Genomic DNA, 57,671 nt, shown 5'->3' with positions numbered 1-57,671 from the left:
CAACGACTGAGCAGCAACGGCAAAATCACTTACCGCAGCCAGCAACTTGACGGTACTTAGCTCCCGCTCGGCGCGGCCGGCGCGCAGCAGGGTGCTTTGTTGCTGCCTGTCGCGTGCCCACTGCACACTGATTAACTCGGCACACAGTTGTAAAATTTGCAGCAATTCCGGCCGATCCTGCAGCTGTAATTGCTGGGAACTAGCACCACAAAGTGTGCCGCAAACCTCCCCCACTGCGTCCACGACCGGCACACTCATATAGGTTTGTAATCCCAATTTTTTCGCCGCTGCCGAGTCCGGCCAGGTTGCAGCTACATCGCTGGTTATAAAACGGCCACTTTCCAGTGCTCTTTTGCATAGGGTGTCATGCCAGGGGACTTCCAACCCTTCCGGTAGTTGGAGCTTGCCAGCATTTAACACATACTCAATACGTTGCACACCGGCCGGAAAATTGATACTGGTCAGGTAGGTCGACTCCAGCCCGGTAAGTTGCTGAATTAAGCGCAGCATCGGGCGGGTCAGATCTTCTATTGAATTGGCGCCGGCGACATAGCCAGCCAGCAAACTAAGTTGTGAGTCCATCCCGCTCCTGTTCCTGTCTGTCATGGCTATTTAACTACGGTTGCAGTTGTTCGTTTAGCATAAGTGTAGTAGAAAACTAAGCGGAAGTAGTGACTTACCTAAGCCCGCCTAAGGCTAAATATTTCAGGTAAGTATAATCATCAAGCCCATATTTTGAGCCTTCCCGGCCATAGCCGGACTGTTTTACCCCACCAAAAGGCGCAGCAGCATTAGAAATAATCCCGTCATTAATCCCCAACATCCCAAACTCTAATGCTTGTGCCACCCGAAATACCTGCCCCAGCTGCTGACTATAAAAATAGCCGGCCAGGCCATAATCGGTGGCATTGGCCAGCGCAATCGCTTGCTGTTCAGTACTAAAGCTGGTTATCGCCAACAGCGGCCCGAAAATCTCTTGTTGGAATAGCTGCATCTGCGGCGTAACGCCGGTCAACACCGTCGGTTCAAAAAACAAGGCTCCGGCCGGATGTGGGTTGCCGCCTAGCCGCAACTGCGCGCCATGCTGCAGTGCATCGTCCAGTAACTGCTGCACCTTAGCCACAGCTTTAGCCTCTATTAAAGGCCCAATAGTTACGTTTGGGTCAGTGCCGGCACCGACTTGAAGTGCCCGCACTTTAGGCAATAAGATTTGCAGGAACTGTTCGAGAATACACTCGTCAACCAATACCCGGTTGGCACAAACACAGGTTTGGCCGGCATTACGAAACTTGGCGGCGATTAACCCCTCGGCAGCAGCGTCCAGATCGGCACTGGCAAACACGATAAAGGGTGCGTTGCCACCCAACTCCATACTAACGCGTTTCACGCCATCAGCGCACTGTTTTAGCAGTTGCTTTCCCACCGCAGTGGAGCCGGTAAAACTAAATTTGTTTACCAGCGGATGCCGGGTTAACACTTCGCCAAGTTGTTGGGCCGCAGTACCGACCAGCACATTAAAGATGCCGGCCGGTACGCCGGCACGCTGCGCCAATTCGGCACAGGCCAGCGCCGACAACGGCGTTTGTGCTGCCGGCTTCACCACAAAACTACAGCCCGCAGCAAGGGCGGCGGCAGCTTTGCGCATTAACATCGCATTGGGGAAATTCCATGGAGTGATCGCCGTCACGACACCTAATGGCTGACGCAATACCAGGATCTGTTTATCGGGCGCGGCCGGCGGAATAATATCGCCATAGAGACGTTTTGCTTCTTCAGCAAACCAGCTTAGGTAAGCAGCGCCATAACGAATTTCTGCCCGGGCCTCCACCAACGGCTTGCCTTGCTCCAGTGTCAGTAATAACGCCAGATCCGCTTCATGTTGCTGCAGTAGCTGTTGCCAACGTAATAATATGGCCGCGCGTTCCGCAGCGGGCAGTGCCGCCCAGGCAGGCTGCGCCGCTGCTGCAGCTTCAACGGCAAAAACGGCCTCAGTTTCGCCCGCTTCGCTAACCGTTGCTAACACTTCACCACTCGCCGGATTAACGACTTGAAAAACGCCTGCTTTTGACGCCAGCCATTGGCCGTTGATATAAGATGTGGTTTTAAGTAACGCCTGCTCAGTTAAGGCTAGCATTAGCGGCCCCCTGCTTATAAAGGAATAACCGCTATTAAAACATGCCCTGCTGAGGGAATAAACCCGCCGATTGTTCGCACTTAGCGTTTATATTGGGTGGGGCAATAAGCGCGGCTAATCTCAGGGTTTCGCAATTTCAGATGTTTGGTTTTACGGCCACTGACTCTGGCCCGCCATAGCCGAAAACTACTAGCTTTTAATTCAGCCCGCATAAAGCGAATTAGCGCGTTTTCATTCAAGCCATATAGGTTTTCAATAGCCTCGAAGGGGGTACGATCTTCCCACGCCATTTCGATAATACGCGAGCGTTGTTCATCACTAAAGGTCACTGGCATTCTCCATCAGCGCATAACGCTGGTACAGCTCAAGTGGGGCAAATTTCGAAAAATATTGAGGGCCATAATGACTTCTCAAAAAACCATAATGATGATTAAACGTATAAACTAAGCTAACCGATTGCCTGGCAGGAAATTTTTTATGCGTATTTATTGGCTGTTATTGTTATTACTCGCGGGTTGCACCAGCGTGCCGGATAAAGTCACACCGGTTAGTCCCTTTGAGCTGGAGCGCTATTTAGGTAGCTGGCATGAAATCGCGCGGCTGGATCACTCGTTTGAACGCGGTTTAACGCAGGTAACGGCGGAATATAGCTTGCGTGATGATGGCGGTATCAGCGTCCTTAATCGGGGCTATGATGCCGCAAAAGAGCGTTGGAAAAGTGCAACCGGCAAAGCCTACTTTGTTGATGACACTAATACCGGCCGCTTAAAGGTATCGTTCTTTGGGCCTTTTTACGGCGGTTATAATATTGCCAAGTTGGATCCAGATTACCAGATAGCCCTGGTGGTCGGTCCGAATCTCGATTACGCCTGGCTTTTGGCCCGCAAGCCGCAGTTATCCGCTGCAGAATGTGCGCCCTATCTGGCCGAAGCCGAACGCATTGGCATTGCCCTGGATCAGCTGATCTGGCTAGCGCCTTGTCGCTAGCGCAAAAAAACGCCGGCACTACGCTTTGCACAGGCCGGCGTATTATTACTGTAAAAATGAAATTAAGCTTTTGCCGGGATCCGCTCTAAAACCGCCAGCAGCAGCTGCCAGTACTGACCGACAGTTTCGATATTGACCATCTCATCCGGACCATGTGGGTAGCGGATAGTTGGGCCAATCGACACCATGTCCATCTCTGGGTACGGCTTTTTAAACAAACCGCATTCCAAACCAGCATGGATCACCATAATCACCGGCTCTTTGTTATAGATTGCCTGATAGGTATCTTTAACAATCGCCATCACCGGCGAAGCTGGATCGGGCTTCCAACCCGGATAAGCACCACTGAACTTCACCGCAACACCGGTCAGGGCTGCTAATGATGCCAGGGTGCTCTCAACCTGCTCGCGGCCGGAGTCGATCAGCGAACGGATTAAACAGACCACCTGAACGGTATCGCCGGTAGTGGTAACGACCCCCAGATTTAATGACGTTTCTACCACACCGGCAATATCGTCGCTCATCCGCACAACGCCGTTCGGGCAAGCATTAAGCAGGTGTAAAACCTTATGCTGGCTGGCATTATTCATCACCTGGGCCGGTAAAATGGTCTCAGCAACCGCAAACTTAATCGCCGGCTCTACCGCTGATAGCTCCTGACGGATCAGGGTTTCAAAGGCTGCCACCGCATTTTCCAGTAAGACTTTTTTATCTGCTGCAACGGTAATGGTCACGCCGGCCTCGCGCGGAATCGCATTACGCAATGAACCACCGCTGATTTCACTGACTTTCAGATCCAGTGCTGCCGCCTGCTCAACCAGAAAACGCGCCAGTAATTTATTCGCATTGCCGCGGCCTAAATGAATATTCACCCCGGAGTGGCCACCTTTTAAACCACTCAGATTTAAGCGATAAGCCTGATGCCCAGCCGGTACCGGTTGCCATTGCATGGGGATACTAAACTCGGCATCGACACCGCCGGCGCAGCCCATATAGATTTCGCCTTCCTGCTCCGAGTCGGTATTAATCAGGATCTCGGCGTCCAGCAGGCCGGCTTCAAGGCCAAAAGCACCGGTCATACCGGCTTCTTCGTCGATCGTTAACAGCACTTCCAACGGACCATGTTTAATGTCGTCACTACCTAAAATCGCCAGCGCCGACGCCATACCAATACCGTTATCTGCACCCAGCGTGGTGCCCCGGGCCGTGACCCATTCGCCATCGACATAGGCATCAATAGGATCTTTAGTAAAGTCGTGCACCTTATCGGCATTTTTTTGTGGCACCATATCCAGATGCGCCTGGATCACTACGGTTTTACGGTTTTCCATCCCCGCTGTGGCCGGCTTTTTAATGATCAGGTTGCCTACCTTGTCTTCCACGACGGTTAAACCTTTATCGCGGGCCCAGGTCTGAATATGCCGGCTAAGCGCCTGCTCATGCTTGGACGGATGTGGAATAGCACAGATTTGGGCGAACCATTGCCATAGCGGCTGCGGGTATAAACTGGAAATCGCGGTCACAACAACTCCTGATGTAGGGGCAGAGAAATTATCGTGATTTTATCACAACCTCTAGCGCAGGCGCATAAGCCACCGGCTAATCGCCCGCGGGCTGCGATTAATAACGTAAAGCGGGATAGACAGTCGTCAGCTATTTCTTACAACTGACGGCTTTAACCCACTAACATCCAGACAGCGACGCCAAACATCAGGCAGGCGCCAATGCGGTTTAAATACTGTAGCCGGTTGGTTTTCGTCAAAAACAGCGCCAGCGCCTTGCCGCCACTGGCATATAGCAGCATGGAGCCAAACTCCAGCAGCAAAATAATGGCCACCAACACCAGTAATTGCGGCCAAAACGCCAGCTTACTATCGATAAAGGGCGGTAATAACGCCATATGAAAGGCCCAGCCTTTGGGGTTAGACACGGCGGTAATAAAGCCCTGACTAAACAAGGTTCGCCGCGGTAGCAACACCGACGCTGTGCCCAACTGCGGCACCGCCAGTTTGCCTCGGGCACGCCACATTTGGATGCCAACATAAGTTAGATAGGCGGCACCAAGCAGTTTAAACCACTGAAACAGGTCCGGAAACTTCAGCATCAGAGCGGCTACGCCCAATACCGCCGCCATGGCAACTAAACCCACGCCCAGCATCTCGCCCCACATCATCCAGAAGGTACGACGCACGCCCTGACTCATCCCCAAGGTCATGGCCAGCGTCATACACATGCCTGGCGTAACAGAGACAAATAAAAAGGTGGGAATAAAAGCGCCCAATAATGTCAGATTAACCATAAGTACCCCGGTAGACTCGCCGCTTATTCTGGCGATTTCCGCCTATTGCAGCAATAGCTAAAGTAATTTTTGATCAATCTGTTTAACCCCACACGTCGTTGCACCGTTAAAACACTGCCAGATATACAAATTATAACCTGCAAAGGTCAACCAGTCTCAGACTGGCGCCCGCTTCCTGATCGCTGTTATGCTAGCGCTACTTTGACTGTTGCAGATTGAAATCCCTGATGAAAATAGTGGTAAGAAGTTTATTAAAAGGCCTGGCGATTGTACTGCCGTTAATTATTACTATCGAGCTGCTGCGCTGGCTGCTGACCACGATCGAAAGCGTACTCGCGCCGGTGGTGCAACTGCTGATCCCGGCCAGCTGGTATCTGCCTGGCACGGCAATACTGTGTTTTGTCATCGCCTGTGCGGTAATTGGTTTTAGCTCGCGCTGGGCTGGTGTGAACTGGCTCTGGCAGTTACCGGGCAAGGTATTAATGAAACTGCCGGGCAGCAAACAAATTTACGGCATGTTGCAAGATTTAATTGATGTGATGGCCGGCAAAAACTTTAGTGATGGCTCGGTGGTGATGGTGAAACTGCCGTCATCTGAGATTGAACTGATTGGCATTGTTACCAAACAAGGCGGCCAGGCAGAAGACCGGATGTCGTCACTGATGCAGGAAGAACAACTGGCGGTGTTTATCCCGATGGCCTACAACGTCGGCGGCTACACCATTATAGTGCCACGCAGTTGCACCCGCAGCCTTGATATGAAGCCCGCCGAAGCCCTGCAACTGGTGCTTAGCGGCGGCTTGGGTAGCAGTAAAGCACCGGGTAAATCATAAAGTCAGCTATGCTGGTGTAGTACCCGGTACCCAAGCTGATTATTCAGGATCCAAATTTAAGGTGCGCAGCTCTTTTGCGGTTTGTGTTTGCAACATCTCCAGCGTTTTATGATGCGGCTCTGGCCGCTGCGTTTGCGCGTCGACCCGCACAAAAACAATATCATCGGCAAAGCAGATAGTCTTTTTCGTCGCTTTGTTGCGCACTAAACAGCTTACCGTAATAGAAGTCCGGCCTACGGCTTTGGTGGTTAAACCAAACTCAACCACATCACCCAGCTTAGCCGGACTTTCAAAACTGATGGCGCCTATATGCTTGGTCACCAGGCTATTGGTTTCTAACTGACAAATGGCGTAAATAGCCGCTTCCTCGTCTATCCACTCTAATGCCCTGCCACCAAAGAGGGCATTGGCATAATTTAAATCACCTTGCATCACCAACCGACGGCTTAAAAAACGCATCTTCTCACCTGTAACATAATTGTTTGAACGTTAAGTATATCGCCGTTGGCGTTTTGCACCAATCTGCCACGCCTCTGAAACCGAATTAATAATTTTCTTTGCCGGCTACTGTTTTCAGTACGCACAAGGCTTTATGATCGCAGCCCTGTTATTGCCGTGCGCGATTACCTTCGATGCAAAATATCCTGCTGTATCTGATTACCGTCCTGATTTGGGGTTCGACCTGGTTTGCCATTGAGTTTCAGCTGGGCGAAGTGGCCATTGAAGTCTCGTTGTTGTATCGCTTTGCGCTGGCTGCGGCACTGATGTGGCTGTACTGCTGGTATCGCAAGCTGGATATGCGTTTTTCGCTGCGCCAGCATGGCTTTATTCTGCTGCTTGCCAGCCTGAATTTTGCGCTGAATTTCCTGTTTATCTATCAGGCGCAGCAATATCTGACTTCAGCCATGACGGCGATTGCCTTTACAACGATGTTGCTGATGAACATTATTAACACCCGGCTGTTTTTCGGCAAACCGGTGGCCAAACGCATCTATTTTGGCGCCCTGCTCGGCATTGCCGGCATCGTCGTATTGTTCTGGCCGGATCTGGACGGTATCGATTTCACCAACACCAGTTTACTCGGCCTAATCCTGATCTTATCCGGCGCCCTGTCAGCGTCCTTTGGCAATATGGTCAGTGTGCGCAATTCGCGGGAGCAAATGCCGATTATGCAGGTTAACGCCTGGGGTATGTTATACGGTACTTTGGTGCTACTGGCTGCCGCTCTGATTAAGGGGCATAGTTTTACCTTTAGCACTGAGCCAGCCTATCTGCTGTCGCTGGTCTACCTGGCGGTATTTGGTTCGGTGATTGCTTTTGCCAGTTACTTTGCGTTGCTAAAACAAATAGGCCCGGAAAAAGCCAGCTATACCATAGTACTGTTCCCGTTAGTTGCAGTGGTGCTAAGTACCCTGTTTGAAGATTTTCACTGGACCAGTTACACCTTTAGCGGCTTTGCGCTGGTACTGCTGGGTAATGCCATCGTACTAACGCCTTTTGATCGCATTCGGGCCCTGCTTAACCGTGAGCAGCCAAAGCTAGCCAACTGAGGTGCGTAGCAGAGTTAAGTCGCTGTGAAACCTATCGAGGTACCAGCTTAAAAACGATAGCAGCGTGGCTAGAACGCCTGCCGCTCCCGTAAAAATCGGGCAAAGCGCGGAATACCATTGCTGGTGTAACCATTATAACGATAAGTAATTTCGCTACCGATGGCCGGCGGTGTTTGCCGCAGGGCATCGGTTAAGCCGCTGCCAATAGCAAACTCCAGCCCGTCAGGTGTTCTGACAACAAGCGCACCTACCATGCCCTGATATTTCCCCCTACCAGGCCGATAGCCAATCACTGTCGCTTCGGCATCCTGATAGGTTTTAAGTTTAAGCAAATCTGCGCTGCGGCCGGTTTTATAGTGCGCATCCTGATGATGCAGCATTAAGCCCTCAGCGCCAGCCTGCTCCAGCTGTGTTAACGTTGCCAGTAAGGTTGCTCTGTCCGCAACGCGAAACTGCGGTACTACCTGCAGATAAGGGCTATTTTGCTGCTGTACCAGCAGTTGCATCATCCTGATCCGTTCAGTGAAAGTCCCCTCTGCCTGCGGCAGTTCAAAAATATAATAGACTAACTGCTGCCACTCACTGCTCACTGGCTGCTGCTTGCTCACCGTACTTAAGATTTGTGCAAACTGCTGCCTGGCAAACCACAGCTCACCATCGAGCGGCCGTGACGGAAAGTCTGCGGTAAACCAGGCTGGCGCCTGAATAATATTGCCACCACGGGAAATCAGCTGTTTGCCATCCCAGTAAGCCCGCACACCATCCAGCTTTTCACTTACCCAATACTGACTGACATCAATATTATCCTGATAATCCTGTGCCAACAGCAGATCAGGCTTTGTCACAGCCAAGAGTGGAAAACTACCGAGCACCAGCAAGAAAATTAACATTTTAAACATTATTTTGCTTCCTTTATGCAAAATAATGAGTGTAGCTGCTAAGCGCCTGAGCGCAACTTAGCTGGATACTGGCCAGACGGAAAACGGCAACAAAAGGCTAACGCGGGTTAATCCAGTACCGGTTTTAGATAGCCTGCGCCCAGTTGCCGCATCTGTTGTTCAACCCAACTGACGCGTTGCTGTAGGTAGGGTGTTAACTGATTCGGATCGCGCCGGCGCGGGCTTGGCAACAGCACTGCTAATCTGGCAGCCTGATTGCGGCTTAACTGGCTGGCTGATTTACCAAAGTAATACTGACTGGCCGCTTCCACACCATAAATACCGGGTCCGAATTCGGCGATATTCAGGTATACCTCCAGGATACGCTTTTTGCCCCAAAGCACTTCCAGGCTTAGCGCTAACGCTGCCTCCAACCCTTTTCGCAGCAAACTGCGGCCAGGCCATAACAACAGGTTTTTTGCCGTTTGCTGAGTAATGGTACTGGCACCACGCAAACCGCCGCCATCGTCAAAACGCTCCAACGCATTACGGATTTCATCGATATCGACACCAAAATGCTGCGGGAAGCGCTGATCTTCTGACGCCACCAACGCCAGCGGTACATGTGGCGGCAATTGTGCTATGTTGATCCACTGCTGCTTAACCGGATACGGGCTTTGCAGCATAAAGGCGGTGGTAGGCGGCGGCACAAAACGTAAGATCAGAAGTAAAATTAAGACCAACGCTAACAATAGCAGTGCCAGCTGCAAGGCACGCCAACATAGCAACCCCAGCCAACCGAATGCACCGCGCTTCTGCTCTGTCATCTTGCCTCTTTAGTCACTTGCAACCGTCAATTGTTAGTACCCGTTTGCTCATTCGGCGGCGGGTCGATGATAAGCTCCCGGTGCACACATACCGCAACCTTCTTCGGCCGGATAGGCTTACCTCGCCCTTCCAGATGAGCACGGGTAAAGGCTGCACCAAACAACAAAATCATCGAAGAATAATTTACCCATAGTAGTAATAATGCCAAAGAACCGGCAGCGCCATAAGCCGAGGCTGTCGCGGTATAGGCCAGATAAACAGAGATAAAAGAGCGGCCGATGGTAAATAGCAAGGCGGTAATAAAGGCGCCTAATAGCACGTCACGCCACGCCAGCAGTACGTCGGGCAAAATTTTAAACATGGCGGCAAATAGCAAGGTGATCACCAGTAAGGATAGCCCCCATTCCATACCCACCATCGTCCAGCCTGGCACGGGCAACCATTCCTCCGCAAACGCCATTACACTGCGTAGTGCCACCGACAGCAGTAATGACACCATCATAATAAAACCAATTGCCAGAATAATGGTTAACGATAACAAGCGGCTTTTCAGCAACGCCCAAAGGTTGTTACGCTTTGGCCGCGGTGCTACACCCCAGATTTGATTCAGCGATTGCTGCATCTGCGCAAACACTGTGGTAGCACCAAGAATGGTGGCAACAATACCGACTAACGCCGGGACAAAACCACTTTGATCAATTTGCGAATTAACGACCGCGGTTTGCACTACACCGGCCGCTTCTGACCCTAAAGTTTCCTCAAGCTGGGTAAATAACTCCCCTTGCACGGCCCGCTCACCGATAACCAGCCCGACCAGTGCCACCACGACCACTAAAATAGGCGCAATCGAAAACACCGTAAAAAATGCCAGCGCGGCAGCATAAATAAACGCCTGGCTATCCAGCCAATGCCGCAACGCTGCCGCCAGAATACTTAGCCAGTGTCGCACTGTGTTGGGAAGTTTATTGAAGATATTACTCAGCATGCCCGATATTACCTTTGCCGCGACGCGCGCTTTATTTCTGTTTGTATCAGTGGTCTATGATAGCAAGAAAGTTTCAGCACAAAAGTCAGTTTAACCATTACCATGGAGGTTATCGCTAAGCTTGCCTGTTAAGACACTAAATCACAATCACTTAGGTCAAGCCTAGTACCCCGGAGCTGACCATTTGCCCTACCCTAAAGCAAGGGTTACACTGCGTTTATCAGCTAACCATCTGCAACGCGGGGCCCGGTTTGAATTTCTTACCAATACTGCAGTTATTACAACAACGGTTGCCAAATTTAATGGCGGTGTACGCCTTTGGCAGCCAGGTTCACGGCACCGCGGATAAAAACAGTGACTTAGATTTAGCTGTGCTGGTAGCAGGCTATGCCGATGTGATTGAACTTTGGGATATTAGCAGTGACCTTGCTGAGCTGGCGAACTGCGAAGTCGATTTACTCGACTTTCGCGCCGCGACCACCGTAATGCAGTATCAAATCCTCACCACCGGTAAATGCCTGTACGCTATCGACAGCAGTGTCGGCATTTACGAAGCAATGGTGTTATCGCAAATGACGGCATTAAACGAAGCCCGCGCTGGTTTATTGCAGGATATCAGAGAACAGGGAGCTGTTTATGGCCGTAACTAAGCTACCGGATGATGTATTACTGAATAAAGCTGCGACTATCGAGCGCTGTGTTAAGCGAGCACGGGATGAATATCAGCAAGATCCGGTAAATTTCGCCAGCAATTTTACCCGTCAGGATGCTGCGATTTTAAATATCCAGCGCGCTTGTGAAGCGGCACTGGATATGGGCCAACATCTGATCCGCAAATACAAACTAGGTATACCGCAAAGTTCGCGTGATGTATTTACCCTGCTTGCCACAGCAAACTTCTTACCAACTGAATTAGCCGAAAAAATGAAAAAGATGGTCGGCTTTAGAAATATTGCGGTGCATGAATATCAACGTCTGCAACTGGCAATAACCGAGTATGTGATTACTCAACGGTTAGATGATTTTAGCGAGTACAGCCAACTGCTGCTCAGCAAAGATGAGGCTTTTACATCCTCACCATAAGACCTGTTGACCTAAACCAACTGGCGACGGGCATTAATCAGCTTTAGCAGCTCCGCCGTAGCAGTGGCATCTGCCAGGGCGCGGTGGTGGTTATTAAGGTTAATCTCAAACTCCTCGCATAACTTACCCAGGCTATAGGATGCCAGCCCCGGGTAATAGCGGCGCATATTCACTACCGTGCAGAGCTGCGGCATATCGAATGTGATATCACAGCGGGCGAATTCGGCGCGGATAAAACCGTAATCGAACTTGGCGTTATGGGCGACAAAGACTGCGCCTTGTAAAAAGTCAGCAAGCTTAGTGGCGATATCAGTAAAGGTGGGCGCATCTGCTACCATCGCATTGCTAATACCGGTTAAGCGGCTGATAAAAGACGGGATAGTGCGGCCAGGATTAAGCAGGGTGCTAAAGGTGTCTAACACCTCGCCAGCCTGGACTTTTACCGCGCCAATTTCAATCACCCTGTCGGTGCCAGCTTTGCCGCCGGTAGTTTCGACATCCAGCACCACATAGAGCCGGTTGGGGTCGACTATCCACTGCAGTTTTTCAATCCGGGCGTTAAAACCGGCGTTATTCAGCGCTAGCAGCCGGGCTAACTGGTGGCGCTGAATTTTATCGCCGGGTGCTTTAACTTCGATAAACTGCAGCTGCTGCTCTTTAATCAGCAATAAATCCGGGTAGCCACTGCTATGGCGGTTAAAGTCCTGCGCCATGGCGCGCAGTATTGGCGCAAGAGCACTCTCAGCCGGTTCGCCGCTTTTGTCATTTTCGCCATTTTTGTAATGGCCGCGCGGCGCGTATTGCAGCAAAGGTAATAGCTGTTCAGCGAGATCGCTATGCCAGTAAAACAGGCTATTAGCTTTGCCATAATGCGCGGTTAACGCACTTAGCAGGATGGTAGCGGCATTTGGCGCGGCTAGCTGCGTTAATTTATGTTCGATGGTTGCCTGAAATTGCGGATAAAAGCACCCCGCACTTAAATTACGTGGTCGGCGCTCAAAGGGGTTATGTAGCGCACTGTCTTGGTGCTCAAAGAGTTCATGCCAGAACCACAGACCAAACAACGCCAGCCAAAGATTGTTTTCGCTATGAAACGCCCGATAACCGAGCGCCTGATAATGCGCGATAAGCCCGGCTTCTGCTTTGCCTAAATAGAGCTCGTCTACGCCAATTTGCGGGGCGGCATGCAGCAGCTGTGTCAGCTGCGAACGGCGCGGGCTGTTGTTATCAGCACTAAATTTACGCTGATAAAAATCTTCAGCAAATAACCATTCTTCATCACAGCTGGGATCCTCTAACAGTTGTTGCAGTAACCGTTGGCACTGAATGGTATCACCTTGCTGCCAGTACAGCCGCACCAGACGCTCGCTGGCCGGAAAGCCATTGCTTTGCTGGTAAAAGGCCTGCGCCAATGGTAGCAGTTTCTGCTGCTCAGCCAATTTGCCAAGCTGATAGCAGCGTTCGCTGCGTTTGGTCACGAGCTCCGGAGTAGTGCCAGACGGCCACTGCTGTACTTGTTCCAGCCATGGAGTTAACAGCGATTCGGCATCAGCCGGCTGTTGTTTTAGCTGTTTACTTAAATCGGCCAGTGCCAGTTTGGCTTGCTCTAATTGAAAAGCCAGCTCAGCGGTCGCCAGCTCGGTAAAACGCGGGCTAAATTGCTGCTTAAACTGACCGGTTTGCCGGATCCCCAGATCGCGCAGGGTAAACAGCGAAAGGTTAGGCTCGACCCGTCCAAAATAAAGAAAATACAGATAATTAAGCGCATCCAACCTTTGCAATGCCACATACTGTTGCGGCAACTGTGCGATCAATACCAGCCAATCGACCGGCAACGCCAGGGCCGCGCGCAGCAGCTCGGGCTTGCTGTGGCTTTTTTTTACAGCCAGAGGTAGTGTCAGCTGCGGTGCGGCCAGTTGTAACAACTGCCACAGCGTCTCTTTAGTGAGCCGCAGCCAAAAATCAGGGAGTTCGGCTGCACTAAGCGCTGCGATAAAACCAGCCTGTTGCAGTTCAGACAATAGCGGCGCTACCGGGCCAATTTCGGCATAGTACAGCTCACTCTCAGCAAACACCCGGCCTTTACGATTGAGCATCCGCACCAGCAGCTGTTGCGCCGGCATGCTGAGCTGTTCGAAATCGGCAAGCCAGGTGCTGGCACAGGGTGTCAGACAGGGATCATAATGCGTCTTTACAAACTGCAGTAACTCCTGAAAGTGCTGCAGATAGTAACGGGCATCCAGCTCCGGTCTGACCGCCATGCGTTTAACTAAGCACCGTGCTAATCAGATAGCCGGTATAACCGATAAATATCGCCAGCAACAAGGCGCCTTCAACACGGTTAATGCGGCCTTGTTTTTTATAGCCGTATCCCATCACGAAAATGGCTGCCGTTAATACCGCCATCAGCGTCCAATCACGGGTTAATACCACCGCTTCAACTGCCATCGGCTCAATGGCCGCAGCAATACCTACTACCGCTAAGGTATTAAACAGGTTAGAGCCAATAACGTTACCCAGTGCGATATCATGCTCGCCTTTTTTAATGGCAATAAGTGATGACGCTAGCTCAGGCAGCGAAGTCCCGACGGCGACCACGGTTAAGCCGATAATCAGATCACTGACACCAAGGCTTTGTGCGATAAAGACTGCGCCGTACACCAGTAACCTTGACGCCAGGATCAACAGCGCCAGACCTACCACCAGCCAGATAATGGCTTGTTTTAACGTCATACTCTCAGCAGCGGCCAGTTCATCCCCCATCTCTACCGCCATCGCATCCTGGGGATTACGCATGCCCTGCCACACCGACCAACCCATCAACACAAAGAACACCCCAAGCAGACACCAGGCATCGAAGCTGCTTAATTGATGATCGAATAATTGCCAGCCGGCGAATAGTGTCACCAACATCAAAATCGGTAGCTCTTTGCGAAGCACTTGCGAGTTCACGGCGATTGGGCTTAACAGCGCGACCAACCCGAGGATCAGCGCAATATTGGTAATATTGGAGCCGTAGGCATTACCCAGTGCCAGTGCCGGATTACCATCAGCCGCTGCCATGGCAGAGACCACCATTTCCGGTGCTGAGGTACCAAAACCGACAATCAACATACCGATTAACAGCGGCGGCATACCGGCATACTTTGCTGTCGCCGCAGCACCATCGACAAATTTATCCGCGCTCCACACCAACAGCGCCAAACCCGAAATCAGAGCTAACACGGCCCACAACATTGCTTGCGTCTCCAGAGAGTGAATTGGGTTTATTGTAGCATGACGCAAAATTGGCTAATAGCGGGGCCGCACAGCATTTTTTGCAGCAAAGTCGGCAGGCTGTTAAGCTGCAACAAAAGCGAACAGGAGGCCTTTATGGCGTTGATCGGCATCTTAGCGGTATTATTTTTGGTATTGTTTTTACTGTTACCCCTACTGGAAAAATACGGAAGCAAAGGCGAACAAGCAGAGCAGGATTATCGCAAGTATAGTCGCTGGATCCTGCCATTAGTTGCGATTCTGCTGCTGGCGCAACTGATCAAAATGCTGTTTAGCTGATTAGCTGATTAGCTGATTAGCATAACTTTAGTGCCAACTCAGTGGATTAAGGCGGTAAAAGCGGCTTAATAACTGATAAAGATCGGGATGCTGCGTCGATAACTCTGCTGGCCGCTCAAAAAATATCTCGGTCAGCACGGCAAAAAACTCTGCCGGATTAGTCGCACCATAAGGATCAAGCAATACCGGTAAGCCCTGTGCCACCTTCACCTGTAACTCATTAAAGGCCTGCTGCATCACCGCAGACCATTGTTGATAGTCACTGCTGCGACTCAGCACCGGCGCACCTTGTGTCGGGCCTTGCTCCTGATCCAGCTGATGTGCGAATTCGTGGATCACCACATTATGACCGTCATGCGGATCCGCAGCACCGGCCAGGGTATCCTGCCAACTAAGAATCACCTTACCCTGCCCCCAGGACTCACCACTCAGTACCCGCCGCTCCTCGCGCACTAAGCCTGCGGCATCGGTTTGTTCACTCTCGACAATAAAAGCCGCCGGATAAATCAAAATGCTTTTCAGCTCGGGGTAATAGTGATTCGGCCGGTTCAGCAGTAATAAACAGGCTTGCGCTGCAATAGTTACCCGCATCTCATCGGTAACCTGCAAACCATCACAACCCATAAAGTTTTTTTCGGCGATAAACACCTGGATATGCTTTTTCAGCTGTAATTGCAAATCTGCCGGTAACGCCCGAAAATACGGCATACGTTGCTTCAGTATTTTACGCCAGGCTTCCGGAAAAGGCTTTGCCAGCACACGACGGCGTCGCCATTGCCGCCAGTAGGGTTGCCCGACGACTAAACCAATAATCAAGACTGTCAGTACAGTTAAAATAACGAGCGGCAACTGGGTGCTCCGGTAAGGTCAGGCGAACTCTTTTAGTGGGGCAGCGTCTGATAAAAATCAAGCATCGACCCAATTGGAGATAAGTATTGTTTAACTTCCTGAAAAATCTGCTGGAAAAAGCCAGCGAGGGCTTAGCGGGCAGCGCCGGGCAACAGGCAGTCTGGCAAAACGCCGGCCTGAGCGAAACCCAATTTATGGCAGTGGTGTTATTATTGCAGCTCAGTCATGCTGACTTTGACAGCACCGAGCAGGAACAACAGCTGGTGCTCGGCTATCTGCAACGGGAATATCAATTAGCTCCCGATATCGCACAGCAGGTGCTGGCGCAGGCCAATCAGTTAGCCGCGGATGCGACCTGCCTGCATGCTTACACGTCTAAACTTAAGGTGCTGTCGGAGACCGAGCGCTTGGTGCTGCTAAATCAGCTGTGGCAACTGGCCTGGGCCGATGGCAGTGTTGATCCGAATGAGGAGATGATGCTGCGCAAAGTTGCCGATTTACTGTTTATCCGTCATAGCGACTTTATTAAAGCCAAGCTGGCGAATCAGCCTGCTTAGTTTAGGGCTTGTTGTTAACGCGGTTCTGACTCGTCTTTGCGTAATACTTCGCCTTCAATAACATTACCGTGGGCAGAGCGATTGTCACTGTATTGCTGCTGTTGATAACGCTCCGCCTGCGCCCGGAATTGCCGCATCCGCTGGCGGTGACGGTAGAGTAAAATCGGGATCAGGATCCAGCTTAGTAGCAGTGCAAACAACAGAAAAAACGCCCCCACCAGTAACATCACACCCAGCACTAACCACGCCAGTAAGCGTTGCAAAAAACTGCCCTGGTTACGCAACTGAAACTGGCGCTGCCAGGCCGACGCTTGCTGGCGAAATGAAGGATCAAACATAGCTTTCCTTTAAAATTTAAACAGGCCGGTTCGCATAACCGACCTGTCAACATCATATCTGCTTTGGCTGAGTCTAGGCGGAATAGTTCATCAATCTACCTTATTACTCAGCGCCCAGCGCATAATATCGCCCCAGCTGGGTTCTTTGCCATACATTTGCATACCACGTAAAAAGATCCGGCCGGCAACCCGGCGCAGCCAGTATAAGGTTGCAACGAGTAACAATAGCGATAATGCGGGTTGCCACCAGGGCAATTCCACCATCGCCAGTCGCACCGGCATAGCGGCAAAGGACGTAACAGGTAACCAGCTGAGTAAGGTCATCGCCCAGCCGGTCGGGCTATCAATCACCAGATAGGTAAAGAGTAGCGGTAGCCAGGTAATCATCATCACCGCGCCCTTGCCACTGGTATTCGGATCATCGATAGAGGCGGCGATGGCCGCCATAAAGGTCGCGCAAAGTACCACACCGAGCAGCGCAAAGGGTAACAACCAGGCCAGCACACCAAAGTTCAGCCAGTCCAACTGTAACGGCTTATTCGCAAATATCAGCACACCCACCACAAAACCTAATAGCATCATGAGCGTGGTGGTAAACATCGCTTTTAGTGCACTCAGGCTGTGTCCAAGCACCTTACCGTCAATCCACTGCTGCGGCGTGACAATCGCATACAGTTGCTCGGTGACCCGTTGTTGTTTTTCACCGGTGATACTCATCAGCAACTGACCAAAAGCGGTGGATAATCCGATTAACAGCATAAATAACACTGCTAACGCAATCAGCTTCTCCGGCCGATCTTTGCCCTTGTAGTTGTCATCCAGAAAACGCATTTCCAGCGTCACCGGCTGTTGCAGTTTAGTTAACTGCGCCTCAGTCCAGCCTTGCTCAGCGGCATATTGCTGGCGGTAATATTCCTGCAGCACTGTTTGCAACTGTTGCTGCCATTTTTTACCGGCTTTGGTGTGAATAATTACCTGCTCTGACGTCGGCTCAAGCACGGCATGCCAGGTTTCATCAGCTTGCAGTTGCTGCAATTGCTCAGCAAAACTAATGGTCGGTTGCTGAAATTGAAACTGCTCGGTGCTTTCAATCGCAAAACCGGCCGGCACGGCAATCCGGTATTGCTGGCGGCCTTCATCCACAAAATAACTCCAAGCGAAGACCGCACCCATTACCCCAAGCATAATCAGATAAGAAATCAGCTGCTGTTTCCATTTAAAAAAGCGTAAGAACTCCCATTTCGCCACGGTAATGCTTTGTTTCGAAATCATACTGCTGGCTCCTGCTGCTGATGTTGGCTCATGGCATTCAGATAGAGCTGATGCAAATCCGGGTTTTGCATCGTCACCGCTCTGAGTGGGCAATGGGGTAATAAGCGCTGCAAGCAGTCGGATAGCTGGCCACTGCCCGACAGTTTCAGGGTGAGTCGTTGTGGCGCAGTCAGTTGCCAGTCCAGATCCGGCAACCATTGTTCCAGCTCGGCCGGCGTTAACGCGCGCTCAGTCTCAATTAATACCTCAGGCTGCGGCTGGGCCTGAGTACGAATTTCACTCAGGGTGCCTGCCAATACGGCCTTACCCTTGGCCATCAGTAACATATGATCAGCCAGCTTTTCGACCATCGCCATCTGATGGGCACTCAGAATCACCGTCATCCCCTCGGCCCGCAGCCTTTGTAAAAACTGTACAACCTTTTCCTGATTGATCGGATCCAAGCCAGAAAAGGGTTCGTCCAGAATCACCAGCGCCGGCCGGTGGATCACTGCCGCAATCAGCTGCACTTTTTGCTGATTGCCTTTCGACAATTGTTTTAATTCTTCTTTACGCCGGTCAGTGAGCTCAAATACCGCCAGCCAGTGTTCCAGTTGCTGCTCGGTTTCCGTGGCCGACAAGCCATGCAACTGCGCCAGATAACGCAGATTTTTTTCCACACTTTTATCAATATACAGCCCGCGGTCTTCCGGTAAATAGCCCAGATAACGTCGCGGTACATGATCAAATACTTCATCACCGTGCTGCACACTGATACTGCCACTGTCGGGTCGGGTCATGCCGACCAGCATCCGGATAATTGACGATTTACCGGCACCATTGGGGCCCAGTAAGGCAAAAATTTCACCGGGACGAATTTGAAAGCTCACCCCTTGTACCGCCTGCACTGTGGCATAGCTTTTTTGAATATCATTCACTGTTATCTGCATCTTGGCACGACCTGTAAGTATTTTTGTTTACTGTATCAGCTCTCACCCGTAACGTAAAAAACAGATTTGTTAGCAATTATGTAATAAAACGTACAGATTTCAGCCGATGCCACTGAGTTTTCGACCATAGTCGCAACCTTTACAGCTGCATTAGATCGCAAGCTATGCTAAAACAGCAGTTTATAAAATAGCGAAGCTGATCAATCTCATAATGCGTTACAACATTGTATTTTTAGATGCGGCCTCCCTGGGGGATGCCGACCTAGCCGCACTACAACAACCTGGTTGTGAACTGCAGCTGTTCCCGTACTCTGCGCCAGCGGATATCGTTGACAGACTGCAACATGCCGACATTGCCATTGTCAATAAATGCCGGCTGGATGCCGCCGTGCTGGCACAACTGCCGCGGTTAAAAGCCATTATGGTTGCCGCCACCGGTATGGATAATATTGATTTAACCGCTGCGGCAACGCAGGGGATTCAAGTGTTTAATGTCAAGGACTACGCCGGTACCGCAGTGCCACAACATGTGTTTGCGCTGCTGTTAGCCCTGAGTAATCAGCTGTGTCAGTATCAGCAGGCAGTGCAACGGGGCGACTGGAGCCGCAGTCAGAATTTTTGTTTGCTCGATTACCCAATGTTCGAGTTAGCCGGCAAAACCATGGTGATTGTTGGTTATGGTAGTTTGGGTCAGGCCACAGCGGAGCTGGCTAAAGCCTTTGGCATGCGGGTGTTAATTGCCGAACGTCCGGATGTCACAGAGATTCGCCCGGGTCGGATCGCCTTTAACAACGCGCTGGCACTGGCAGATGTGCTATCTTTACACTGCCCTCTGACACCGGCAACACAGCATTTGCTTAACCGGGAGCGACTGGCACAATTAAAAGCCGGGGCTGTGCTGGTTAACACTGCCCGAGGCGGTTTAATTGAAACCGAAGCCTTAATCGCAGCCCTGAAATCCGGTCAGCTGCTGGCAGCAGCACTCGATGTGCTGGAAACTGAGCCACCGCCGGCTGAGCATCCGTTACTGCAATGTCGTTTACCGAACTTGTTGCTTACACCCCATATTGGTTGGGCAAGTCGGGAAGCGCGAACAAGAATGGTACTGAAAATCGCAGCCAATATTCAGAACTTTGTTAACAGCAGAATGGAAACCAGACGGTAGACTACAGCCACCAGTCTGGCTGGCGTCCCAGATAATAAGAGCAACTCATGCGTATTTTAGCGATAATTTTTATAGTGATCTTCAGTAGCCCGTCACTGTGTGCTACCAGCTTATCTGAACGTTTGCGCGACGCCGCCAGCAGTCAGGCTGCGGCGGAAAAAAACATCGAAGCCCTGCATACTCAGGCGACCGATCAGCTCAGCACTGAGGATTACCTGGTGCTGTCAGAAAGTTATCAAACGCTCAATAATCGTGATGCCGCCCTGGACGCGGCCAGTAAGGCTGAGCAGTCAGCGGTCACACCTTATTTAAAAGCGTTAAGCTTTTATCATAAAGCACAGATCCACGGTATTTATTACCAGAACGCCGAGATGGCAATCCAACAACTCGTTGCAGCAGAACAGATTTTATCCAACGCCGAAGACAAAACCTCACAACTTTTACTTAACGATGTACTACATAGTTTTGCTTCTGCTTATAACTTGCGTGGTCAACTGGCTCAGGGGTTAACCTATGCTGAGCGCAGCTTAAAACTTGCCCGTCAATTAAATGAACCCGCGCGTGAATTGAATGCATTGATTATCGGCGGCCGGCTGGCACTGCAAAACAATCAGTACCAACAAGCATTTTATTATTTGCAACAAGGCGTAACCTTAGCATCTAAGCTGGAGGATAATGAGAGCCTGGCATCATTGCATTTTCGCCTCGGCATGGCCTTTCGCAAACTGGATCTGCACCCGGAAGCGCTGGAGCATTTTCAGCAGGCGGCAGAACGTTACCGGGCTCTGGATCGCCAATCTAATTATGCTTATACCCTGATTTATCTGGCCGAGACCTATCTTGAGGAGCCGGTGCAAACCGACAAAGCAGAGAGCTTATTGCAAGAAGCCAAACTGATCGCTGAACAGCAACAACATGTCTTGCGGATGGCATTAGTCAACTACAGTTTGGGGCGGGTGGCCCTACTGCGCGAGCAATATCCAGCTGCTGAGCAATTCTATCAGCAAGCACTACAACAATTCCGACAGGTTAATTCAGCGACTTACACACTGGAAGCGGCTCTGGCACTGGTTAGACTGTACTATCAACAACAACAGTATCCGGCCGCCACGGCATTATTGAACGAATTAAGCCCGAATATCGCTGAAGCCGCAACTTATCTGCAATTGCGCTTTTATACCAGTGCCGCGCTGTTAGCGGCGGCGAAAGGCGATTGGCAGCAAGCGTACCTGGCCCAGGAAAAAACGACTACGCTGAATCAGCAAGAATTAACTGAACACTTACAACAACAAATGACCCAGTTAAAGGGCAGTCTGACGCAGAGCTCTGACCAAACAGATGTCCGCGAAGAGGTGTTGGCATTGCAGCAGCAGTTGTCTGCGTCTGAATCCCGGCAGTTACTACTGCAATTGTTGCTGGTAGGTCTGATTTTCACCGCCTTCGTGATCTGGCAACTCTACCGGCGCCAGCTGCCGGCGGGGCCCTTACCCAGCCAGACAGAGCTGACGCCACGGCAATGGAGTCAATTCAGGGATAAAGTAAAACAACAGACGGCCAACACGCCACTAAATCTGCTGCTGCTGTTACCACGTGATCGCACCGCTCTGCAACAGCGCTTTGGCCGCAAGGTCATCAATACGTTATTGCAACAGGTACGGCAGGAGCTGGACTTGCCAGAGGTATCAGCTTGTTACAGTGGCAGTGAAATGCTCTGGCTGGCGACACCAACAGAGCATGCCGATGCATTAATGCCAAAAGCCCAGCAATTGCTACAACAGAAACTGACTGCCCTCGGCGCTGAGCCGCGGATTATTTGTACTAACCTGCCATTGGCTACCTTATTGGGGGAGCACTGGCAAAAAGACGATTTAAGTGCGCTGCCAGAAGTCATTTGGTTTGGCTGGCACCTTGCGTCCAATTCTCAAACGGACCTGGCTACCTGGCAGTTAGACGTAGAGGCATCGCATCCACGTCCCTGCGAATGGCAGGCTGAAAATTTACGCACGGATATGCTGAATGCCTGCAAACTGGGTGAGTTACAACTTTGGCTGAACGGGCAAGAATTAAAGGCCAGGCTGTAACACATCAAAGTAGTACGACGCTGGCAACGTAAAATGTTGCTGGCGTCGCGTAAGCGGACAGTTAAAACCTAAGGCAATTGCTTGTAACGCCAGACCTGATGCCGACTTGTTTCCTTTGCCGTATTGCGGATCGCCCAGCACCGGATGCCCCACTGCAGCAAAGTGTCGTCGGATCTGATGTTTGCGCCCGGTAATGAGTTGTACTTCGCATTCGCTGTAATCCTGATTGGCATCATAACGCAGCACACGAAAGCGACTTTCGCAGGCTTTACCATCCAGCGACTGCCGGATAACGGCCTGACTTTGTAAATCTGCGGCCAGCTGCCCCTTTACCCGTATCCAATAGGTCTTATTGATTTGTTGCTGTGCAATCAGCTTACTCAGCGCTGCTGCGGCTTTTTTATTATGTGCCAACATCACTAAACCGCTAGCTTCACGATCCAGGCGATGGAGTAAAAAAATCGGCCGCGCAGGCTGCAAATGCTGCTCTGCGTAACGCATTAAACTCAGATGGTCACCCCATTCATTACCCTGACTCAACATACCTGGCGGTTTAAACCAAATACTGTATTCCCGCTGATCAAACAATAACCGGGCAGGTTTACATTGGCGTTGCAGAAGCTCAGCATCATAGTGCAGAGCCAGTTGAGCGCCGGGATTTAGCATAAATTGGGCGCGCCGCAACCGCTTGACCGGTTTGGTCAACAGTTGTACTGCCCCTTTTTGCATTGCATCTTTTAGCCTAGCCTTGGCAAGTTCAGGCACCTGAGCGGCCAGTAGCTCAATGGCACTGCCTGCAGTGGTCGCGGTAATCTGACGACTTATTTTCATGCTGCTCCAACAGCAGCTTATCTTAGCTGCGCGTTATCAGGGTTTGAGACGGGTGATCTTATCAAACATTTCTTCCCAACCACCAGGAATATGCCTGACCCCACCCTGATTTCGCGCTAACCGCTCAATATGGATCCCCAACCGCTGCAATGGCTGTAACACTTTTTGTTTGTAGCGGTAAAAAAACGCCAGCAAGGCAGCCGCCAATACGAATAAATAACCAAACCAATAGCCAAGAAAGCCTGCCATCCCCTCACTAATCAGGCCATGACGCTGCTCCAGCATCACCAAAGATAAAGGTTGTTGACCGATCCGCTGTAACTGCAACAAGCGTTGCTCTAACTGACTGCTCGCGGCAACGGTGCCTCCCAGGATCTGACCACTTTCATCCAGTAACAGAAAATCAGCCTCCGGCGTTACCTTCTGCAACGGCTGCAAAAGCGCTGGGATATCAACAACAAATAACAGTCTGCCGGTTTCGCCGGAGGTAAATTTCAGCGGCGTGCTAAAAATCAGTTTATTGTCATCAGATTTGCTTAGCGCCACTTTGTTGTCAGCACTCAGATTGCCAGCTAGCCAGGGGCTGAGCGCCTGGATTTGTAGTAATGACAGCTGCTGTGGCTGCAAATAAATAAAGCCGCTATCAGAAGTGTAAAGCACCCGCTCTAGCCACGGATAAAGCAGGCGGCTGGCGTTAAAGGCGCCGGTGTTTACCTGCAGAAAACTCCGCTCCACCGCAGAAGCACGTTGCTGCGCATCAGCTTCTGTAAGTGTTTGTCCATCGCGGTTATACAATGTTAAAGGTAACGCCGGAATGATAGGCGAGTGACTCAGCGCCTGCTGTTGTAACCATTCACCCAGTTTTAGCAAGGGTGCCAGTTGGATATCCAGCTGTAATGCTTTTAATTCTAATTGCTTCGCCTGCCGGGTCATCCGCTGGTCTAGGGTCAATAAGAAATGGATAAAAGCGGCTCCGACCGAGAGCAATAAGATAAACACCAAAGCGATGCGCAGATTACGCTGAAAATCGCTGGTTGCTGGATTCTGCATCGGCAGTCCTTGCTGCAGGTTAAGATAGTGACAACATAGTATTTTTTTCAGAATAGTCAAATAGCGGCGATAGCACCAGCCGCTATCTGCCAGCTGAAAAGTGACCTATAAGTTTGCCTCGGCAAAAGACGCCAGCCGACTGCGCACCACGCCATTTAAATTGATGGTGGTACTGCCTTCAAAGTTTTTAAATCGCTCTACGATATAGGTCAGGCCAGAGGTCACCGCGGTTAGGTAATTGCTGTCAATTTGTGACAGGTTACCGGAACAAATCAACTTAGTGCCTTCACCACAACGGGTAATAATGGTTTTTAACTGGGCGGCGCTGAGATTCTGACACTCGTCCAGAATGACTATTGCATTCTGAATGCTGCGACCACGCATAAAGTTTACTGATTTAAACTGAATATTGGCTTTTTCCATAATGTAGTTAACGCTGGCATGCGGGTGTTCGTCAGTTTTGTGTAACACTTCCAGCGAGTCGGTGATAGCCGCCAGCCAGGGCGCCATTTTCTCCTCTTCGGAACCTGGTAAAAACCCTATCGACTCGGCAATTTCCGGGGTATTCCTTGTTACAATTACCTTGTCATACAGCCCTTTTTCAATCACCAATTCCAGTGCTGCCGCTAAGGCAATGAGCGTTTTACCACAACCGGCGGGACCGGTCAGGATCACCAGATCCATCTGCGGATCCAACAACGCCTGCAGAGCCATCGCCTGATAGATATTTTTCGGATGGATGCCCCAGGCATGACGATGCATTAGCCGTTCAACGCCATAATCAGCAATTTTCAATTCCTGCTCTGTAATAGCCAACACCTTACCAGCAAAAGTTTCAGCGTCATCAATCAGGTATTCATTTACATAGGCATTGGGTAGTACTTTACGACTGACGTAATGCACCACCTCACGCCCTTCATTTACTGTGCGGCATTCGCCAACCTGTGACCAAAACTCGCCGCTAAACTTGTAATAGCCTTTGTATAGGAACCTGACATCGTCGATTAATTGGTCGGTACGGTAATCTTCGACCAGTTTTAACCCGGCGCCCTTAGCTTTCAGCCGCATATTGATGTCTTTAGTGACCAGTATGACTTTGACCGGACTCTTTTCGCGCTGTAAATAAAGGGCAGTGTTAATAATCAGGTGATCGTTTTCACCACCGGGTAAGCCAGGAATTTCATCTTTTAAATGGTGGTCGTTGATAATAAAGATATGCCCGCTGGGTCTTTCATCACTGCGGGCCGGTAAGGCGACACCGTGCAACATTTGCTCCGGCGAAGCATCCTTGAGCACATCCTCCAGCGCCCGGATCGCCACCCTGGCGTCACGACTGACATCCTTATGCCGGTCTTTAATATGATCCAGCTCCTCCAATACCGTCATCGGAATCACGACATCATGTTCTTCAAAGTTTAGGAAAGCGAAAGGTTCGTGTAGCAGTATGTTGGTATCAAGGACGTAGATTTTCTTTTCTTTCGATTTTTTCCGCGCCATAGGCACTGCTCCTTTATGTTCGTAACGTACCACGTTTCTCATCCTGTTTACTCAGCATAGTGCATCCCTCCGAGACTGCTATACTGAACGCAAATTTTTTGAATCCGCTGCCTCTAACCATGCGACATTCTGATGACAGAAAAATGACTAGCCGCCCTTGTTTAACAGATGCATCCGCCGTCATTTCGCTGTACCATGGCGCCCCATTTTTAGACTGCCAGGATTGAGTATGAGATTTGCACTGGGCCAGCGCTGGATCAGCGATGCGGAATCAGATTTAGGTTTAGGAACCGTCATTGCGATTGAGGGGCGGATGCTAACTTTGTTGTTTCCAGCCAGTGGCGATACCCGCCACTATGCCCAGCAAGAAGCCCCTTTAACCCGTGTCAGTTTTAACAGTGGCGATGAAGTAAAAAGTGCAGAAGGCTTTAGCATGCTGGTGCAAGACGTTACCGAGCAACAACAGCTGCTTAGTTATCATGGTGTACGCACTGATAATGGCGAAGCCGTGGTATTGCGGGAAACCTTTCTGGATCATTTTTTAAGCTTTAATAAACCGCAAGACCGTTTATTTGCCGGCCAGATTGATCGCTTTGAGTACTTCCCGCTGCGTTACCAAAGCTGGCAACAGCAGCAACAATTGCAACAAAGCCCACTGCGTGGCTTAGCCGGCGGCCGTGTAAGTTTAATTCCACATCAGCTTTATATTGCCAGCGAAGTTGCCCAGCGCCACGCGCCCAGGGTGTTACTGGCTGACGAAGTCGGCCTGGGCAAAACCATTGAAGCGGGTCTGATCCTGCACCAGCAACTGCTGACCGGCCTTGCTAGCCGGGTATTAATTGTCGTTCCTGAATCCTTGCAGCATCAATGGCTGGTTGAAATGCTGCGCCGCTTTAACCTGCGATTCTCGATTTTCGATGAGGAGCGCTGCCAGCAAGCGCAATTAGATGCGGATAACCCTTTTGATACTGAGCAGCTAGTACTGTGCAGCCTGGAGTTTCTAACCAAGAAGAAAAGCTGGCATGAACAAGCTGTCAGCAGTCACTGGGATATCCTGGTCGTCGATGAAGCCCATCACTTGCACTGGCAACCAGAAGCGGCCAGTAGTGAATATCAGCGCATTGAAGCACTGGCGCAGGATACGGCAGGCTTAATCCTGCTTACGGCCACACCCGATCAACTGGGCCATCAGAGCCACTTCGCCCGCCTGCGTTTATTGGATCCGGCGCGCTTTCATGATTATGAAACGTTTTTGGCACAAGAGCAGTCTTATCAGCAAATCGCTGAGCTGGCCAGACAATTACTGCAAACGACCCAGCTCGAACAACCTCTGCTTGAGCAGTTGCAACAACTGTTAGACGATGATGAAAGTGGCAGCTTGCTAAATCAATTGGTGCATACTGAGGTTGAATTACCCGAGGTGAAAGCCGCGTTGTTAAAACAGTTACTGGACCGTCACGGCACCGGCAGAATCCTGTTTCGTAACAGCCGCGCTGGCATCAAAGGCTTTCCGCAACGTTGTCCGATACCCGTTGCCCTGCCGTTGCCTGCACAATACGAAAATGCATTAAAAGTTTTTAGTAATCTGCAACAAGACGCCCCCGTAACCACCCGAATTCAGGCGCAACTTTTTCCGGAGCAAGTGTTTCAGGATTTTGAAGGCCAGAGCAGCCAATGGTGGCAATTTGACCCCAGAGTCAGTTATTTACTGCAGCTGCTAAAAGCCCATAAGCAGGCAAAATTTGTACTCATTTGCAGTAAAGCGGCGACAGCTATTGCGCTGGAAGAAGCGCTGCGTACTCTGGAAGGGGTCAGAGCGGCGGTATTCCATGAAGGGATGACGATTGTCGAGCGCGATAAAGCAGCCGCTTATTTTGCGCAGGAAGAGTACAGTGCTCAGGTGCTGCTCTGCTCTGAAATTGGTAGTGAGGGCCGGAACTTCCAATTTGCTCATCATTTAGTGTTATTCGATTTACCGTTAAATCCTGATCTGCTGGAGCAACGGATCGGCCGGCTGGATCGGATCGGGCAACAGCATGACATCCAGATCCACCTGCCCTTTTTTGCCAATAGTGCGCAACAAGTCTTATTTGACTGGTATCAGCACGGGCTGAATGCTTTTGCTACGACTTGTCAGAGTGGACGCATTATTTTTGAACAACAAAAAGCGCTGCTGTTACCCTTACTTGCCTCTGCCACACCAGACTCAGTGCTGGTGCAAGAATTAATTAACAGTACCGCCGCGCAGGCCAGACAATTGCAGCGCGAGCTTGAGCAAGGCCGTGACCGCTTACTGGAACTTAACTCTGCGGGTGGCAGTAAAGCGGTAGCACTAGCGACAGAGATCGCCCAATTAGATCAGGATGTCCGGCTACCGATGCTGATGTTTAAAGCCTGGGATCTGCTTGGCGTTAATCAGGAAGACCGTTCAGATACCAGTATTATTCTGCGCCCGTCCGAACAGTTACAAATGAACTACCCGGGCCTCGATGATGAAGGTACTACCGTTACTTTTGATCGTGCCACCGCGCTGGCGGAAGAGGATATTCAGTTTTTAAGCTGGGATCATCCGATGGTTACCGGCACTTTAGATATTTTAACCAACGAGCAGTTCGGCAACAGCTCGGTCGCGTTATTGCCGAATAAAGCGCTACCGGTTGGCAGCTTTTTCGTTGAGCTGATTTATATTGCCGAAGCCAGCGCACCGGCAAGTGTGCAACTGAATCGCTATCTGCCGCCAACACCGATCCGTTTGTTGCTCGACAAAACAGCCAAAGATCTGGCTGCTAAAGTGCCATTTGATAACTTTAACCGGCAATTAAAGCCTGTGGGCCGGCAAACTGCAGCCAAGCTGGTTAACGCCCTGCAAACGCTGATCCATCCACTCCTTAGCAAAGCAGAGCAGCAAGCTGCAGGACAATTGGCGGCGTTAAAAACAGCGGCGAGCAGCAAGCTCAAACAGCAACTAGACGAAGCGATTCAGCGGCTGCTGGCACTGCAAAGCGTAAACCCGCTGGTACGCCCCGAGGAAATCGCGCATTTAAAACAACAACAACAGGAAGGTTTAGCCTACCTCGAGAAAGCCCGTTTAAAATTAGACGCGATCCGGGTCATTGTTGTGAGTCACGATTAAGATGCTGTTGGAGTATCAGCCACCGCTTTGGCCGTATTTGGATATTCTGTATCAGGATGAACAACTGGTCGTACTGAATAAACCCAGCGGTTTGCTCTCGGTTCCGGGTAAAGCGCAGGAGCATTTTGACAGCCTGCAATACCGGGTACAGCGGGTTTGGCCGCAAGCTACTGTAGTACATCGGCTGGATATGGCAACGTCAGGCGTGATGGTGATGGCGCTGACTAAAGCAGCGCAACGGGAATTAAACCGCCAGTTTCAACAACGGCTCACAGCGAAACGATACATTGCGCTGGTACAAGGTCAGCCGCAGGCTAACATTGGCAGTATCGAGTTGCCATTGATTTGTGATTGGCCTAACCGCCCGAAGCAAAAGGTGTGTTTCGAGCACGGCAAACCCTCGCTGACTCATTTCCGCGTGCTGCAACGCTATTCGGAATACAGCAGACTGGAGCTGGAGCCAGTGACTGGCCGATCACACCAGTTAAGGGTGCATATGCAGGCTATCGGACATCCGATACTCGGTGATAAATTCTATGCCACAACTAACACACCGACAGCCCCCCGCTTGCAATTACACGCAGCAGAGTTAATGCTCTGGCATCCGGTGTCCGGCGCACGGCTGCAGTTTGCTGCCGTTTGCCCGTTTTAGGCAAATATTTAGCTTTTTATTAACGCAACATTCAGTTAACTCAGCTAATATAGTCGAGTGGAATAAAAAATAACCGAAAATTCTGCAAAACTAATAATACTGTCAAAACAATATGGTAAACTTGCATGAGTTTGCTAAGTTGGATGAATCTAAGGAGAAACGGATGAAACTTAAAGCAACCGCTATTGCAGTCCTGACTGCGCTGCCTCTGCTAAGTGTACAAGCTTTTGCCAATGCACCTTCTGCACAGGATTTGGAGAAGAAAGTTTTTGGTTCATTATTTGGTGAGGCTTACTTTACGGATATCCGTAAAGGTCAGTCTGCTGCCTGGGACAATGTTGATAATGGTTGGGGCGTCGGTGTCGAGCTGGGTTACCGCTTAAATGAAACCTGGGGTATTCGTGCTGAGTACGCCCGTCAGAGCCTGGACTCGCTAACACAAAACTCTCGGGTAACCGGTGATCGTTTCGGTTTAGACGCGATGTACCACTTGGCTAACACAAACGTTTACATCGTCGGTGGTTGGAAACACTTCGAACATAATGTGGCGTTCGATGCACTGAATGTCGGTGTCGGTTATCGTTACTTTGTCAACGAAAGTGTTGCACTGTTCGTCGAAGGTAACCGTTTCCGCGGCATCAGCCGTGGTCAGTGGAACGATGCATCAATTAAGTTAGGCGCCAGCTGGATCTTCGGTGCAACGCCTGCCGCTGCCCCTACTCCGGCACCACAGCCAGAGCCGGCACCAGCACCTGCTCCTGTTGTTGTAGATTCAGACGGTGACGGCGTACCTGATAGCCAGGATCGTTGCCCTAATACGCCAGCGGCACACAAAGTGGATGCGCAGGGCTGTACTATCTACACCGAAAAAATGGACCGTGTAGGTGATGTGGATATCGAAGTTCGCTTCGCTTTCGACTCAGCCGTTGTTTCTCCGGAAGGCCGTACTGAAGTTAATCAGTTAGCTGCCTTTATGAAACGCTTCCCGGAAGCGGTAGTCTTTATCGAAGGCCACGCTTCCAACATCGGTAGCGCGGATTACAACATGCGCTTATCAGAGCGTCGGGCTAAAGCTATCGCTGATTTGTTAGTGGCACAAGGTGTTGAGACATCACGCATTACCTCTAAGGGTTTTGGCGTAACTCAGCCACGTGTACAGGGTAATACCCGCGAAGCACACCGTGCTAACCAGCGTATTGAAGCAAAAGTAACGGCAACTGTTAAAGAGCCGGTACTGCGCTAATAGCCAGTAAGTATTAGTTACGTATAAAGCCGCTGCTTCAGCGGCTTTATTTTTGCTCGGTTAGGGCCTTTCTAACAAATTTCTGTTGCTGACTACTACCAAGACTGCTAATTTTCTACCCGAACCTATAAACTCCGGGAAAGAGTCAAGATGTCTGGTTTTATCAATTCACTTGTCGCGGGCTCCCTATTGTTAAGCTGTGCTTCCGCATCCGCTGACACGGCATCAGCCAACGACATGATCCAATTACAACATGCCGCTCATGTCTGTAATGACGAACAGGAAGCCAAAAGATTAGCCGCCAATGATCATCTGCGGGAAATGGCAAAAGCACTGGTCGAATTTAAAGCCACCAAATACTGTTTTATCATGCAACCTTCGGTGCTGGTTAAACTACTTGAAAACCATGGTGGTTATGTCAAATTCAGTCATGACAACAGAGTGCTTTTTACCTTTGCTGAACATTTGGTCAGTAGTACACCATAAAGTTTGCCTGTTATTAGCCGATAGCCTGCTATCACTGACAGCAATCTGATCCCTATGAAACTTGCGGCTTGTTTGACTTTAGCTGGAATCTTATCCTATCCGGTTACCAACCAGGCTGCGGTCTGGCAGGATCTGCAACGTCAATACCCGCAACAGTCTCTGCAGCAATTACAGTCGGCGACATTATCTATACAGGTATTGCAACTGCCAGCCCAAACCGCGGTAGTCCGCGGAACCTTGCTGCTGTTGCCTGCCGCAGGGCGCCATCCATATAGCCCTGATCTCTTTCACACCCTACAGCAATTAAGTGCCGAAGGCTGGCAACTGGTATTTATGCCTGCCCCCGACACCACACCCCCAGATGTCGCGCGACAAGCATTACTAAACACTGAACTCCGGGCACGCTGGCAACTAGTACAACCTTTGCTACAAAGGCCAGTAGTCGTTATTGCTCAGGGCGAGGTCGCCGGCACCCTAAATTTGGCGCTGGCCGAAGATAAAGATACTCAATTTCAGCTGGATGCGCTGGTCAGTCTAGGCGCCTATCTGTCAGATCCGAAACTTGATAACCAGTTACAACAGCACATTGCGCAGCAAAACCTACCCGTGCTGGATCTACTCACCCAGGCTGATCATCCCGGAGCGATACGTGGTGCTGAGCAACGGCAGCAGCTGGCTCGTACTCTGCAAACGCCATTCTACCGGCAACGCGCGCTAAACGATTTTAGTTATCACAGTAGCCAGCAACAATGGCTGCTGCGCGAAATCAGTGGCTGGCTTAAAACTAGTGGTTTTTAGCCCGGTATTGCTTAATCACTTCGTAAGCGGCCTGAATATCCTGCGAACGTCGCTTGGCGACATCCAGCATCGCAGCAGGTACCCCTTGCGACATCAATTTGTCCGGGTGATGCTGCGCCATCAGCTTACGATAAGCCCGCTTTAATTGCAGATCTGTCACTGTGCTATCACAACCCAGCACCTGATACGCGGCAACCAGTCGTTGTTCTGTTGAGGTATGTTCTGTTGGTTGGCTGCCACTACGGGCCTGGTAAGCACGCAATAATTGCTCTAACGTTGCCCGTGGTATTTGCAGGATGTCCGCAATTTGCCACAGTAACTCTCGTTGTCCGGCCACCATTTTCCCACCAGTACAGGCGATGCTGAGCTGAATTTCTAAAAATAGTTGTAACACATCTGGCCGACGGCGATAGCAATAATAGAATTCGTTAACCTGAGCCCGCAGAGGAAAATTAACCGCTTTACCATCCCGAAACGCAGCTTGTGCTTCCCGTTGTTGCCGGGCGGACAAACCAAGCTGTTGCATAAACAAATTTGCCTGCTCAATATGTGCTTTAGTAACAATGCCGGTTGCTTTAGCCAGATGCCCCATCACCGCGAAAGTACTGTACATAAACAAAGCTTGTTCGTCGTCGGAGCCCGACATGGCGGCTAACCCCCGCCAGTCGGCAAATTTACGCGCAAACCATTGGTCAGCCAAATGACCTAACAGCACCCCAAGGATTAAACCAGGCAGCTTTAACAGAGCCAACCCGAACAAGGCGCCCAGAACTTTACCCCACACCTGAACTTCTCCGCATTTTTACTACCCAAGCTGCCACGCGCAGTATGAGCTTGAACTCCGCAACCATTCGCACTATATCGGATTAGCAGGAATTCTAAAATTGATTTATCATAGCAAACCCGCGTTGCAGGGCGCTAAAGCAAAGACATTAATGAGAAAAGGCATGAAACAGGGTTTGAGTTTAACAGGGCTGATTTGGGCGATACTGCATACAGGTACAGTTTACGCTGAGCAGCCCGCGATTACCGCTTGTTATCAACCCTTGAGCCTCCCCCAGATCCTGCAAAATGCTGATAGTAATGACAATAGCGTAAGGATTTATTCTGATCAGGTAAGATTGCAAGACAATCAGCAAGCCGATTTCTCCGGCTCAGTACAAATTCTGCAGCGTGATACCTTGCTACAGGCGCCAAGGGCCCGCTATCGTGCTTCCGAACAGCAATTACTGGCGGATGGTGGCATCGAATACTATAACCAGGACCTCTACGTCAGTGGTGGGATGTTCTCCGCAGATCTGGCAAATAACAGTGCCAGACTAACTGATGCTAACTATCAGTTTATCAGCCAGGCTGGGCGCGGAGCGGCCAACGCTCTGGTGGCATCAGCTGACGAATTACGGCTGGAGCGGGCGCTGTTTACCACTTGCCCGCAACAGGATAATAGCTGGGGCCTGCATGCAGAAGAAATCAGCATTGCCGCCGACTCAGGCTGGGGGGAAGCCAGGCATGCGGTGTTTAAAATTAAAGATATTCCGGTTTTTTACCTGCCTTATCTAACGTTTCCGGTTGATGATCAGCGTAAAAGTGGCGTCTTGTTACCTAAAGTTGGCAGCTCACAGCGGGTAGGTTTAGATTTTGAACTACCCTACTATTTTAATCTGGCAGAAAACTACGACCTGACCCTTACCCCGCGCTATATGAGTAAAAGAGGCACCCAATTAAAATCTGAGTTTCGTTATTTAACCACCGAACACCAGGGTTTGTTGCAACTGGAATATCTGCACAATGATAGCGATAAACCGCGGGATTTTGGCCAGCGTTATCTGGGGCATCTTAGTCATCGCTCAGATTTTACCAGCCGCTGGCGCGGCTATATTGACTTTACCGATGTCAGCGACGACGCCTACCTGACGGAGTTGGGGTCGGATTACAACAGTCAAAGCGACTCTCAACTCTACCGGGAAGCCAGCCTGAGCTATTTTGGCGATAATCTGCACTCCCATCTGAAAGTACAGGGTTTTGAAATCCTCGGAAACTACAACCAGGCTTATCAGGTCTTACCACAGTTAAGCCTTGCAGCCGCCAAACCTGAACAACTGACCGAACATTTACAGTGGCTGTGGCAGGGGCAATACGCGCACTTCCGCAATGATCAGGCGTTTTATAGTAGTGCAGACCGGTTGCACCTGGAGCCGACTCTCAGGTTGCCACTCATTACCCCGGCTTTCGAACTGACCGCTGAAACCAGCTTGTTGTACACCTACTATCAGCAAAAAAGTACACAACAGCTAACGGATGGACAATCGGAAATCAGCCGCGCGCTGCCGAAAGTTCGTTTACACGCCCGGGTCAATTTTGAACGGGAATATGACTGGTTCGGTGAACAAGCGCTGCAAACTTTTGAACCGCAAGTTCAGTATCTCTATATCCCATTTCGCGATCAAAGCCAGATTGGTCTTTATGACACGACCAGGCTACAAGATGACTATTATGGCTTATTCCGGCAAAACCGCTTTTCCGGTTTAGATCGGATTAATGAAGCTAATCAGCTCACCGTCGGCTGGACCACCCGTTTTTACGATAATACCGATAACGAGCTATTCCGTTTTAGTCTCGGCCAAATCTTTTTCTTGAAAGAGCCTGAAATAACTGATGACCTTCTGACGCAGGATCTGGTTTCGACCGAGTCGATGCTGGCTTCTGAAATGATCTGGCATTGGTACCGCCGCTGGTATGTCAGCAGTGCCGTACAATATGATATTGATAGTAAAAAACTGATTAAGAGTAATGCCAGTCTCGACTATCGAGGTAGCGAGAATACGTTATTTCAATTGAACCATCGCTATAGCCGGGCAGTCTCAGGTGCTGAGATCCAGCAACTTGGCCTGTTCGGTGCGGTACCCATCAAACAAAACTGGCAACTGATTGCCAGTTACTATCGTGATGTTACAAATCATCGTATGATAGACGCCAATCTTGGACTGCAGTATGAGTCCTGTTGCTGGGCGGTTCGCTTAGTCGCACGCCGGCAAGTGCGGGTTGATTTAGAGAGTAGCATTACTGATCTAAGCCAGTTTGCCCGCTTAGATAGTGGTTTCAGCTTGCAGTTTGTGTTTAAAGGTTTTGGCGATAAAGCCGGTTTTGGTGTTTCCGATATGCTGTCGAATGGTATTTTTAGTTACCGCCGGCCGTATTTACTAACAAATTAATGTGGAATTTTATGAAGTTACAACAACTTATCTGTGCACTAATGCTTGGCGCTGCCAGCTTAACTCTGGGTGCCGCAGAACGCGAAATTGACCGGGTTGCTGCTATCGTCGACAACGGGGTAGTGTTAAAAAGTGATATAGATGAAATTGTTGAACGCGTGAAGCGCAATGCCCAAGCGCAGGGACAAACTCTGCCATCAGATCAGGCCCTACGTACTCAGGCCACAGAACGCTTGATCATGACCAGCCTACAGTTACAAATGGCGCAGCGGATGGGTTTACAAATATCGGATGCGCAGCTGGACGATACGATTCGTAATATTGCTCAGGAAGAGAAGCTGACTCTCGAACAATTTAGACAACGGGTAGCGGCGGAAGAAGGTAACTTTGAGCGGTTTCGCGAAAAAGTACGGGAAGAAATCATCACCAGCGAAGTGATGCGCGCTAATGTGCAACGCCGGATCTATATCAGCCCGCAAGAAGTCGATAACTTACTGAAGTTAATGGAAGATCAGGGTGCAATCAATGAACAATATAAACTTGGTCATATTCTGATTGCGATCCCCAGCCAAGCGACAACCGAGCAAATTAACGAAGCGCGTGACCGTGCTGATCAGGTGGTCAAGTTATTACGCGAAGGCAGTGACTTCCGTCGTATCGCGATCGCTTCCTCCAGCGCGTCTAACGCCTTAGAAGGTGGTGAGTTAGACTGGATGGGCATTAATGAAATGCCAACCCTATTCTCTGAGGCAATCCGCGGCCGTAAGCGCGGCGACCTGGTTGGCCCGCTGCGTTCCGGTGCTGGTTTTCACGTGCTGACAATTTTCGATATTCGCGGTGAAAATGTCACAGAACTGCAGGAAGTCAAAGCCCGGCATATTCTGATTAAACCCTCGATTATTGTCAGTGAGGAGCGTGCTCGCAGTCTGTTGAGCGACATCGTGCAAAAGGTCCGCGCTGGTGAAGCTGACTTTGCTGAGTTAGCCAAGCAATACTCTGAAGATCCTGGCTCGAAACTCAATGGTGGGGAACTGGGCTGGAGTGAGCCTGATATTTATGTACCCGCCTTCCGTGACACGCTGAAGCGTCTGGAGTTAGACGAAATCAGTGAGCCGTTCCGCACTGAACACGGCTGGCATATCGCACAGTTACTGGACCGCCGCTCAGTAGATGCGACCGCAGACCGTAAACGGGATCAGGTTTATCGCATGATCTTCAATCGTCGTTTCAACGAAGAGTCAGCGAGTTTCTTACGTGAATTGCGTGATGAAGCCTATATCGAAGTGTTGGCAGAAAATTGATGACATTACGGCTCGCTATTACACCCGGTGAGCCAGCGGGCATTGGCCCGGACCTGGTGCTGGCACTGAGCCAACAGGACTGGCCCGTTGAGCTGGTTATCTGCGCCAACCAGCAATTGCTGATGCAGCGCGCACAGCAACTGGGTATTAATGTCACTTTGTTGCCATTTGACCCGGAGGCAGCCGCCAAGCCGCAGAGCGCGGGCACTCTGACAGTGCGCGACTTTCCGTTAGCTGCGCCCGTTATCCCGGGTCAGCTCAATGCAGCCAATGGCCACTATGTTGTCGATACCCTAACTGCAGCGGGCGAGATGGTTATCTCTGCCGAGGCTGCAGCTATCGTAACGGGGCCGGTACATAAAGGTATTATTAATCAAGCCGGTATTGCCTTTAGCGGGCATACCGAATTTTTTGCTCAGCAATCTAACACGCCTTATGTCGTAATGATGCTTGCCACAGAAGGATTGCGAGTTGCGCTGGCAACCACCCATATCCCGCTTGCTTATGTGGCTAAAGCCATTACCCGTGAAAGACTATTAAAAGTGTTAAGTATTTTGCACCAGGACCTACAGCAAAAATTTGGCATTGCCAAGCCTAAAATCTATGTCTGTGGTTTAAATCCGCATGCTGGCGAGGGTGGCCATCTGGGCCGCGAGGAGATCGACATTATTATTCCCGCCCTTGATGAACTCAGAGCAAGCGGGATGCAACTGGTGGGGCCGCTGCCGGCAGACACCTTATTCCAACCAAAATATTTGAATGAGGCTGACGCCGTGCTGGCGATGTATCACGATCAGGGGCTGCCAGTGCTGAAATATAAAGGCTTTGGCCGCTCCGTTAATATCAGCCTCGGTTTACCGCTGATCCGTACTTCAGTTGATCACGGCACAGCTTTGGATTTAGCAGCGACAGGCAAAGCGGACCCAGGCAGCCTGTTTCACGCCGTCCGAGAGGCCATTCAACTGGCACAACGAACCCAAGAGACTCATGAACGATAATATTCATCAAGGCCATCGCGCCCGCAAACGTTTCGGGCAAAACTTTCTGCATGACCCTCAGGTAATAGGCCGTATTGTTAAAGCTATTGCACCCAAGGCCGATGATGTATTGGTCGAAATCGGCCCGGGTTTGGGTGCGCTGACCGAACCTGTTGCTGAACAAGCCGGACACCTGACGGTAGTTGAGCTGGATCGCGATCTGGCTGAACGCTTGCGTCAGCATCCAACGCTTGCCAGCAAACTTACCATCCATCAAGCCGATGCGATGAAATTCGATTTCCGCCAGTTAGTTAAACCAGGGCAAAAACTGAAGGTATTTGGCAACCTGCCTTATAACATTTCAACACCACTTCTGTTCCATCTCTTTGAATATGCAGATGAAATAGACACCATGCATTTTATGTTGCAAAAAGAAGTGGTTGAGCGGATGACAGCGAGTCATGGCAGTAAAGATTATGGCCGTTTAAGCGTGATGACGCAGTTTTACTGTAAAGCGCTGCCGGTGGTTCAGGTAGGCCCCGGCGCCTTTAAACCGGCACCCAAAGTTGACTCCGCAGTCGTGCGGTTACTGCCTTACAATAAAGCTGAACGCGCAGCCGTTGATCCGGCGATTCTAAATCGGGTTTGCTTAGAAGCCTTTAATCAAAGACGCAAGACACTGCGTAATTGTTTTAGTAATTTTGCCACGGCAGAACAGCTGCAAGCGCTGGGTATTGATCCCACGCTGCGGCCAGAGCAATTAGCTGTTGCGGACTTTATTCGCGTGGCGCAATGGTTAGCGACACAGGAAGCAGGTTATGCAAATTGAATCTCCGATAGCCGTAACGGTCGACAGTTTTTATCTGGGGGCACAATCTAATCCAGCCGAACATCGTTATGTGTTTGCCTACTGTGTCACCATCACTAATAATGGGCCACAAGCGGTACAGTTATTAAGACGTTACTGGCAAATCACCGACGGTAACGGCAAACAATCTGAAGTGAGGGGTGACGGCGTGATTGGTGTGCAACCTGAACTGCAGCCTGGTGAGACTTATAGTTACACCAGCGGCGCCGTACTGGAAACCCCGGTAGGCACCATGCAGGGGCATTATGAAATGCAGGCTGCTGATCAGCGGGCTTTCAATGCCCCTATTCCACTGTTTCGCCTGGCGATGCCAAATATCCTAAACTGATGGCCACTTATATCATCGGCGATTTGCAGGGTTGCTTTGAGCCTCTGCAACGGCTGCTAAACACCATCAACTTTAATGCCGCTAGCGACCAGCTGTGGTTCTGCGGTGATCTGATTGCCCGTGGACCTGACTCACTAGCCTGTATTGAGTTCGTGCGGGAGCTGGGTGCGACGGCTAAAACCGTGCTTGGAAATCATGACCTGAACTTTATCGCCCATTATTACGGCTTTGGCAAAGTTAAAGCCAGCGACCAATTACAGCAACTGCTGCAAGCACCGCAGCTGCCGGAGCTGATCGATTGGCTTCGGCAACAACCTTTAATTCAGCAAAGTACAGACGGCAGTTATCTGATGGTCCATGCCGGTTTGGCACCTGATTGGGATCTGACCACGGCACTTGCCGCAACCGCTGAAGTCAGTTTGCTATTGCAACAGGACCCAAAGCTCTTACTTGCCACCATGTATGGAAACACACCGACTCGCTGGACAGATGCCATCACCGCTGAGCAACGTTGGCGCTATACCATTAACGCTTGTACCAGAATGCGCTTCTGTCAAACAGATGGTGCCCTTGAGTTAACCAGTAAAACTGCGCCAGAACAAACCCCTGGCTTGCGTCCCTGGTACGAGTTCTGGCGTGACAAAGCTCACCCTGAACTCTTTTTCGGACATTGGGCGGCGTTAAATGGTTATAGTCCGGTACCAGGCATTCATGCGCTCGATACGGGCTGCGTCTGGGGAAATATGCTGACTGCCTATTGCGTTGAGAATAGACAACGCTATAGTGTCTGGGCAGAACAAAAATAATAAGTCGATACCGGCTGGCAATAGCTACCTAGTGGCAACGGCCGCAGTACCGGCCTGAACTTTCGATTGGAGTTGTTATGAAGTTGACCGTAAAACTGAGGGTAGTTGGCGGTTTTAGCGTTATCACCTTATTGCTGCTGTTTATTGGTTTAACTGCTTATACGCAGCTCAGCGGTATCAGTAAGTCCACCGCTGAGGTGAACACCATCTCAATCCCGGCTTTGGAAAATAGCGCGCTGATGAAAAGCGAGTTTGTACTGATGAGTAAGATCAGTCTGCAAGCTTTTAACGCGCAAGAACAAAGTCAGATCACTGCGCTACGGCAACAGTTTAATACCGAGCAACAGGCTTACCAAACGGCTGCTAGCCAACTTAATACTGCAGTACAACAACAACAAACTCTGGCTGGTGCGGCGCAGCAAGTTAATCTTGCCTATGATGCCTTTATTCCACTCTCAAACCAGCTATTTGAGCAATTAGAGCAAAATCTTCGCTCACAAAACGAGATTGACGATAAGCTGAGTGAACTGGAAATGACTGCCGATGATATGGCAGCGCTGTTACTGGATTTCACCGATATCAGCAACGTTCGTAACCGTTTTCCACAAGCCTATCAGGCGGCAACCCAAATGGAAACCGGCATCAACAGTCTGCTCAGTGTAGTGGTCGATTTAAACCGCACGACTAATGATAGTACTGCTACCACCATCAGTAACGATATCGCATTCCGGTTACAAGATTTGGCAACACAACTCTCGGTAATGCTGCGCGAAGCCTCACAAGTGCCAATGCCGGCTGATTTAGAAGAAAAGCTCACTATAGTTAACAGTCTGCTGGATACTAACCAGGGTATTCCCGGCACCAAAGCCAAACTTCTCGCAGGTAAAGAACGTGCGAATCAACTATTACTGCAGGCTGATGAACAAACAGCTTTGGCTCTAACGCGGTTGGACGCCCTGCTGAATCAAAGTACTCAGGTTGCCACCACGATTCAGGACGAGAGTCAGAAAAGTGTCAGTAATGCCGTCATAGCTATTTTTGTCGTAATGTTGATCTCAACCCTGGTAGCCGTTTTTATCGCCTACCGCACGGTCACTGCCATTGTGAAGCCGCTGGGGAAAATCAACGCCATGCTTGGTATCGTTGCTTCGGGTGATTTAACCCAGCAACTCAACGATCGTAGCCAGGACGAATTTGGTGAACTTTCCCGTAATATCAACAAGGTTAACCAGAGTCTGCAGCAACTAATTCAGGGTATTATCTCGCGCTCAACCCAGCTGGCCGCAGCGTCAGAAGAAACCTCAGCCATCACGCTGCAAACCACTCAGGCTATCCGCGAGCAAAAATCTCAGGTTACTCAGGCAGCAACCGCCACCACCGAAATGAGCAGTACCTCGCAAGGCGTGCTGCAAAGTTCGAATGATGCGCTTAACGAGATCAAGAATGCCGATAAAGAAGCCGAGCGGGTAAAAGGCATTTCACTGGAAAACAAAGCCATCATTATCCAGCTGTCACGCGAAGTAGAGCAAGCGTCACAGGTGATCAACAAGCTGCATAAAGACAGCGCCTCTATTGGCAGCATCTTGGATGTTATCCGCGGCATTGCGGAGCAAACCAATCTGCTGGCGTTAAACGCTGCTATTGAGGCAGCCCGTGCCGGTGAACAGGGCCGCGGCTTTGCCGTTGTTGCCGATGAAGTACGCTCGCTGGCCAGCAAGACGCAGGCTTCGACCCAGGAAATTCAGGCAATGATCCAGGCGCTGCAAACCGGTGCTCATGCCGCGGTAGAAGCGATGAACAAAGGTAAAAAGCAAGCCGAGGATTGTGTTGCCAAGACGGAAGTCGCCACCTCAGCACTGGATTCGATTACCCATGCGGTACATCTGGCTCACGACATGAGCGAGCAGATTTCCAGTGCCGCCAAAGAGCAGCATCAGGTATCAGCTGAAATTAGCGGTTTGCTGGAGTCTATTGTGGCCATTGCTGAACAAACTGCCTCAGGTGCCGAACAAACCTCAGCCTCCAGCCATGAAGTGGCGAAGCTGGCCGAAGAGCTGCGGCGTTCAGTCGATCAGTTTAAAGTGTAACCTGACTCAGACGTCAAAAGGCCAGCGTGATGCTGGCCTTTTTTATCTGTTGTATAGCTATTTGACGGCTTGCTTATTGCCTGAAGCGTCACTCAGCCACTGCGCTGTAATGCCTACTGCCGTTCCAGCGTAATAAAACGATAACCCAGCGGATTCTCTGCGCTCTGTGGATGTTCCTCGCGCGCGATCTCCTGCCAGTTGCCCGCAGCATGGTAATCCGGGAAAAAGGCGTCTCCGGCAGTTTCAAGCGCGATTTCCGTCAGGTATAAACGCTGGGCCAGCGGCAGACACTGCCGGTAAATCTCGGCACCGCCAATAATCATCACTTCCGGCTGTTCCGCCAATAAGGCTAATGCCTGCTCGATGCTACTGACCCACTCGACCGGGCTATCGACCGCTGGCGTTTGCCGGCTGATAACGATATTACGCCGCCCCGGTAAGGGCCGGCCAATCGACTCAAAGGTCTTACGCCCCATCACTACTGGCTTGCCGAGCGTGACTTTTTTAAAGTGTTGTAAATCAGCGGGTAAATGCCAGGGCATTTGGTTATTTAAACCAATCACCCGCTGCTGCGCCATTGCGGCTATCATCGAAATCCGCATCGTCGGGCCTAGCGCTGGTAAATCACTTCAACGTCGTAGTCGTCGTCGTCGAAATCATCATCTTCATCCAGATCATCCTCCAGCGAGTTGACTTCCTCATGGTAGTCATCCCACTTAAAGGTTACCGGATCAGCCGCTTGCTCGCTGGCTTTTTCTTCCGGTAGCTGCTCGATATAGTTCAAGATTTCGCGTGACAGCTGCTGGGTATTTTCGCGTGAAGCAGCAGAGATTTTAAACACCGGTCCCTGCCAGTCCAGTGCTGTTGTCACCTGCTGCACAATCTCTTCCAGCTCGTCTTCAAGTACCAGATCCAGCTTATTAAATACCAGCCAGCGTGGCTTGGCAGCAAGCTTGGCACTGTATTTATGCAGCTCCTGAATGATGGTTTGCGCATTCTCTGCCGGATCGGAACCGTCAGCGGGCAGTACATCAATCACATGCAATAATAGACGGCAGCGCTCCAGGTGTTTCAGGAACTGAATACCCAGACCAGCACCTTCAGCGGCGCCCTCAATCAGACCAGGGATATCGGCGATCACAAAGGAGCGGTGTGACTCAACGCGGACCACACCCAGATTTGGTACCAGGGTGGTAAAAGGATAATCGGCTACTTTCGGCTTGGCAGCAGATACCGCGCGGATCAACGTCGATTTACCGGCATTAGGCAGACCTAACAGACCGACATCGGCCAGCAGTAACAGCTCAAGACGTAAATTACGGATCTCGCCCGGTGTACCATTGGTTTTCTTACGTGGTGTACGGTTGGTACTGCTGGCAAAACGGGCATTCCCTAAACCATGCCAGCCGCCTTTGGCGACCATTAATTTTTGGCCATTGCTGGTCAGATCGCCAATCACTTCATCGGTATCAACATCCACTGCCCGGGTACCCACCGGCACTTTTAATACCAGATCGGCACCGCGCTTACCGGTACAGTTGACGCTGCCACCGTTTTCTCCGCGTTCAGCGCTGTGATATTTTTCAAACTGATAATCGACCAGCGTATTCAGGTTCTCATCCGCTTGCAGATAGACGTCGCCGCCATCCCCGCCGTCACCGCCGTTCGGCCCGCCTTTGGAGATAAACTTTTCCCGTAAAAAACTGATAATGCCGTTGCCGCCGTCGCCGGCCTCGACGCGAATTATCGCTTCATCTACAAACTTCATCGGTGCTGTCCTGCTTAACTGTGCTTAGGAACCTGACTTATGCAGCCAAGTATAACCTATGTCGGGGGGTGCGGAAAATTTATAAAAAAACCCCGCACCAGGCGGGGTTCTTTCGAAGATCTGCAGCTTATTCGCTGACGATGCTAACGAACTTACGGTTGTGTTCGCCTTTCACTTCGAATTTCACTTTACCGTCGGTTAAGGCGAATAAAGTGTGGTCTTTACCGATACCAACGTTGCTGCCGGCATGGAACTTAGTACCACGCTGACGCACAATGATGTTACCTGCTAATACAGACTCACCACCGAAACGCTTAACACCTAAGCGTTTAGCTTCTGAATCGCGACCGTTACGAGTGCTACCTACACCTTTCTTACTTGCCATGTGTCGATACTCCTGTTACGCGCTTATGCTGGTGATTTTCACTTCAGTGAACCACTGACGGTGGCCCATCTGTTTGCGTGAATGCTTACGACGACGGAACTTGACGATCTTGATCTTATCGCCACGGCCATGACTGACCACTTCCGCTACTACTTTACCACCTTCAACTAAAGGGGCACCGATGTTGATAACTTCGCCGTTAGCGATCATCAACGGGGTAAATTCGATTGTTGCGCCTGTTTCCAGGTCTAACTTCTCCAGACGAAGAGTCTGACCTTCCGTCACACGGTGCTGTTTGCCACCACTTTGGAAAACCGCGTACATAGTTAACTCCGTACAAAGCACGCCATCGCTTGTTAAAATAAAGGGGCGTGTTAATTCAATTCACAGGGCGCGAATTGTACGCAATTTCCCCCACAGCCGCAAGCACAATTATGAAAAAGATCTGCTGACGCAGAAAAGGATCCAGATTTCATTTTAGCCAAGCCTGCTATTAGTGTAGAATTGCCGCCATTCAGAGACTTAACGCAGTTGTTGGCAAATGACGCTCGACGAAATTCAACGCCTCGCGGCCGCCGATATGACGGCAGTAAACCAGCAGATCTTCTCTCAGCTCAGCTCAGACGTGGCGCTGATTAACCAACTTGGCATCTATATCGTCAATAGCGGCGGTAAAAGGTTACGCCCCCTGCTGGCCGTATTAGCCGCGCGGGCCCTGGGTTATCAGGGTGAACAACATATTAGTGTTGCCGCTATTGTCGAGTTTATTCACACCTCAACCCTGCTGCACGATGACGTGGTGGATGAGTCAACCATGCGCCGTGGTAAAGAAACCGCTAACGCGCTATTCGGCAATCAGGCCAGTGTATTAGTTGGTGATTTCCTGTATAGCCGCTCGTTTCAGATGATGGTGTCATTAAACAGTATGCGGGTAATGCAAGTACTGGCCGACGCCACTAACATTATCGCTGAAGGTGAAGTGCTGCAGCTGATGAATGTGAATGATCCGGATACTACCGAGCAAAGCTATATGCAGGTCATTTACTGCAAAACGGCCAAATTATTTGAAGCGGCAACCCAGTTAGCAGCGGTTATTTCCAATCAGCCCGCCGTGATTGAAAAGGCGATGCAGGCCTATGGTATGCATCTGGGTACTGCCTTTCAGCTAATCGATGATGTGCTGGACTATCAGGCCGATGCTGCAGAGCTGGGTAAGAATATCGGTGATGATCTGGCTGAAGGCAAGCCTACCCTGCCACTACTGCATGCATTAAAACTGGGTAACGAACGGCAGCAACAATTAATTCGCGAGGCCATTACCGAGGGCAATGGTATGCAGCACTTTACTGAAATTATGGCAGCTTTAGAGCAAACCGGCGCTTTTGACTATACCCGCAACAAAGCCGAGCAGGAAGCGAAAGCCGCACAATTGGCGCTGCAGCCGCTGCCGGATAGCCCTTACAAGCAGGCGCTGCTGGCCTTGGCGGATATCGCCGTATCACGCAGTCACTAACGCGCGCTGTCACTTACGGGTGCTGTCACTTAAAGGTGATAGCACAAACCGAATCCGCAAAAACATAAAGGCGCCAACGGCGCCTTTATTGTTATAGCGACGACCAGGCTTAATTGTTCTTAACGAACTCTTCACCCAGCGTAATATCCGCTTTCAGGGTGCCTAACATATCGGTCATGGCTTTTTGTTCAAAAGCACTCAGCTCGCCGATTGGCAGCAGGTGCTCGACACCGTTTTTACCCAGTACGATTGGCTGAGCGAAGAAACGGGCATATTCACCGTTACCTTCTACATAAGCGTATTCAGTAACCGTTTTACCTTGTAAACCTTTAACCAGTGACAAACAGAAACGGGCAGCTGCCTGACCCATAGACAGCGTAGCCGATCCGCCACCCGCCTTAGCTTCAACCACTTCAGTACCGGCGTTCTGAATACGGTGCGTTAAAGATTTCACTTCCTCATCCGAGAAACTGACATCAGCCACTTGCGATAATAATGGCAGAATAGTGGTGCCACTGTGACCACCGATAACAGGCACGGCCACATCAACAGGGCTTTTGCCTTTTAATTCGGCAACGAAGGTTTCAGCACGGATTACATCCAGCGTCGTCACACCGAACAAGCGACGCGGATCGTAAGTGCCAGCTTTTTTGAACACGTCAGCAGCGATAGCAACAGTGGTATTGACCGGGTTAGTGATAATACCCACCAGCGCTTTCGGGCAATTTTCAACAATGGCTTCGGCCAGGGTTTTTACTACGCCGGCGTTGATATTGAATAAATCAGAGCGGTCCATACCTGGCTTGCGCGGCATACCAGCAGGAATCATCACGATATCAGCACCGACCAGCGCCTTGCTCAGGTCTTCTTTACCATAACCCGTTACTTTTACTGCGGTTGGGATATGGCTTAAATCTACCGCCACGCCCGGTGTTACTGGAGCCAGATCATATAAGGCTAAGTCTGTGCCGGCAGGTAAATCTAATTTCAGTAATAAAGACAGTGCCTGACCGATACCACCGGCTGCACCTAATACGGCAACTTTCATGATTCTCTCCAATTTTACAGTTCAGAATAACCGCGCCAACAATACTGAAATGGCCGCGAAATTACAAATATCTTACGCCTAAAGTCTAAGCAATTTCGGCGACTTTGCCTTCGCCAGAGCGCTTTAAAAGCGTAAAGCCTATTTTACTGTACCAACTGCATTGTTGCGCGATTTTTGTTAGTATCCGTCTAACGAATAACGCGGAAACTCAAACTATGACAAAACAAAACCGCCAGGAAGCGCTGATCCATGCTTTTAAAGCCTTATTGAAAACGGAAAGTTTTGGTTCTCAGGGCGAAATTGTCGATGCGCTGAAAAAAGAAGGGTTTGATAACGTTAGCCAGTCCAAAGTCTCCCGTATGCTGAGCAAATACGGTGCGGTACGCACCCGTAATGCCCGACAGGAAATGGTCTACACCCTGCCACCGGAGCTGGGGGTACCCACCACCAAAAGCCCGCTACGGCAGCTAGTGCTGGACATCGAACACAACGATGTGATGATTATTATCCGAACCAGCCCGGGTGCGGCGCAACTGATTGCCCGTTTGCTGGATTCAGTTGGCAAGGCTGAAGGCGTATTGGGGACCATAGCGGGTGACGATACGATTTTCATTGCGCCGATTAGCGTGAAAAATATCGACTTTACCCTGCAAAAAGTCACTGAGTTATTTGAAAAAGTTTAAGTCAATAAACGTCGCTGGCGGTAGCGTTTAAACTGCCATGCGCCGCAGCCTCTAAAAAACTTACAGAGGGTGCAAAATAGGCGGCTGCCAGATCGATACGATAATAGTCCAGCAGGCTGTCATAGTAACGCCCCTCGTTTAGACCCAGGCGATAACACCATTGCCGGACAAAGTGCTCCGGCTGCTGACTAAAACTTAAATGCAGGCAACCTTGATTGCTGTTATGTGCAAAAGGCATATTCTGCTGCAAGATAGGCAACTGCTGCTGTTCATTAAGTTGACAACATAACAGGTGGCTATTCGGCTGCAAGCGCGCCATGCTCAGCGGCTTCGCATCCAGCTTAACATAACCATGAATATCTTCCTGTTGCGGTAAGGTGAGCTGTTGCCAGTGTTTTAGATCCAGACTGGCACGATAAAAATGCACATAACTGCCGCCGGCAAATACTGCCGACTCGTCAGCTGTCACCAAAGCTGCTTGCCGGCGTTTCAGACCGCGCGGGTTTTGCGGCGCATCAATAAAGCCGGTGAGTTGACGCCCATCCAGATAACGGAACCCACTTAATTGCTCTACCACTTCAACATTCGCCATCAACAGCTGTTGAATTTGCTGCAGCGCAATGTAATTGACATCCAAACGATCTGAGCGGATCTGGATAAGTAAATCGGCCATCGTACAGCTTACGGCCAAATGCTCTGACGGCAAGACAGGAAATGCCTGTAGACCAACAGGTCTTTGCCACGGGTAAAGGTTATCCCAATAGTGACTACTAACCGCCACCAACCCGCTTAACATCGCTTCCGAAAAGTGCTCTGCCAAGCGCTGCATGATATGCGGAATCCGCGCCAGTTTTTGTCGCAGTATCGCTTCCTGACCGTCCAGTACATTACATAGCAGATAACTGCCATGTAAATTTGCCTCCGCACAAATACCTAATTGTTCGCGTGCCATGCTGCTCCCTGACCCCTAGGGCGTGTTGACGTTTGCTGCTTAGATTTTGTTCGCACTGGCGGCGCTTTGATCGCGAAACGAGGAGTGCGGTTTAGTTATTCTAAATAAACGACGAGTGACAAAGAGCAAAGCGCCGCCAGCGCGAACCCTTCGGGCAGCGTTTGGCTGGCGTTTCTACTGCGTTATCGCTTGTTCATGTAGAATAACTACACATCACAAGCTCTGCCTTGTATAAACACCAGCCAAACGGCTGCAAAAACAAGCAGCAAACGTCAACACGCCCTAGTCACTCTGTACACAGTATACCTGTAAATCAGCATGAGCTTAATCCCCCTAAACCTTGTGAGATATATCTCACAAATGCTGCAGCCAAAGCGCTATTTTCTGTTGTAAAAACTGAGAAAATCCAAGCTAAGAAATTGTTTTGTAAAGCTAAAATAGAAAATAATTTATTCTTACAAGCTTATGACAACACTATGGATCGTCAGAAATCGCCCCTAAGGTACGAGCTAAGATGCATAATACTCACATCGACGGAACGATGACTGGCAGGAAGTCAGTAACAGGCAAGATGCCACACAGGAAGTATAATGCTGTGGATTACAGCAGGCAGGAAGCTCAAGGATGAAACTGGACACCTTCAGGATGAAGAAGGCTCGGCAGGATGAAAGAGCATAACGGGACAGCCTTGGATGGCAATATTCAATGTCGGTTGCAGGGTGCGGCCAGACAGATGGTAACAGGGATGAAGATAGCCATCAACGGACAAGTCGTCGGAGATGACTGCAGGATGCAGGGGTTGAAATAGGAATTCAACCTTAAGGACTCACAGGAATACTGACCGGAAATCAGTTGCAGGAAGCAGCAGCAGGATGCGACAGGAATACCGGATAAGTCTCATGGAAAGAGACCGCTAAGGAAGCATCAGGAAACAGTGGCCGCGTAGTTTGCGGCCAGCTTTCTTTTTACACCTACTAAAACCCACACACCACTAAATCAGCTGCGCTTCTTTTGTTGCGGAATCTCACTGCCAGTTGTGACGAGCTAAACTGTACTTTTTGTCATGCTCCGTTCGCTTTCCAGCCTTATGACTTTTACTCTCTGCGGCAGTTATAAAAAAACCCCGCGGTTTTCACCACGGGGCGTCAAATTCAGACAAAGGACAAGGATAGACGTGTTTAGGTGGGACAAGTCTAGTGGGTGCTCCCGATTAGCGGTGCTAACACAGGCTCAGCCACAGGCTCCCGCAACGTGCCACCTGCACGCTGCGGGCTGCTTACTTTACCGAGGCGACGAATTCAGGATAGGCTTCAATACCACACTCTGAACTGTCAACACCCTCGTATTCGGCTTCTTCACTAACCCGGATGCCGATGACTAACTTCAGTACGAACCACACTAATAGACTGGTGGCAAATACCCAGCCGAAGATCGTCAGGGCACCTATGATCTGGCCACTAAAGCTGCTATCAGCATTAGTGATAGGCACTAATAACAAACCATATAAGCCGACTACGCCGTGCACAGAAATCGCACCAACAGGGTCGTCGATTTTAATTTTATCCAGCGCCAGAATAGAGGCGACCACTAACACACCGGCAATAGCGCCAAACAGTGAGGCTTGCAGCGGTGTTGGTGTAGAAGGTTCTGCGGTAATAGCAACCAGACCGGCTAAGGCACCGTTTAGCGCCATGGTAAGATCAGCTTTACGGAACAGGATCACCGAGGTAATCAGGGCAGCGACCACACCAGCAGCGGCAGCTGCATTGGTATTCAGAAACACCACAGCGACACTATGCGCATTGGCAATATCACCCAGTTTTAATACTGAGCCGCCGTTAAAGCCAAACCAGCCCATCCACAGGATCAGCGTGCCCAGCGCCGCCAGTGGCATGTTAGCGCCTGGAATCGCATTAATTTTACCATCTTTACTGTATTTACCTTTACGGGCACCTAACAGCAATACCCCGGCTAACGCAGCAGCGGCACCCGCCATATGCACTATACCTGAGCCGGCAAAGTCCGAGAAACCCAGATCGCCTAAGTTATACAAGCCAAACACTTCTTTACCGCCCCAGGTCCAGCCACCTTGCATCGGATAGATAAAACCGGTCATGACCACAGCAAAGGCTAAAAAGGCCCACAGCTTCATCCGCTCTGCTACGGCGCCAGAGACAATAGACATGGCAGTAGCAACGAACACGACCTGGAAGAAAAAGTCTGATGCACCGGAATAGACAGCATCACCGGTAAAGTCATTTTGCTCCGCAAAGGAGGCTAAAGTAGTATCAACGTCGATTTCAGCAATACCTTGCAGGAAAATGCCGCCATCGTACATAAAGTAGTAGCCACAGATTAAATACATAATGCAAGCAATCGAGTACAGCGCGATATTCTTAGTCAGAATTTCGGTGGTATTCTTCGCTCTTACCAAGCCGGCTTCCAGCATCGAAAAGCCTGCCGCCATCCACATCACCAGCACCCCACACATCAGGAAGTAGAAGGTGTCCATTGCAAACTGTAAATGATAAATTTGTTCTTGCATGGCAAGGCTCCTTAAATCGCTTCTGCGTCAGTTTCGCCGGTACGGATCCGTACCGCCTGCTCCAGGTCATAGACAAAGATCTTGCCGTCGCCAATCCGGCCGGTATAAGCCGCTTTTTGGATTGCTTCCAATAAGCGTTCTACCTGATCGTCCTGGGTAGCAATTTCCAGTTTTACTTTTGGCAGGAAATCAACCTGATACTCGGCTCCGCGATAGAGCTCGGTGTGGCCTTTCTGGCGGCCAAAACCCTTTACTTCAGTAACCGTTAAACCTTCTACCCCGATGTCCGCAATCGCTTCCCGGACATCATCCAGTTTGAACGGCTTGATGATGGCACATACAAGCTTCATGATGGTTTTCCTTATCGACTAATTATGCTGTTCGCTTAAAAAGATAAGAAAACCTTGTGCCAAGATTTTTATTTCATACAAAACAAACACTTAATTTTAGACGGTTACAGTCGGCGAAAAAAAACGCACCAGTTTAGTGCGTTTTTCCCTGCCAGAGTGCAAGCCAGTGTCCGCGCCGGCGGCCTGAAAAGCATCGTATCGGCATGACGTTATATTTCGGGCTATGCCGGCAGAAATTCCTGCCAGGCTTGCAGTAACAGCAACAAGTCTGCCAGCCCACATTCGCTGCTAAGCCCGCTTTCATCCAGTTGTAAATCGTCGTCCAGCTCCTCCGGCAGTAATTGTACGGCCAACTCACCGCTCTCCGTTGCCAACAGACTATTATGACAAACCCGCACTTCCTGCTGCTGCACCAGTAAGCTAAATTCACGCCCCTGATATTGCCAGTCCTGATAAGGCTTGAGTGCCTTTAGCTGGTTTAGCAGCGGCTGGTAAGCACTGGCGCGGTGCGCAAACTCATCCAGCAGAAATTGCTGCAGCGCCGCTTGTTCAGTGGCGAGTTTAAGCCGGTAGCGCCGGCTGTCGCGATCGTAGATAAAGTCGTATTCCATCTTTGCCAACTGTTTGCTTTATTACGGCGGTAAAAACAACAACGCCTGCACAAGGCAGGCGTTGTTAGTCGTTACTAAGTGCTTACACCGCTTGCTGGATAATTACATTATCCGCTTTTTTGGTGTACTGCGGCATCTTATGGAAGTTCAGGTAGCGATAGGTATCGGCTGCCGTAGCATCGATTTGTTTCGCATATTCCATATATTCTGCCACTGTCGGTAATCTTCCGATAATTGAAGATACCGCAGCCAGCTCAGCTGACGCCAGATACACGTTAGCACCCTGACCTAAACGGTTCGGGAAGTTACGGGTAGAAGTAGACACCACCGTTGACTTCTCAGCTACGCGTGCCTGGTTACCCATACAGAGTGAACAGCCTGGCATCTCGGTGCGGGCACCCACTTTGCCATAAATACCGTAGTAACCTTCTTCGGTCAGCTGGGCCTGGTCCATCTTAGTCGGTGGCGCGATCCATAACCGGGTTGGTAACTGGCCTTTGAACTTATCCAGTAACTTACCGGCAGCACGGAAGTGGCCAATGTTCGTCATACAAGAACCGATAAACACTTCATCAATCTTGTCGCCGGCAACTTCAGACAGTAAACGGGCATCATCCGGATCATTTGGTGCACACAGCACCGGCTCTTTAATGTCGGCCAGATCGATTTCGATCACTTCAGTGTATTCGGCATCGGCATCGGCTTCCATCAGCTGTGGATCTTTCAGCCAGGCCTGCATCGCATTGATCCGGCGCTCGATAGTACGCACATCGCCGTAACCTTCCGCGATCATCCACTTCAGCATCACGATATTCGATTCCAGATATTCGGCAATCGACTCTTTTGACAGCTTGATGGTACAACCGGCTGCTGAACGCTCCGCAGAGGCATCAGATAACTCAAACGCCTGCTCTACGGTCAGATTCGGTAAACCTTCGATTTCTAAGATACGGCCAGAGAAGATGTTTTTCTTACCTTTCTTATCAACAGTCAGCAAACCTTTCTGAATGGCAACATAAGGAATGGCGTGCACTAAGTCGCGCAGCGTAATACCAGGCTGCATTTCGCCTTTAAAGCGCACCAGTACCGACTCTGGCATATCCAGAGGCATCACACCGGTCGCCGCAGCAAACGCCACTAAACCAGAACCAGCCGGGAATGAAATACCAATTGGGAAACGGGTATGTGAGTCACCACCGGTACCCACGGTATCTGGCAGCAACATACGGTTTAACCAGCTGTGGATAATACCATCGCCCGGACGCAGTGAGACACCGCCACGGTTCATAATAAAGTCTGGCAGAGTATGATGCGTATCAACGTCGACCGGCTTCGGATAAGCGGCAGTGTGACAGAACGACTGCATGGTCAGATCGGCAGAGAAACCTAAACAGGCTAAGTCTTTTAACTCGTCACGGGTCATGGGACCAGTGGTGTCTTGCGAACCCACTGTCGTCATCTTCGGCTCACAGTAAGTACCAGGACGCACACCTTTCACGCCACACGCCTTACCCACCATTTTCTGTGCCAGCGTAAAGCCTTTGCCTGAGTCAGCTTTGGCTTGTGGGCGACGGAATTTATCAGAAGCAGCTAAACCTAAGAACTCCCGGGCACGGTCAGTTAAACCACGGCCGATAATCAGTGGAATACGGCCACCGGCACGCACTTCATCAATTAACACGTCAGTTGCCAGGCTAAATTCAGCCAGCACTTCGCCGCTACCATGACGCACGATTTTGCCTTCATATGGCAGAATGTCGATCACATCGCCCATCTCGAGCTTGCTGACATCAACTTCAATTGGCAGTGCACCTGAGTCTTCCATAGTATTGAAGAAAATCGGCGCAATCTTGCCGCCTAACACAAAGCCGCCACCGCGCTTGTTCGGTACGTATGGAATATCGTCACCCATAAACCACAGCACTGAGTTCGTCGCTGATTTACGTGATGAACCGGTACCCACTACGTCACCGACATAAGCCAGTGGGAAACCTTTTTCTTTCAGTTTTTCCAGCTGCTTGATCGGGCCAACAGTACCAGGCTGATCCGGTTCGATACCTTCGCGGCTGTTTTTCAGCATGGCTAACGCATGCAGTGGGATGTCCGGGCGTGACCAAGCATCCGGTGCTGGTGATAAATCGTCGGTGTTGGTTTCACCGGCAACTTTAAACACGGTAACGGTAATTTTCTTCGCCAGCTCTGGCTTGGCTTCAAACCATTCGGCGTCAGCCCAGCTTTGCAGTACTTGCTTGGCATACTGATTACCCGCTTCAGCTTTTTCAGTGACATCGTGGAAAGCATCGAAAATCAGTAAGGTATGTGACAGGGCTTTGGCGGCAACTGGCGCCAGCTTGGCATCATCCAGCAGGCTGATCAGTGGCTCAATATTGTAACCACCCATCATGGTACCCAACAGCTCAACGGCACGCTCGGCGCTGATTAGTGGACTTTTGGCTTCACCTTTGGCGACAGCAGCCAGGAAGCCGGCTTTAACATAAGCGGCTTCGTCAACACCAGGTGGTACCCGGTTGACCAGCAAATCTAAAATAACTTCTTCCTCGCCTTTTGGCGGGTTCTTTAATAATTCAACTAAGGCAGCAACTTGCTCAGCATTTAAGGGCTTAGCCGGGATACCCTGGGCGGCGCGTTCCGCCACGTGTTCACGATATTCTTGTAGCACAGTTATGTCCTCTCGGTCGTTGCTTGCAGTCGGGTTACTGCAACGTCATTCCGGTGAATGAATGGGCTCAATTATAAGAAAGATCAAAGCAAAAGCATAATAACACTAATGCACACAGACTTATAATGGTTATAAATTTACTGAATACAAAGGGCCGGGCAGGTAATTTTTAGTTATAGTGGTCTGACCAAGGCAAAAAAAGCTGTGGCGCCTGCCTCCTTGCGAGAACCAGACAACCACAGCCTAATTATAGTTACTGCGAACTACTGATTACCAGATCTTGACGCGTTGCTCGACCGGTAAGTACATCGCATCACCTTCTTTGATATCGAAAGCAGTATAGAACTCAGGCATATTTGGCAACACCCCTATTACCCGGAAATGGGCTGGTGAGTGTGGGCCAGTGCTTAGCTGACGACGCAGCGCTTCTTCACGGAACTTGGTACGCCAGATTTGCGCCCAGCTGATAAAGAAGCGTTGCTCACCGGTAAAGCCGTCCATTACTGGTGCGTCCTGACCATTCAGTGACAACTGATAAGCTTTCAGCGCGACCGTCATCCCGCCGAGGTCACCGATATTTTCACCCAGTGCCACAGCACCGTTCACATTAACGCCCGGCAGCGGCTCAAAACGATTGTACTGACCAATCAGCTTAGCACCGCGCGCCTGGAACTGGGCTTTATCCTGCTCGGTCCACCAGTTACGCAGGTTACCGTCACCGTCGTATTTAGCGCCCTGATCGTCAAAACCATGGCCGATTTCATGGCCAATTACTGCACCGATACCGCCGTAGTTTACCGCATCATCGGCCGCCATATTAAAGAACGGTGGCTGTAAAATCGCGGCTGGGAACACGATTTCGTTGTTTACCGGGTTGTAGTAGGCATTGACCGTTTGCGGTGTCATAAACCACTCGTCTTTATCGATTGGTTTGCCCAGCTTACTCACCATCTCGTCATAGCCCCAGTGACTGGCACGGACAAAGTTACCGACTAAATCATCGGCTTTGATTTCCAGCGCGGAATAATCCTTCCACTTGTTCGGGTAGCCAATTTTCGGCGTAAATTTGCTCAGCTTTTCCAACGCCGCCACCTTGGTGTCTTCGCTCATCCATTCCAGCTCTTTGATCGACACCTCGTAAGCTTTGATCAGATTGGCGACCAGCACTTCCATCCGTGCTTTAGCGGCAGGGCTGAAGTGACGCTCAACATAGAGTTTACCGGTCAGCTCACCCAGTACCTGATCGGCGGCATCAACAGCCCGTTTCCAGCGTGGTTGTTGCTCCTGAATTCCACTTAACGTCGTGCCGTAAAACGCAAAACGGCGATCAGCAAAGGCACTGCTCAGTTTATCGGCGTAGCTGTTGACGGTTTTGATCGTTAGGTAATCTTGCCAGCTTTGTAGATCGGTGGCGGCGATAACCTTGCCTAAACCTTCAAAATAGCTTGGCTGACGCACAATAATTTCATTTACCTGCGCTAATTTCACGCCATTCGCGTAAGCGGCCCAGTCAAAATCACCCAAGCTGCTGTTTAAATCAGCCACACTGAGCTTGTTGTAGGTTTTGTCGGCATTACGGCTATCCAAACGGGTCCAGTGATGTTCTGCCAGGGCTTTTTCCAGCTGGTACACCCGTTCTGCTGCGGCAGCCGCATCGCTATGGCCAGCCAGCGCAAACATATCCTGCAGATAGGTTTTATACTCACTGATAATTTTCAGTGAGGCTTCATCATCTTTAAAGTAGTAATCACGATCTGGTAAGCCCAAACCACCCTGACTTAAATACACCGCATACTGGGTGGAGTTTTTCGCATCGTTATTAACAAACCAACCAAAAGGAATAGCGATACCGTCACGTTGTAAGCTGGCAAACAGTGCCGGTAGCTGAGCTTTATCGGCCAAGGCTTTAATCGCATCCAGCTGTGGCTGCAATGGTGTTAAGCCGCGCTGTTCAATCGTCGTTTCATCCATAAAGCTGTTATAAAAATGCCCCAGCTTCTGCTCATCTGAGCCCGCGGCTAAATCGGTTTTCGCAGAAACTTCGTCGATAATGGCTTTTACCGCTTGCTGCGATTGGTCCGCCAGCATATGGAAAGAGCCGTAAGTCGCCTTGTCAGCAGGAATTTCAGTCTCTGCCAACCACTTACCGTTTACCGCTAAAAAGAAATCCTGCCCAAAGGCCACGCTCTGATCAAAGTATTGCTTATCAATGCCTGACACCAGAGCCGCTTGTTGTTGTGTTTGTGCAGCTGCAGGTTGGCTACCAGCGCTCTGTTCGGTGGCAGTTTGTTTACCGCAGGCACTCAGCCCAAGGGCTAAGGCCACGGCAGTGGCGACTAAAGTAGTTTTTTTCATTGTTATGTCCTGTTATACGCGGGAGAGAGTTAACAACTCATCTTACGCCCTCCGGCGCACCTTGCCAATTTTTGGCTGGCGATTAAGTTGTAACAAAGTATGAGGGCCGACTCAGGCACTCGTTTCCAGTAGAAAACCATGTTCGCCCTGTTCGAAAATCACGTTGGCACGCCCCACCAGCAGCGGATCCGGCACTCCGACGACAGCGGCGTCTTTGTTCTCGTAAGGCAAACGCTGCAGCACATAGCGCATCGCGTTTAGGCGGGCGCGTTTTTTACAATCGGATTTAATCACGGTCCAGGGCGCATAGCTGGTATCCGTGCAGGCAAACATCGCCTCTTTTGCTTTCGTATAGTGATCCCATTTATCCAGCGAGGCTAAATCGACCGGGCTTAACTTCCATTGTTTTAACGGATGGGCCTCACGCTCAGTAAAACGACGACGTTGCTCGTCGCGACTGACTGAAAACCAAAGCTTAATCAGATGGATACCACTACGTACCAGTTGGCGTTCGAACTCCGGTACCTGCAACATAAATTCCTGATACTCCTCATCGCTACAAAAGCCCATCACCCGCTCGACACCGGCTCTGTTATACCAGGAGCGGTCAAACAGCACTACTTCGCCTTTGGTTGGTAATTCAGCAACATAACGCTGAAAATACCATTGCCCTTGCTCTGCCTCACTGGGTTTTTGCAACGCCACTACCCGTGCGCCACGTGGGTTTAAATGTTCCATAAAACGTTTAATGGTACCGCCTTTACCGGCGGCATCCCGCCCTTCAAACAGGATAACTACCCGTTGTCCGGTGGCTTTTATCCAACGTTGTAACTTTAATAACTCCACTTGCAGATGATATTTCTGCTGCTCATAACTTTTTCGACTAAGCCGGTTTTGATAAGGATAACCACCATCACGCCAGTCCTGCCGTAATTGCTGGTCGGCTTTTTCGCGGCGTTTTTCGGTTTGTGCTGACTCCCCTTTTAGTAGCGCCTTGCTAAGTTGACTCAGGTCATCAGGCGACAAACCATCCAGCATCGCTAACAGATGCTGTGATAACTGATGTAAATCGCCAGCTGCCCGGGCTGCAATAATGTCCTCAATCGCCACTGCCTTGGCTTGCTGACTGGCGGTTAACCGTTGACTGACCTGCTCGGTTTGCGGGTCCGGCGCAGTAGCGACGGTCTGA

Annotated in this window: 54 protein-coding genes (2 of these 54 cut by a window edge); 23 read left to right on the top strand and 31 right to left on the bottom strand. The window is 50.3% G+C overall.

What is annotated here, in order from left to right; all coding sequences use genetic code 11:
• The 3 genes from AGRI_RS13600 to AGRI_RS13590 all read right to left on the bottom strand — a co-directional run.
• Positions 1–582, bottom strand: the start of a protein-coding gene (locus AGRI_RS13600; RefSeq protein ID WP_008985476.1) for a sensor domain-containing diguanylate cyclase. It extends 918 nt beyond the left edge of the window; the window shows 582 of its 1,500 coding nt (coding positions 1–582); it begins with the start codon at positions 580–582; its stop codon lies off the left edge, out of view.
• 94 nt (positions 583–676) lie between these two features.
• Entirely contained in the window at positions 677–2,134 is a 1,458-nt protein-coding gene (locus tag AGRI_RS13595; RefSeq protein ID WP_008985475.1) for an NAD-dependent succinate-semialdehyde dehydrogenase, read from the bottom strand.
• A gap of 80 nt (positions 2,135–2,214) precedes the next feature.
• Complete coding sequence (locus tag AGRI_RS13590) at positions 2,215–2,469, bottom strand: TIGR03643 family protein (protein ID WP_008985474.1); 255 nt, start codon at positions 2,467–2,469, stop codon at positions 2,215–2,217.
• Between the two features lie 142 nt (positions 2,470–2,611).
• Here AGRI_RS13590 and AGRI_RS13585 point away from each other — a divergent pair, with 142 nt between their 5' ends.
• Entirely contained in the window at positions 2,612–3,121 is a 510-nt protein-coding gene (locus AGRI_RS13585; protein ID WP_008985473.1) for a lipocalin family protein, read from the top strand.
• Positions 3,122–3,183: 62 nt separating this feature from the next.
• Here AGRI_RS13585 and AGRI_RS13580 read toward each other — a convergent pair whose 3' ends face one another.
• Positions 3,184–4,644 carry an aminoacyl-histidine dipeptidase gene (locus AGRI_RS13580; protein WP_008985472.1) on the bottom strand — a complete coding sequence of 487 codons (1,461 nt, stop codon included), beginning with the start codon at positions 4,642–4,644 and terminating at the stop codon, positions 3,184–3,186.
• A gap of 152 nt (positions 4,645–4,796) precedes the next feature.
• Positions 4,797–5,420: a LysE family translocator gene (locus AGRI_RS13575; protein WP_008985471.1), complete on the bottom strand. Its 624-nt coding sequence runs from the start codon at positions 5,418–5,420 to the stop codon at positions 4,797–4,799.
• A gap of 227 nt (positions 5,421–5,647) precedes the next feature.
• Here AGRI_RS13575 and AGRI_RS13570 point away from each other — a divergent pair, with 227 nt between their 5' ends.
• Positions 5,648–6,253, top strand: a complete 606-nt coding sequence (locus tag AGRI_RS13570; RefSeq protein WP_008609221.1) for a DUF502 domain-containing protein — start codon at positions 5,648–5,650, stop codon at positions 6,251–6,253.
• Positions 6,254–6,292: 39 nt separating this feature from the next.
• Here AGRI_RS13570 and AGRI_RS13565 read toward each other — a convergent pair whose 3' ends face one another.
• Positions 6,293–6,712, bottom strand: a complete 420-nt coding sequence (locus tag AGRI_RS13565; RefSeq protein WP_008985470.1) for an acyl-CoA thioesterase — start codon at positions 6,710–6,712, stop codon at positions 6,293–6,295.
• Positions 6,713–6,885: 173 nt separating this feature from the next.
• On the opposite strand from AGRI_RS13565, the gene AGRI_RS13560 reads away from it, so the two are divergent.
• The gene (locus AGRI_RS13560; protein ID WP_008985469.1) at positions 6,886–7,803 is read left to right on the top strand and encodes a DMT family transporter; all 918 of its coding nucleotides are present in this window, start codon (positions 6,886–6,888) and stop codon (positions 7,801–7,803) included.
• A gap of 68 nt (positions 7,804–7,871) precedes the next feature.
• Here AGRI_RS13560 and AGRI_RS13555 read toward each other — a convergent pair whose 3' ends face one another.
• The 3 genes from AGRI_RS13555 to AGRI_RS13545 form a co-directional block, all read right to left on the bottom strand.
• Positions 7,872–8,702, bottom strand: coding sequence for a DNA ligase (locus AGRI_RS13555; RefSeq protein WP_008985468.1), 831 nt, complete (start codon positions 8,700–8,702; stop codon positions 7,872–7,874).
• A gap of 107 nt (positions 8,703–8,809) precedes the next feature.
• Positions 8,810–9,508 (bottom strand): monofunctional biosynthetic peptidoglycan transglycosylase, encoded by a 699-nt coding sequence (gene mtgA / locus AGRI_RS13550; RefSeq protein WP_008985467.1) that lies wholly within the window; start codon positions 9,506–9,508, stop codon positions 8,810–8,812.
• 26 nt (positions 9,509–9,534) lie between these two features.
• Entirely contained in the window at positions 9,535–10,494 is a 960-nt protein-coding gene (locus AGRI_RS13545; protein ID WP_008985466.1) for a YihY/virulence factor BrkB family protein, read from the bottom strand.
• A 251-nt stretch (positions 10,495–10,745) separates the two neighbouring features.
• Between AGRI_RS13545 and mntA the strand changes: the two genes are divergently transcribed.
• Together mntA and hepT are read left to right on the top strand one after the other, a co-directional pair.
• Positions 10,746–11,144: a type VII toxin-antitoxin system MntA family adenylyltransferase antitoxin gene (mntA, locus tag AGRI_RS13540; protein ID WP_008985465.1), complete on the top strand. Its 399-nt coding sequence runs from the start codon at positions 10,746–10,748 to the stop codon at positions 11,142–11,144.
• Positions 11,131–11,577, top strand: a complete 447-nt coding sequence (hepT, locus tag AGRI_RS13535; RefSeq protein ID WP_008985464.1) for a type VII toxin-antitoxin system HepT family RNase toxin — start codon at positions 11,131–11,133, stop codon at positions 11,575–11,577. The genes mntA and hepT overlap by 14 nt, the downstream gene beginning before the upstream one ends.
• A gap of 11 nt (positions 11,578–11,588) precedes the next feature.
• Here the strand turns inward: hepT and AGRI_RS13530 are convergent, their stop codons facing one another.
• Positions 11,589–13,838 carry an exonuclease domain-containing protein gene (locus AGRI_RS13530; protein WP_008985463.1) on the bottom strand — a complete coding sequence of 750 codons (2,250 nt, stop codon included), beginning with the start codon at positions 13,836–13,838 and terminating at the stop codon, positions 11,589–11,591.
• Positions 13,839–13,842: 4 nt separating this feature from the next.
• Positions 13,843–14,814, bottom strand: a complete 972-nt coding sequence (locus AGRI_RS13525; RefSeq protein WP_008985462.1) for a calcium/sodium antiporter — start codon at positions 14,812–14,814, stop codon at positions 13,843–13,845.
• Between the two features lie 135 nt (positions 14,815–14,949).
• Here AGRI_RS13525 and AGRI_RS13520 point away from each other — a divergent pair, with 135 nt between their 5' ends.
• Positions 14,950–15,132: a hypothetical protein gene (locus AGRI_RS13520; protein WP_040291982.1), complete on the top strand. Its 183-nt coding sequence runs from the start codon at positions 14,950–14,952 to the stop codon at positions 15,130–15,132.
• Between the two features lie 27 nt (positions 15,133–15,159).
• Here AGRI_RS13520 and AGRI_RS13515 read toward each other — a convergent pair whose 3' ends face one another.
• Positions 15,160–15,981 (bottom strand): M90 family metallopeptidase, encoded by an 822-nt coding sequence (locus AGRI_RS13515; RefSeq protein WP_008985460.1) that lies wholly within the window; start codon positions 15,979–15,981, stop codon positions 15,160–15,162.
• Between the two features lie 86 nt (positions 15,982–16,067).
• Here AGRI_RS13515 and AGRI_RS13510 point away from each other — a divergent pair, with 86 nt between their 5' ends.
• On the top strand, positions 16,068–16,538 hold the full coding sequence (locus tag AGRI_RS13510; protein WP_008985459.1) for a tellurite resistance TerB family protein: 471 nt from the start codon (positions 16,068–16,070) through the stop codon (positions 16,536–16,538).
• Between the two features lie 14 nt (positions 16,539–16,552).
• Here AGRI_RS13510 and AGRI_RS13505 read toward each other — a convergent pair whose 3' ends face one another.
• The 3 genes from AGRI_RS13505 to AGRI_RS13495 all read right to left on the bottom strand — a co-directional run bounded on the left by AGRI_RS13505 (position 16,553) and on the right by AGRI_RS13495 (position 19,077).
• On the bottom strand, positions 16,553–16,876 hold the full coding sequence (locus AGRI_RS13505; protein WP_008985458.1) for a hypothetical protein: 324 nt from the start codon (positions 16,874–16,876) through the stop codon (positions 16,553–16,555).
• A 90-nt stretch (positions 16,877–16,966) separates the two neighbouring features.
• Positions 16,967–18,148: an ABC transporter permease gene (locus AGRI_RS13500; RefSeq protein WP_008985457.1), complete on the bottom strand. Its 1,182-nt coding sequence runs from the start codon at positions 18,146–18,148 to the stop codon at positions 16,967–16,969.
• Entirely contained in the window at positions 18,145–19,077 is a 933-nt protein-coding gene (locus tag AGRI_RS13495; RefSeq protein WP_008985456.1) for an ABC transporter ATP-binding protein, read from the bottom strand. Before AGRI_RS13495 ends, AGRI_RS13500 begins: the two co-directional genes overlap by 4 nt.
• A 211-nt stretch (positions 19,078–19,288) precedes the next feature.
• On the opposite strand from AGRI_RS13495, the gene AGRI_RS13490 reads away from it, so the two are divergent.
• Together AGRI_RS13490 and AGRI_RS13485 are read left to right on the top strand one after the other, a co-directional pair.
• Positions 19,289–20,242 carry a D-2-hydroxyacid dehydrogenase gene (locus AGRI_RS13490; protein WP_008985455.1) on the top strand — a complete coding sequence of 318 codons (954 nt, stop codon included), beginning with the start codon at positions 19,289–19,291 and terminating at the stop codon, positions 20,240–20,242.
• Positions 20,243–20,289: 47 nt separating this feature from the next.
• On the top strand, positions 20,290–22,323 hold the full coding sequence (locus AGRI_RS13485) for a tetratricopeptide repeat protein (RefSeq protein WP_008985454.1): 2,034 nt from the start codon (positions 20,290–20,292) through the stop codon (positions 22,321–22,323).
• On the opposite strand, the gene AGRI_RS13480 is transcribed toward AGRI_RS13485, so the two are convergent.
• From AGRI_RS13480 to AGRI_RS13470, 3 genes are all read right to left on the bottom strand, one after another.
• Positions 22,306–23,154, bottom strand: a complete 849-nt coding sequence (locus AGRI_RS13480) for a pseudouridine synthase family protein (protein ID WP_008985453.1) — start codon at positions 23,152–23,154, stop codon at positions 22,306–22,308. The genes AGRI_RS13485 and AGRI_RS13480 overlap by 18 nt on opposite strands.
• 36 nt (positions 23,155–23,190) lie before the next feature.
• On the bottom strand, positions 23,191–24,204 hold the full coding sequence (locus AGRI_RS13475) for a hypothetical protein (RefSeq protein WP_008985452.1): 1,014 nt from the start codon (positions 24,202–24,204) through the stop codon (positions 23,191–23,193).
• A 105-nt stretch (positions 24,205–24,309) separates the two neighbouring features.
• Positions 24,310–25,701 carry a PhoH family protein gene (locus AGRI_RS13470; protein ID WP_008985451.1) on the bottom strand — a complete coding sequence of 464 codons (1,392 nt, stop codon included), beginning with the start codon at positions 25,699–25,701 and terminating at the stop codon, positions 24,310–24,312.
• A gap of 229 nt (positions 25,702–25,930) precedes the next feature.
• Here AGRI_RS13470 and rapA point away from each other — a divergent pair, with 229 nt between their 5' ends.
• The 5 genes from rapA to AGRI_RS13445 all read left to right on the top strand — a co-directional run bounded on the left by rapA (position 25,931) and on the right by AGRI_RS13445 (position 32,013).
• Positions 25,931–28,834 carry an RNA polymerase-associated protein RapA gene (gene rapA, locus AGRI_RS13465; RefSeq protein ID WP_008985450.1) on the top strand — a complete coding sequence of 968 codons (2,904 nt, stop codon included), beginning with the start codon at positions 25,931–25,933 and terminating at the stop codon, positions 28,832–28,834.
• A 1-nt stretch (position 28,835) separates the two neighbouring features.
• Positions 28,836–29,486: a bifunctional tRNA pseudouridine(32) synthase/23S rRNA pseudouridine(746) synthase RluA gene (rluA, locus tag AGRI_RS13460; RefSeq protein WP_008985449.1), complete on the top strand. Its 651-nt coding sequence runs from the start codon at positions 28,836–28,838 to the stop codon at positions 29,484–29,486.
• Between the two features lie 163 nt (positions 29,487–29,649).
• Positions 29,650–30,729 (top strand): OmpA family protein, encoded by a 1,080-nt coding sequence (locus AGRI_RS13455; RefSeq protein WP_008985448.1) that lies wholly within the window; start codon positions 29,650–29,652, stop codon positions 30,727–30,729.
• A 150-nt stretch (positions 30,730–30,879) separates the two neighbouring features.
• The gene (locus AGRI_RS13450) at positions 30,880–31,215 is read left to right on the top strand and encodes a hypothetical protein (RefSeq protein WP_008985447.1); all 336 of its coding nucleotides are present in this window, start codon (positions 30,880–30,882) and stop codon (positions 31,213–31,215) included.
• Between the two features lie 72 nt (positions 31,216–31,287).
• Positions 31,288–32,013, top strand: coding sequence for a DUF3530 family protein (locus AGRI_RS13445; protein ID WP_162098372.1), 726 nt, complete (start codon positions 31,288–31,290; stop codon positions 32,011–32,013).
• On the opposite strand, the gene djlA is transcribed toward AGRI_RS13445, so the two are convergent.
• The gene (gene djlA / locus AGRI_RS13440) at positions 32,000–32,797 is read right to left on the bottom strand and encodes a co-chaperone DjlA (RefSeq protein WP_008985445.1); all 798 of its coding nucleotides are present in this window, start codon (positions 32,795–32,797) and stop codon (positions 32,000–32,002) included. The genes AGRI_RS13445 and djlA overlap by 14 nt on opposite strands.
• A 163-nt stretch (positions 32,798–32,960) precedes the next feature.
• On the opposite strand from djlA, the gene lptD reads away from it, so the two are divergent.
• The 7 genes from lptD (at position 32,961) to AGRI_RS13405 (ending at position 41,592) form a co-directional block, all read left to right on the top strand.
• Positions 32,961–35,225 carry an LPS assembly protein LptD gene (gene lptD / locus AGRI_RS13435; protein WP_008985444.1) on the top strand — a complete coding sequence of 755 codons (2,265 nt, stop codon included), beginning with the start codon at positions 32,961–32,963 and terminating at the stop codon, positions 35,223–35,225.
• 11 nt (positions 35,226–35,236) lie between these two features.
• Positions 35,237–36,526: a peptidylprolyl isomerase SurA gene (surA, locus tag AGRI_RS13430; protein ID WP_008985443.1), complete on the top strand. Its 1,290-nt coding sequence runs from the start codon at positions 35,237–35,239 to the stop codon at positions 36,524–36,526.
• On the top strand, positions 36,523–37,524 hold the full coding sequence (gene pdxA, locus AGRI_RS13425) for a 4-hydroxythreonine-4-phosphate dehydrogenase PdxA (RefSeq protein WP_202800799.1): 1,002 nt from the start codon (positions 36,523–36,525) through the stop codon (positions 37,522–37,524). The genes surA and pdxA overlap by 4 nt, the downstream gene beginning before the upstream one ends.
• Positions 37,514–38,332: a 16S rRNA (adenine(1518)-N(6)/adenine(1519)-N(6))-dimethyltransferase RsmA gene (gene rsmA / locus AGRI_RS13420; RefSeq protein ID WP_008985441.1), complete on the top strand. Its 819-nt coding sequence runs from the start codon at positions 37,514–37,516 to the stop codon at positions 38,330–38,332. Before pdxA ends, rsmA begins: the two co-directional genes overlap by 11 nt.
• Entirely contained in the window at positions 38,322–38,699 is a 378-nt protein-coding gene (gene apaG, locus AGRI_RS13415) for a Co2+/Mg2+ efflux protein ApaG (RefSeq protein ID WP_008985440.1), read from the top strand. The genes rsmA and apaG overlap by 11 nt, the downstream gene beginning before the upstream one ends.
• Positions 38,699–39,505: a symmetrical bis(5'-nucleosyl)-tetraphosphatase gene (locus AGRI_RS13410; RefSeq protein WP_008985439.1), complete on the top strand. Its 807-nt coding sequence runs from the start codon at positions 38,699–38,701 to the stop codon at positions 39,503–39,505. Before apaG ends, AGRI_RS13410 begins: the two co-directional genes overlap by 1 nt.
• A gap of 77 nt (positions 39,506–39,582) precedes the next feature.
• Positions 39,583–41,592, top strand: a complete 2,010-nt coding sequence (locus AGRI_RS13405) for a methyl-accepting chemotaxis protein (RefSeq protein ID WP_008985438.1) — start codon at positions 39,583–39,585, stop codon at positions 41,590–41,592.
• A gap of 113 nt (positions 41,593–41,705) precedes the next feature.
• Here AGRI_RS13405 and folA read toward each other — a convergent pair whose 3' ends face one another.
• The 4 genes from folA to rplU all read right to left on the bottom strand — a co-directional run bounded on the left by folA (position 41,706) and on the right by rplU (position 44,069).
• Positions 41,706–42,194, bottom strand: coding sequence for a type 3 dihydrofolate reductase (gene folA, locus AGRI_RS13400; protein ID WP_193353439.1), 489 nt, complete (start codon positions 42,192–42,194; stop codon positions 41,706–41,708).
• An 8-nt stretch (positions 42,195–42,202) separates the two neighbouring features.
• On the bottom strand, positions 42,203–43,360 hold the full coding sequence (gene cgtA, locus AGRI_RS13395; protein WP_008985436.1) for an Obg family GTPase CgtA: 1,158 nt from the start codon (positions 43,358–43,360) through the stop codon (positions 42,203–42,205).
• Positions 43,361–43,487: 127 nt separating this feature from the next.
• Positions 43,488–43,745 carry a 50S ribosomal protein L27 gene (rpmA, locus tag AGRI_RS13390; protein WP_008609266.1) on the bottom strand — a complete coding sequence of 86 codons (258 nt, stop codon included), beginning with the start codon at positions 43,743–43,745 and terminating at the stop codon, positions 43,488–43,490.
• A 15-nt stretch (positions 43,746–43,760) separates the two neighbouring features.
• Positions 43,761–44,069: a 50S ribosomal protein L21 gene (gene rplU, locus AGRI_RS13385; RefSeq protein WP_008951011.1), complete on the bottom strand. Its 309-nt coding sequence runs from the start codon at positions 44,067–44,069 to the stop codon at positions 43,761–43,763.
• Between the two features lie 217 nt (positions 44,070–44,286).
• Here rplU and ispB point away from each other — a divergent pair, with 217 nt between their 5' ends.
• A complete protein-coding gene (gene ispB, locus AGRI_RS13380; RefSeq protein ID WP_008985435.1) occupies positions 44,287–45,258 on the top strand; it encodes an octaprenyl diphosphate synthase in 972 nt (323 codons plus the stop codon).
• A 109-nt stretch (positions 45,259–45,367) separates the two neighbouring features.
• On the opposite strand, the gene mdh is transcribed toward ispB, so the two are convergent.
• Positions 45,368–46,306, bottom strand: coding sequence for a malate dehydrogenase (gene mdh / locus AGRI_RS13375; RefSeq protein WP_008985434.1), 939 nt, complete (start codon positions 46,304–46,306; stop codon positions 45,368–45,370).
• 215 nt (positions 46,307–46,521) lie between these two features.
• On the opposite strand from mdh, the gene argR reads away from it, so the two are divergent.
• Positions 46,522–46,989: a transcriptional regulator ArgR gene (argR, locus tag AGRI_RS13370; protein ID WP_008951008.1), complete on the top strand. Its 468-nt coding sequence runs from the start codon at positions 46,522–46,524 to the stop codon at positions 46,987–46,989.
• A gap of 1 nt (position 46,990) precedes the next feature.
• On the opposite strand, the gene AGRI_RS13365 is transcribed toward argR, so the two are convergent.
• From AGRI_RS13365 to ppk2, 7 genes are all read right to left on the bottom strand, one after another.
• Complete coding sequence (locus tag AGRI_RS13365) at positions 46,991–47,941, bottom strand: Dyp-type peroxidase (protein WP_008985433.1); 951 nt, start codon at positions 47,939–47,941, stop codon at positions 46,991–46,993.
• 1,276 nt (positions 47,942–49,217) lie between these two features.
• Positions 49,218–50,486 carry an ammonium transporter gene (locus AGRI_RS13360; RefSeq protein ID WP_008985432.1) on the bottom strand — a complete coding sequence of 423 codons (1,269 nt, stop codon included), beginning with the start codon at positions 50,484–50,486 and terminating at the stop codon, positions 49,218–49,220.
• A gap of 11 nt (positions 50,487–50,497) precedes the next feature.
• Entirely contained in the window at positions 50,498–50,836 is a 339-nt protein-coding gene (gene glnK, locus AGRI_RS13355) for a P-II family nitrogen regulator (RefSeq protein ID WP_008609277.1), read from the bottom strand.
• Between the two features lie 221 nt (positions 50,837–51,057).
• The gene (locus tag AGRI_RS13350; protein ID WP_008985431.1) at positions 51,058–51,447 is read right to left on the bottom strand and encodes a YacL family protein; all 390 of its coding nucleotides are present in this window, start codon (positions 51,445–51,447) and stop codon (positions 51,058–51,060) included.
• Positions 51,448–51,529: 82 nt separating this feature from the next.
• A complete protein-coding gene (gene acnB / locus AGRI_RS13345) occupies positions 51,530–54,127 on the bottom strand; it encodes a bifunctional aconitate hydratase 2/2-methylisocitrate dehydratase (RefSeq protein ID WP_008951004.1) in 2,598 nt (865 codons plus the stop codon).
• 270 nt (positions 54,128–54,397) lie between these two features.
• Positions 54,398–56,482 (bottom strand): M13 family metallopeptidase, encoded by a 2,085-nt coding sequence (locus AGRI_RS13340; RefSeq protein WP_008985430.1) that lies wholly within the window; start codon positions 56,480–56,482, stop codon positions 54,398–54,400.
• A gap of 111 nt (positions 56,483–56,593) precedes the next feature.
• Positions 56,594–57,671, bottom strand: the 3' portion of a protein-coding gene (ppk2, locus tag AGRI_RS13335; protein WP_008985429.1) for a polyphosphate kinase 2. The gene runs 29 nt beyond the window's last position; only the last 1,078 of its 1,107 coding nucleotides appear in the window; its start codon lies beyond the right edge, outside the window; it ends in the stop codon at positions 56,594–56,596.

The organism is Alishewanella agri BL06 (genome assembly GCF_000272005.1).
Taxonomy (GTDB): Bacteria; Pseudomonadota; Gammaproteobacteria; order Enterobacterales; family Alteromonadaceae; genus Alishewanella; species Alishewanella agri.
Note: the sequence above shows the minus strand (reverse complement) of the source record. Positions and strands in the feature narration are given on the sequence as shown.

Excerpts from the sequence above, each read along its gene's own strand:
- surA (WP_008985443.1), top strand. The coding sequence starts at position 35,237 with ATGAAGTTACAACAACTTATCTGTGCACTAATGCTTGGCGCTGCCAGC.
- rsmA (WP_008985441.1), top strand. The coding sequence starts at position 37,514 with ATGAACGATAATATTCATCAAGGCCATCGCGCCCGCAAACGTTTCGGG.
- AGRI_RS13520 (WP_040291982.1), top strand. The coding sequence starts at position 14,950 with ATGGCGTTGATCGGCATCTTAGCGGTATTATTTTTGGTATTGTTTTTA.
- AGRI_RS13495 (WP_008985456.1), bottom strand. The coding sequence starts at position 19,077 with ATGCAGATAACAGTGAATGATATTCAAAAAAGCTATGCCACAGTGCAG.
- AGRI_RS13470 (WP_008985451.1), bottom strand. The coding sequence starts at position 25,701 with ATGGCGCGGAAAAAATCGAAAGAAAAGAAAATCTACGTCCTTGATACC.
- AGRI_RS13485 (WP_008985454.1), top strand. The coding sequence starts at position 20,290 with ATGCGTATTTTAGCGATAATTTTTATAGTGATCTTCAGTAGCCCGTCA.
- rplU (WP_008951011.1), bottom strand. The coding sequence starts at position 44,069 with ATGTACGCGGTTTTCCAAAGTGGTGGCAAACAGCACCGTGTGACGGAA.
- mtgA (WP_008985467.1), bottom strand. The coding sequence starts at position 9,508 with ATGACAGAGCAGAAGCGCGGTGCATTCGGTTGGCTGGGGTTGCTATGT.
- rpmA (WP_008609266.1), bottom strand. The coding sequence starts at position 43,745 with ATGGCAAGTAAGAAAGGTGTAGGTAGCACTCGTAACGGTCGCGATTCA.
- folA (WP_193353439.1), bottom strand. The coding sequence starts at position 42,194 with ATGCGGATTTCGATGATAGCCGCAATGGCGCAGCAGCGGGTGATTGGT.
- AGRI_RS13475 (WP_008985452.1), bottom strand. The coding sequence starts at position 24,204 with ATGCAGAATCCAGCAACCAGCGATTTTCAGCGTAATCTGCGCATCGCT.
- AGRI_RS13560 (WP_008985469.1), top strand. The coding sequence starts at position 6,886 with ATGCAAAATATCCTGCTGTATCTGATTACCGTCCTGATTTGGGGTTCG.
- lptD (WP_008985444.1), top strand. The coding sequence starts at position 32,961 with ATGAAACAGGGTTTGAGTTTAACAGGGCTGATTTGGGCGATACTGCAT.
- AGRI_RS13360 (WP_008985432.1), bottom strand. The coding sequence starts at position 50,486 with ATGCAAGAACAAATTTATCATTTACAGTTTGCAATGGACACCTTCTAC.
- AGRI_RS13570 (WP_008609221.1), top strand. The coding sequence starts at position 5,648 with ATGAAAATAGTGGTAAGAAGTTTATTAAAAGGCCTGGCGATTGTACTG.
- AGRI_RS13545 (WP_008985466.1), bottom strand. The coding sequence starts at position 10,494 with ATGCTGAGTAATATCTTCAATAAACTTCCCAACACAGTGCGACACTGG.
- AGRI_RS13490 (WP_008985455.1), top strand. The coding sequence starts at position 19,289 with ATGCGTTACAACATTGTATTTTTAGATGCGGCCTCCCTGGGGGATGCC.
- AGRI_RS13405 (WP_008985438.1), top strand. The coding sequence starts at position 39,583 with ATGAAGTTGACCGTAAAACTGAGGGTAGTTGGCGGTTTTAGCGTTATC.
- AGRI_RS13450 (WP_008985447.1), top strand. The coding sequence starts at position 30,880 with ATGTCTGGTTTTATCAATTCACTTGTCGCGGGCTCCCTATTGTTAAGC.
- apaG (WP_008985440.1), top strand. The coding sequence starts at position 38,322 with ATGCAAATTGAATCTCCGATAGCCGTAACGGTCGACAGTTTTTATCTG.
- ispB (WP_008985435.1), top strand. The coding sequence starts at position 44,287 with ATGACGCTCGACGAAATTCAACGCCTCGCGGCCGCCGATATGACGGCA.
- AGRI_RS13575 (WP_008985471.1), bottom strand. The coding sequence starts at position 5,420 with ATGGTTAATCTGACATTATTGGGCGCTTTTATTCCCACCTTTTTATTT.
- rluA (WP_008985449.1), top strand. The coding sequence starts at position 28,836 with ATGCTGTTGGAGTATCAGCCACCGCTTTGGCCGTATTTGGATATTCTG.
- AGRI_RS13555 (WP_008985468.1), bottom strand. The coding sequence starts at position 8,702 with ATGTTTAAAATGTTAATTTTCTTGCTGGTGCTCGGTAGTTTTCCACTC.
- AGRI_RS13530 (WP_008985463.1), bottom strand. The coding sequence starts at position 13,838 with ATGGCGGTCAGACCGGAGCTGGATGCCCGTTACTATCTGCAGCACTTT.
- AGRI_RS13590 (WP_008985474.1), bottom strand. The coding sequence starts at position 2,469 with ATGCCAGTGACCTTTAGTGATGAACAACGCTCGCGTATTATCGAAATG.
- AGRI_RS13480 (WP_008985453.1), bottom strand. The coding sequence starts at position 23,154 with ATGAAAATAAGTCGTCAGATTACCGCGACCACTGCAGGCAGTGCCATT.
- hepT (WP_008985464.1), top strand. The coding sequence starts at position 11,131 with ATGGCCGTAACTAAGCTACCGGATGATGTATTACTGAATAAAGCTGCG.
- AGRI_RS13565 (WP_008985470.1), bottom strand. The coding sequence starts at position 6,712 with ATGCGTTTTTTAAGCCGTCGGTTGGTGATGCAAGGTGATTTAAATTAT.
- AGRI_RS13585 (WP_008985473.1), top strand. The coding sequence starts at position 2,612 with ATGCGTATTTATTGGCTGTTATTGTTATTACTCGCGGGTTGCACCAGC.
- cgtA (WP_008985436.1), bottom strand. The coding sequence starts at position 43,360 with ATGAAGTTTGTAGATGAAGCGATAATTCGCGTCGAGGCCGGCGACGGC.
- AGRI_RS13365 (WP_008985433.1), bottom strand. The coding sequence starts at position 47,941 with ATGGCACGCGAACAATTAGGTATTTGTGCGGAGGCAAATTTACATGGC.
- AGRI_RS13525 (WP_008985462.1), bottom strand. The coding sequence starts at position 14,814 with ATGTTGTGGGCCGTGTTAGCTCTGATTTCGGGTTTGGCGCTGTTGGTG.
- AGRI_RS13500 (WP_008985457.1), bottom strand. The coding sequence starts at position 18,148 with ATGATTTCGAAACAAAGCATTACCGTGGCGAAATGGGAGTTCTTACGC.
- AGRI_RS13340 (WP_008985430.1), bottom strand. The coding sequence starts at position 56,482 with ATGAAAAAAACTACTTTAGTCGCCACTGCCGTGGCCTTAGCCCTTGGG.
- rapA (WP_008985450.1), top strand. The coding sequence starts at position 25,931 with ATGAGATTTGCACTGGGCCAGCGCTGGATCAGCGATGCGGAATCAGAT.
- AGRI_RS13455 (WP_008985448.1), top strand. The coding sequence starts at position 29,650 with ATGAAACTTAAAGCAACCGCTATTGCAGTCCTGACTGCGCTGCCTCTG.
- AGRI_RS13350 (WP_008985431.1), bottom strand. The coding sequence starts at position 51,447 with ATGGAATACGACTTTATCTACGATCGCGACAGCCGGCGCTACCGGCTT.
- AGRI_RS13595 (WP_008985475.1), bottom strand. The coding sequence starts at position 2,134 with ATGCTAGCCTTAACTGAGCAGGCGTTACTTAAAACCACATCTTATATC.
- AGRI_RS13410 (WP_008985439.1), top strand. The coding sequence starts at position 38,699 with ATGGCCACTTATATCATCGGCGATTTGCAGGGTTGCTTTGAGCCTCTG.
- AGRI_RS13505 (WP_008985458.1), bottom strand. The coding sequence starts at position 16,876 with ATGTTTGATCCTTCATTTCGCCAGCAAGCGTCGGCCTGGCAGCGCCAG.
- glnK (WP_008609277.1), bottom strand. The coding sequence starts at position 50,836 with ATGAAGCTTGTATGTGCCATCATCAAGCCGTTCAAACTGGATGATGTC.
- mdh (WP_008985434.1), bottom strand. The coding sequence starts at position 46,306 with ATGAAAGTTGCCGTATTAGGTGCAGCCGGTGGTATCGGTCAGGCACTG.
- argR (WP_008951008.1), top strand. The coding sequence starts at position 46,522 with ATGACAAAACAAAACCGCCAGGAAGCGCTGATCCATGCTTTTAAAGCC.